We start from the raw sequence: 56,421 nt of genomic DNA, 5'->3' as shown, positions 1-56,421 counted from the left end.
CCGGCCACGCCGGCCGCCGCCCTCACCGTCGTCATCGTCGTTGTCCCGCTCGACCCGCTGACCACGGTCGTTGCGGTCGCCGCGGTCGGCACGCTCCGGCCGGTCGTTGCGCTCGGCACGCTCGCCCCGGTCGGAACGCTCGCCTCGATCGTTGCGGTCGCCCCGCTCGGCACGCTCGCCCCGGTCAGCACGCTCGCCCCGGTCGGAACGCTCGCTCCGCTCGTTGCGGTCGCCCCGCTCGGCACGCTCGCCCCGGTCAGCACGCTCACCTCGGTCGGAACGCTCGCCCCGGTCGTTGCGGTCGCCCCGGTCGTTGCGGTCGCCCCGCTCGGCACGCTCCGGGCGCTCGGTGCGGTCCCGCCGGTTCTCGCCGCGATCGGCCCGCTCGCCGGTCTCCACCTCATCGGTACGCGCCTCAGCGGCACGCCCCTCGGTGCTGCGTACCTCGGTGGCACGAGGTTCTGCGGCCTGCGCCTCGGCGCTGGGCTCAGCGGCGCGCGGCTCGGTGCTGCGCGCCCCCGTGGTGCGGCCCTCAGCCGGGGCGGTACGGCTCCGCCGGGTACGACCCCGGCTCGCGGTCTCGGTGGCCGGCTCGGCCGGCGCCTGGTCGGTGCTGCGACCCTCGGCCGCCGGGCGATCCACGGTCTCGCGCACCTCCTCACGGGCCGGAGCGGCCGCAGCCGCGACCTCAGCCCGCGGTCGAGGGGTCCCGGCAGCATTGCCGCCCTGCCGCTCGGAGATCGCGGCGATCAGCTCACCTTTACGCATGCGAGCCGTGCCGGAAATGCCGAGCGACGCAGCCAAGCTCTGCAGCTCTGGCAGCAGCATCGCCGACAGACCGGTGCCGCTACGCCGACGACGGGCGGGGGCGGCGGCGGTGGCATCGCCAGCGACGTTGGAAACATCCGACGTCACGTCGGTGGTGTCGCTCAATGGATTCCTTCCCTCGATAGGCCGGGACTGCCCGGAGTCGAAACTCAGGTGGCCGGGCGGCCTCGGTGCACCCGCCTCGCAAGGACGCGTCGCGGGAGTCTGTGACACAGCAGCCGGTGGTTTCCCGACTCACCAACATCGGTGAGCAGGTCTCGCCGTCTGCGGCGACCTGTGGAAACTGCGGTGCGGCGTGGGCCTTGAGCAGGGGTGACGGGCTGACCGCCGAAAGCTTCGGGGTGCGCCGACCCGCAGGAGATCGCGTGCTTCGCGGCTGTGCTAGGTCTAGAGCGTAATCAACTCTTCCGACCTGCGGCAACAGGGTCCCGCTCGGCGTGTCCAAGTCTACCCCGGGCGACCCGGGCACCGCTGACGTCTATCGGTAACTTCCAGAACTCCCAGTCTGTTCCCAGCGGGAAATCCGCTGGCGGCTCGCTCAGCGCCAGCACGGTCGGCCCCGCCCCACTGACCACAGCCGCCACACCCGCCGCGCGCAACTCGTTGACCAGCGCAGATGTCGCAGGCATCCCGGCCGCGCGGTAATCCTGGTGCAGTCGGTCGGCGGTGGCCGGCAGCAGCAGCGACGGATCTGCGGTCAGCGCGTGGACCAGAAGCGCCGCCCTCCCCGCGGTGAACGCGGCGTCGGCGTGCGGCACGGTGGCCGGCAGGGCGGCCCGCGCGGCCGCTGTGAGGCCACGCTCGGACGGCACAAAAACGGTTGGCCGCACCTCGTCGGCGACCGCCAGCGACACCGATCGGGCACCGGTCGGCTCGGACCAGGCGAGCGTGAATCCGCCGAGCAGGCACGGCGCGACGTTGTCGGGATGGCCCTCGATCTCGGCGGCCAGCCTGAGCACACCAGGCTCGTCCAGCCGGTCCTCCCCGTCGGTGACCAGAGCACGGGCCAGGAGCACCCCGGCGACGATCGCGGCGGACGACGAGCCCAGCCCGCGCGCCTGCGGGATCCGGTTGACGCACTCCACAGTCAGCCCGTCGGGTTGCCCGCCGAGCACGTCGAAGGTCGCGCGCATGGCCCGCACCACCAGGTGCCGGTCGTCGGTGGGCAACTCGCCAGCGCCCTGACCGGTCACCGTCACCCGCACGCCAGCGGGCGCGACCTCGGCAGCCAGGTCGTCGTAGAGCCCGAGGGCGAGACCCAGCGCGTCGAAGCCGGGGCCCAGGTTGGCACTGGTGGCGGGGACCCGGACCCGGACCGGCCCAGCGGTGAAGTTCGTCGGCACGCGCCCATGCTAGGGGTCGGCACCGACGATCCGACGCGGTGCCCGCAGCATGGGACCGCGGGTCAGCCTGTCGGGTTCGGAACCGGCGCGGCGACCGGGTCGGTCAGCGAGAGCCTGCGGGTGGCTATCCGCCAGCCGATCGCGTAGACGACTGTGACAAGACCACAGCCGGCCAGCACGACCCGTTCGTCCACGACGTCCACCACGAGGGCCACCGCCAGTTGGCTCACCGAGATGGCGAGCGTCGCGAGCATCATGTCGGTGGCGAAGACACGCCCGCGCAACCGGTCCGGCACCTCGCCCTGAAGGGCGAAGTTGGACATCACCCAGTTGCTGCCGCCCGCGAAGTGCGCCAGGAAGACGAGCAGCAGCACCAGGGGAAACCAGCGGACCACCGACGTACCCAGGTAGGACAGGCCGTACAGCGACATGGACACTGCGAGCCCGGGCAGCAGCCAGGACCTGTTGGTAAGCACCCGACGCATCAGGATCGGCCCCACCAGCGCACCGGCACCGCGTACCGCGAAGAGCAGGCCGGCGCCGAGCGGACCGACGCCGTACACGCCGGCGAGCAGCGGAAACACGGTAAGCACCCCGTTGCCCAGGCCGACCGCCGACTTGACCGTGACAAGCGCCAGCACGCGGGGCCGGTGCCCGATGTAGCCGAGCGCCTCGCGGACCGCCGGCCAGGTCCGCTGGACCGGCAGCTCCGGATCGCGCTCCGCCTGCAACGGACGGCGGATCCGGGTGGCCAGGCCCGCGGCGATCGCCAGGCCCACCCCGGCCACCCAGAAGCAGACGTACGGGCCGGCGGCCGAGCTGAGCACGCCACCAAGCGAGGCGCCGACCACAGTCATGGTGCCCCAGGCCGAGCCCGCCACCGCGTTGCCCGCGGCCAGTTCGTGCGGCCGGAGCACGTTGGGCAGCGCGGCCTGGGCGGCCGGCGAGTAGAAGGCCTTGGCGACCGCGACCACGCCGATGGCCACCAGCGCCAGCCACGCCGTGCCTGCGCTTCGCACGCCGAGCAGCAGCAGTACGCCCACCAGCGCGGCCACGTTTGCCGCGATCATGACCTTCCGCCTGTCGAACCGGTCGGCCACCGTGCCGGTGTACGGCAGCAGCAACGCCACGATGCCGGTGTCCACCGCCAGAACCAGGGCGCCCCAGACTCCGCTTCCGGTCAGGTGGGGCAGCAGCACAAGCAGCGGGACCATGACGAACCAGTCGGCGCCGAAGACCACGAGTTCGGCGAGGAAGAGGTTGCGGAAGCTGCGATTGCCGGTGATGACCGAGAAGGTGGACGCCACGGAGCGGGACCCTACCCGGTCGATGCGGGGCTTACTCCGGCTCGCAGGAGCGTCGAGACTGTCACGAAGGTGTAGCCCCGATCCCGCAATCCGCTGATCATGTCCGGTAGACCGTTCAGCGCGACCAGGCGGCTCCGCCGCCCCACGTCGTGCCCGAGCAGGATCGTTCCCGGCCGGACGTCACGCGTGATCCGTCGGGCGTGTCCGACCGGGTCGTTGGGATACTGCCCCTCCACCATCTGCAGTGACCAGAGCACGAGCCGACAGTTCAGTCGGGCCGCCGCGTGCAGCACCGCCCCGCCCAGGTGCCCGTACGGCGGGCGGATCAGTCGGGGCGGCTTTCCGGTCACGTCCGCGATGGCGTCATGGCTACGGCTCAGGTCGTCGTACGCCTCGGCGGCGTCCCGCTGGGCGAGGTCGTGGTGCGCCCAACTGTGGTTACCCACCTCGTGTTCGGCGAGCCGGTCGCGTACGACCCCGGCGTGTTTCCTGACATTCGCGCCGACCAGGAAGAACGTGGCGGGAACCTGGCGCCGGGCCAGGGTGTCCAGCACCATCGGCGTCCACTGTGGGGCGGGCCCGTCGTCGAAGGTGAGCGCCACCAGTTGCCTGTCGGTCGTCACCGACCAGACGGCCGTCAGCGCTCCGCTGCCGACGTCCTGGTTCCTGTTGCCGACCGTGGCGCTGGCCGGGCCACCACCGAGCGGCAGCCGTTGGGTGCGCCGCCACGCCTCGGTCGCTCCCGCTCCGGCGACTGCCCCGCCGGCCAGGAGCGTGCCCCGGCGCAGCAGCTCGCGTCGGGACCATCCCCGCGCGCCCTCGCTCATCCGCCGCCCCGCTCCGTGCACACCTCCGCGCCTTACCAGGAGTATGCATTATGTGACGCAAAGTGCCGGTTTGGTCGCACCATCGGGGTGTCCACGAAAGCGCGCGCCCCCGGCAGGTGGAGACCTGCCGGGGGCGCGCCGAAGCTGCCGGTTCGATTACTCCGTCGGCTCCGACGGGGGCAGCGGCGAGGTGCGACTACGGGGCAGCCGTAGCACCTCGAACTGGTCGGTGCCGTCCACAAGCGCGCCCGAGGGCCGCCCAGCAGGCGGTTGCGAGCCCTCCCCGGGGGCCGTCGACCCGGTGCCCGAGGCAGACCTGGACGCCGCTGCGCCGGCCGGCACCGCCACCTGGTTCGGGCTGTCCTGTTCGGCGGTCTCCGGATCCGAAGGCCGGTCCACCGCCTCGTCAGCGGAACGCCCACGGCGACGCCGGTCCCGCAACGCGCCCTTCGTGTGCTCCACCATCGTGTACAGCGTCGGCACCAGGATCAGCGTCAACAACGTCGAGCTGAGCAGGCCGCCGATCACCACCACCGCGAGCGGCTGGGAGATGAAGCCGCCCTCGCCGGTCAACCCGAGCGCCATCGGCAACAGCGCGAAGATCGTCGCGATGGCGGTCATCAGGATCGGGCGCAGTCGGCGCCGGCCGCCCTCGACCACCGCCTCCTGGACGCCCATGCCCTGCGCCCGGTACTGGTTGATGAGGTCGAGCAGCACGATCGCGTTCGTCACCACGATGCCGACGAGCATCAGCACGCCGATCAACGCCGGCACTCCCATCGGCGTCCCGGTGATGAGCAGCAGGCCGATCGCGCCGGTCGCCGCGAACGGGATCGAGATCAGCAGGATCAGCGCCTGGGTGAGGCTACGGAAAGTGGCCACCATGATCAGGAACACGATCGCGATGGCGGCCAGCACCGCCAGGCCCAGGTCGCCGAAGGCGTCCGCCTGGTCGGCGCTGACCCCGCCGATGGTGAAGGTCGCCCCCGGTACGTCGATGGCGTCCAGCCGCTTCTGCAACTCCTGGCTGGTCGCGCCCAGGTTCGAGCCGGTCGCCGTGCCGGTCACCGAGACGCTGCGCTCACCGTCGATCCGGGTGACCTGCTGCGGGCCCTCGGCCTGCGTGATGTCAGCGATGTCGTCGAGCTTCACCGGCCCGACCGGAAGGGCACGCAGCTCCTCCACCGACACCGGCGCCGTCGCGCTCAACCGCAGCACGACGTCCTGCTGGCGGCCGTCGAGCGCCACTTGACCCAGCGGGGCGCCACGGAACGCCTGCGCCACGAGCTGACCCACAGCGGCCTCGGTGAGCCCGACCCGGCCGGCGGCGACCCGGTCGACGGTCACGTTGACGCGCGGCACCTGCTCGGCGAGGCTTGTGGACACGTCCTCGACGTCCGGCACCCCGGCCATCGCCGTCCGGGCGGCCTCGGCGGCGCGGGCCAGCACCTCCCTGTCGCTGCCCTGGACGACCACCTCCAGTTGGCTGGTCGAGGCGTCCTGCCCGCCGGCGAAGGTGATCTCCTCCTTGTCGATGCCGAGCTTGTCGAACTCCGCGCGCAGCCGCCCGCGCATCTCCTTGGCGTCGATGTCGCCGTCGAGCGTCAGCGACCACGTCGCGACGTTGTTGCCGCCGCCGCCCGCGAACGGGTTGTCGCCGCCACCCGCCGTCACCTGGTACGTCTCGACCCCGTCGAGCCGCCCGAGCACCGCCTCGACCCGCTTGGCCGCCTCGTCGGTGGCCGCCAGCCCACTGCCGGCGGGCAACTCCTGGCGGAAGCTCAGCGTGTCCTGCCCCGAGTCGTCCAGGAAGTTGGTTTCCAGCTTCTGCGCCAGCCCGAACGTGCCGAAGAGCACCAGCAGGCCGAGCCCGACGGTGATCCAACGGGTCGACCGCTTGCGGGTCGCGAACCCGATGACCGGCAGGTACGCCCGCTGCAACGGGTTGCGAAGCTCCTTCTCCTCCGCCTCGCGTCGCACCGCCTCGTCGTCGACGGTGCCGCCGGACGGCTTGAGGAACCAGTACGCAAGCACCGGGATCACTGTCAGCGAGACCAGCAGCGAGGCGAGCAGCGCCACGGTCACGGTGATCGCGAACGGGGCGAAGAGCTGCCCGACGAACCCGCCGACAAGCGCGATCGGCGCGAACACCGCCACCGTCGTGAGGGTGGACGCGGTCACCGCGCCGGCCACCTCACGGACACCGGTGATGATCGCGGCCTGCTTCTCCTCGCCGTACTCCAGGTGCCGTTTGATGTTCTCCAGCACCACGATCGAGTCGTCCACCACCCGGCCGACCGCGATTGTCAACGCGCCGAGGGTGAGCAGGTTGAGCGAGTAGTCGCCGATCCACAGGGCGAGCAGCGCCACAAGCACGGACAGCGGAATGGAGACCGCTGTGACCACTGTGGAACGCACCGACAGCAGGAAGACCAGGATGACGATGACCGCCATCACCAGGCCCAGCAGACCTTCGGTGGTCAACGACTCGATCGACTTCTCGACGAACGGCGCCTGGTCGAAGACAACCGTCAACTCCGCGCCGGAGGCGGCCTTGAGGTCGGCCAGCCGGTCCCGGATCTCGTGCGAGATCTCCACCGCGTTGCCGTCTGGCGCGGCGGTGACCATGATGCCGAGGCTTTCCTTGCCGTTGGTCCGGGTGAGCGCCGTGGCCGGAGCGAGCGTCTGCTCGACGGTCGCCACGTCACCGAGACGGACCGGGGTCGCGCCGGGCGCGACAACGATGCCGCGCAGGTCGTCAAGGGTGGCGACCGGCGTACCGACCTGCACCGGCAGGGTCAGGCCGTCCGCGGCGACCGCACCGGCGGGCACCGACACACCGTTGGTCTTGAGCGCGGACCCGATCGCGGTCGGCGGGAGCTTCGCCGCGGCCAGCTTGGCCTGGTCCGGGGTGATCACCACGACGTCGTCGCGGGCCCCGGTCACCTCGACCGCACGCACCCCCTCGATGCTCTCCAGCTCCGGCACCACGGTCGCGCGCAACTTCTCGGCGAGGGCCCGCTCGTCGCCGGTTCCGGACGCGGCCAGCACCACCGCCGGCAGGTCGTCGGTGCCGCCCGCGATGACCTGCGGGTCGACGTTCTCCGGCAGCTGGGCGTCGATCCGGCTCAGCGCGGCCTGCATCTTGTTTACCGCGTCGTCCAGGTCGGTGCCGAACACGTACTGGACCTGGACGGTCGCCGACCCCTCCCGGGAGGTGGAGCTGATCTTGTCGAGGCCGGGGATGCCCTGGAGCGCCCTCTCGATCGGCTCGGTCACCTGGGACTCGACGATCTCGGGACCGGCGCCGGGGTAGGCGGCCACGATGAACGCGCCGGGAAACTCCAGTGATGGCAGCAGTTGCTGCTTCAACGACGGCACGGCGAACGCTCCGAACGCCGTGATCACCACCGCGATGAGGGCGACGAGCCCACGGTTGGCGAGGCTGAATCTGGCGAGCAGCGACATCGGCCTGGCTCACTCCTGAACGAGATTGCGGGCGGGGATACCCGGAAGTGTGCCGGACCCGATCAGTCCGGCCCCCGCCGCCCCCACGCTCTCAGCGCGGCCGTACGGCAGTAGCCCACCGCCCTCCGCCCGGCCCGGCGGCGACCGCCTCAGGCCAGGTCGAGAGCGCGGGCCGCAGCCAGCGGATCGTTGGCGATGGTGAGCGGCGCCGGAGCGGTGGAGATCGCCCACTCCGGGTCCTTCAGGCCGTGTCCGGTCACCGTGCAGACGACCGTCGAACCCGCCGGCACCGCGCCCGCAGCGGCCTGCTGGAGCAGACCCGCCACGCTTGCCGCGCTGCCCAACTCGACGAAGACCCCGACCTCGCGGGCCAGCAGCCGGTACGCGGAGAGGATCTCCCGGTCGGTCACCGCCGCGATCAGACCACCGGAGGCGTCCCGCGCGTCGAGGGCCTTGGTCCAGCTCGCCGGGTTGCCGATCCGGATCGCGGTGGCGATCGTCGACGGCTCCGGCACGACCTGGCCGGTCACGATCGGCGCCGCCCCGGAGGCCTGGAACCCGTACATCTTGGGTGCGCGGGTCGTGGTGCCTGCGGCGTAATCCTCGGAGTAACCCATCCAGTAGGCGGAGATGTTGCCGGCGTTGCCGACCGGCAGGCAGTGGATGTCGGGCGCGTCGCCGAGCGCCTCGACGATCTCGAAGGCGGCGGTCTTCTGGCCCTGCAACCGGTCGATGTTGACCGAGTTGACGAGCGCGACCGGGTGGTCCTGGGCCAGCTTGGCGGCGAGCGCCAGGCAGTCGTCGAAGTTGCCGCTCACCTGGAGCAGCTTCGCCCCGTGCACGAGCGCCTGGGCCAGCTTGCCCAGCGCGATCTTGCCCTGCGGCACCAGCACCGCGCAGGTCAGACCGGCCCGTGCCGCGTACGCGGCGGCCGACGCGCTGGTGTTGCCGGTGGAGGCGCAGATGATCGCCTTGTTGCCGGCCTCGACCGCCTTGGACACCGCGACGGTCATCCCCCGGTCCTTGAAGGAGCCGGTCGGGTTGGCGCCCTCCACCTTGAGGTAGACGTCACAGCCGAGGCGGGCTGAGAGCACCGGCGCCGGAAGCAGCGGGGTGTTCCCCTCGTGCAACGTGACGACGGGCGTGGCCGCGGTGACCGGCAGCCGATCCCGGTACGCCTCGATCAGACCCCGCCACATGTCGCTCTCCTCGCCTCTACCCTCGCGCCACCGCGCACCAGGTCACCCTGGACCAGCGGCTCTGCGCGCCCGGTGGCACACCCCGGGTAACCCACCTGGCGGGACGAGCCGGTCGGCCCGCCGCCGATTCAACGATTCACGCCCCGCCCTCGACCCGCAACACGCTGGTTACGGATCGGACGATGTCCAGGCCACGCAGCTCACCCACTGTCGCGGCGAGCGCGGCGTCCGGCGCGACGTGCGTGACGATCACCAACTCGGCATCGCCGTCCCGACCGGGCGCCCCGCCAGCGGAACCCTGCCGGACCGTCGCGATCGACACGTCGTGGCGGGCGAACACACCGGCCACCGCGGCCAGCACACCCGGGCGGTCGGACACGTCCAGGCTGACGTGGTAGCGGGTCAACGCCTCGCCCATCGGCCGGACGGGCAGGGCGGCGTACGAGCTCTCGCTTGCCGCGCGGACCCCGGCGAGCCGGTTGCGGGACACCGCCACCACGTCGCCGAGCACGGCGCTGGCGGTCGGCGCGCCACCCGCGCCCCGGCCGTAGAACATCAACTGCCCGGCCGCGTCGGCCTCGACGAAGACCGCGTTGAAGGCGTCACCGACGCTTGCCAGCGGGTGGGTGCGCGGGATCATCGCCGGGTGCACCCGGACGCTCACCGTCTCACGGCCGGCCGTGTCGACGCCCCGGGCCGCGATGCAGAGCAGCTTGATGGTGCAGCCCATCGCCTTGGCGCTGGCCATGTCGGCGGCTGTCACCTCGGTGATGCCCTCGCGGTGCACGTCGGCGGCGCTGACCCGCGTGTGGAACGCCAGCGAGGCCAGGATCGCCGCCTTGGCCGCAGCGTCGAAGCCCTCCACGTCGGCGGTCGGGTCGGCCTCCGCGTATCCCAGCTCGGTGGCCTCGTCGAGCGCCTCGGCGAAGCCGGCGCCGGTGGCGTCCATCGCGGAGAGGATGAAGTTCGTGGTGCCGTTGACGATGCCGGTGACCCGGTTGATCCGGTCGCCGTGCAGCGACTCCCGCAGCGGGCGCAGCAACGGGATGGCCCCGGCCACTGACGCCTCGTAGTAGAGGTCGCCGCCGCCCTCGGCGGCCGCGTCGTGCAGGGCCACGCCGTCCTCGGCGAGCAGTGCCTTGTTGGCGGTGACCACGCTCTTGCCCGCGCGCAGCGCCTCGACCAGCCAGGTCCGGGCCGGCTCGATGCCGCCGACCACCTCGACCACCACGTCCACGTCGTCGCGCTTGACCAGGCCGAGCGCGTCGGTGGTGAAGAGGGAGTCGTCGACCGGAAGGTCACCGCGGTCACGACCGAGTCGGCGCACGGCGATGCCGGCGATCTCCAGTGGAGCGCCGATCCGGGCGGTCAGGTCGGCCGACTGCTCGTGCAGCAGCCGGACCACCTCCTGGCCGACAGTTCCGCAGCCGAGCAGCGCCAAACGCACAGGTGACGTCATCCAACATCCAATGCGAGCAGGTCCTCTTCCGTTTCCCGCCGGACGATCAGGCGTGCCTGGCCGTCCCGCACCGCGACGACCGCTGGCCTGGGGACATGGTTGTAGTTGCTGGCCATGCTCCGGCAGTAGGCGCCGGTGCCGGGCACTGCGACAAGATCTCCGGGCTGCACGTCGGCGGGCAGGAATTCATCCTTCACCACGATGTCCCCGGACTCACAATGCTTTCCCACCACGCGGGCGAGCAGAGGCTGCGCCGTCGATGCCCGGGAGGCCAGCGTCGCCGAGTAGGACGCGTCGTAGAGCGCCGTGCGGATGTTGTCGCTCATCCCGCCGTCGACGCTCACGTACGTCCGGATGCCGTCGAGGTCCTTGACCGTGCCGACCTCGTAGAGGGTGAACATTGCCGGCCCGACGATGGCCCGGCCGGGCTCGATCGACAGCCGGGGCGCAGCCAGGTTCTCCGCGGCGCACTCCGAGTCGACGATCTTGCGCAGCCGCTTGGCCAGGTCCTGTGGAGTGGCCGGGTCGTCCTGGGTGGTGTACGCGATGCCGAAACCACCGCCCAGGTCCAGCTCGGGCAGCTCCACCCCACGCGCGTCCCGGATCTGCGCCTGAAGGGCGAGGACCCGGCGGGCGGACACCTCGAAGCCGCTCGCGTCGAAGATCTGCGACCCGATGTGCGAGTGCAGACCGCGCAGCTCCAGCACGCCCTCGTCGAGGACCTTGAACGCGGCAGCGGCGGCGGTGCCACCGGCGAGGGAGAAGCCGAACTTCTGGTCCTCGTGTGCGGTGGCGATGAACTCGTGGGTGTGCGCCTCGACACCCACCGTGACCCGGATCAACACCCCGGGCCGGACGCCCCGCTCGCGGGCCAGCGCGGTGAGCCTGTCGATCTCGGTGAACGAGTCGAGGATGATCCGTCCCACCCCGGCGTCCAGCGCCCGGCTCAGCTCGGCCACCGACTTGTTGTTGCCGTGGAAGCCGATCCGCTCCGGCGGCATCCCCGCCGACAGGGCAGTGGCCAGCTCACCGCCGGTGCAGACGTCGAGGAACAGCCCTTCCTCGGCGATCATCCGCACCACCGCGCGGCAGAGGAACGCCTTGCCTGCGTAGTAGATGTCCTCGTCCGGAAAGGCGGCCCGGAAGTCCCGGCAGCGCGAGCGCAGGTCGGCCTCGTCCAGGACGTACACCGGGGTGCCGAACTCGGCCGCGATGTCGCGGACGCTCAGGCCGCCGACGGCGACCGCGCCGTCGGCGGCGCGCGTCACGCTGCGCGGCCACAGCGCCGGGACCAGGGCGTTGACGTCCTCCGGGGTACGCAGCCAAGCCGGTCCCCGGCTGCCGATGTCGCCGTGCAGCGCACCGGCCTCGTGAGCCCTCATGTCACATCCTCTCGGGTGCGGAGACGCCGAGCAGGCGCAGCCCGTTGGCGATCACGGTGCGGGTGGCGTCGTTGAGCCAGAGCCGGGCCCGCTGGGCGTCGGTGACGAGTTCGTCGCCGCGCGGCAGGATCCGGCAGGCCGGCTCGTCGTAGAACCTGTGGTACGCCTGCGCGACGCGCTCCTCCAGGTAGCGGGCGACCCGGTGCGGCTCGCGCAGCTCGGCGGCGGAGGCGATCACTGCGGGAAACTCGGCGAGCGCCTTGAGCAGCTCGTTTTCCTTCTCGTGGCCGAGCAGGTCGGGGCGGAACTCCGCGCCGTCGCCACGGGTGAGGCCGACCTCGGCGGCGTGCCGGGCCACGCTCGCCGTCCGGGCCGCCACGTACTGCACGTAGTAGACCGGGTTGTCGCGGCTCGCCCGCGTCCACAGCTCGATGTCGATGTCGATCGGCGAGTCGCTGGAGTAGCGGGCCAGGGCGTACCGGGAGGCGTCCACGCCGATGGCGTCGACCAGGTCCTCCAGGGTGATCACGGTGCCGGCCCGCTTGCTCATCCGCAGCGGGGCGCCGTCGCGCAGCAGGTTGACAAGCTGCCCGATGAGGATTTCCAGGTTGCGCTCGGGGTCGTCGCCGAAGCAGGCGGCCATCGCCTTCATCCGCCCCACGTAGCCGTGGTGGTCGGCGCCCAACATGATCACGACCCGCTCGAAGCCGCGCTCCCGCTTGTCCAGGTAGTAGGCGCAGTCCGCGGCGAAGTACGTCCACTCGCCGTTGGACTTGCGCAGCACCCGGTCCTTGTCGTCACCGAAGTCGGTGGTCCGCAGCCAGGTGGCGCCCTCGGACTCGTAGACCCGGCCCTGCTCGCGCAGCCGCACCAGGGCGAGATCCAGCTCACCCCGGTCGTGCAGGTCCTTCTCGTTGAAGTAGGTGTCGAACTCCACCCCGAAGTCGCGCAGCGAGGAGCGGATCTCGTCGAACATCAGCGCGACGCCCTCGACCCGGAACACCTCCTGGGCGGCGGGTTCGTCGAGTGTCAGCAGGTCGGGCCGCCGGGCCTGCACCTCGGTCGCGATCTCGGCGATGTACGCCCCGCCGTAGCCGTCCTCCGGCGCCGGCTCGCCCTTGGCGGCGGCGAGCAGCGAACGGGCGAACCTGTCGATCTGGGAGCCGGCGTCGTTGAAGTAGTACTCAGTGCCCACCTCGGCGCCCGTGGCGCGCAGCAGCCGGCTCAGCGCGTCACCGACGGCCGCCCAGCGGACGCCGCCGATGTGCACCGGGCCGGTCGGGTTGGCCGACACGAACTCCAGATTGATCTTCTCGCCGGCGAGCCGGTCGCTGCGGCCGTACTCCTCGCCGGCCTCGACGATCAGCCGGGCGAGCTGGCCGGCGGCGGCGGCGTCCAGCCGGATGTTCAGAAAGCCCGGCCCGGCGATCTCCACCGATTTGATGCCGGATGCCCGACCCAGCTGGTCGGCCAGGGCGGCGGCCAGCTCGCGCGGCGGAACGCCCACCTTCTTGCTCAGCTGCAGAGCGAGCGTCGAGGCGTAGTCGCCGTGCTCGGGGTTGCGCGGTCGCTCCACCACCGTGCGCTCCGGCAGCGCGGCGTGGTCGAGGCCACGCTCGGCGAAGACGGTGTGGGCGGCGGCGAGGACGACCGAGGCGAGTTCTGCAGGAGTCACCCGCCCATGTTATCGGGGGTAGACTCGGGCACTCGGCGGCAACCCTGCGCGTCATCTGGCCCGCCATCTCCCCTGACCGACCGACCTGACGAGGCACGATGAGCATCAGCACCCCGGGTGGCCCTGAGCGCCGCCCGACCGTGGTCAGCACCGGCAAGAAGCCGGCCGCAGGCCGGCCGACGTCCGGTTCCAAGGCCGGCTCCGGCAAGCCGGCGGGTAAGCCGGTCGGCAGCCCACGGGCAGGCGGCAAGGGCCCCCGCAAGCCGATCACGCCGGTCAAGGTGAGCCAGGGCCGGGCCTGGGGCCCGATCGCGCTCTTCGTCGCCGTGGGCGTGCTCGCGGTCGCCATCATCGGCGTCGCCTCCTGGGCCACCTTCCAGGGCGCCAAGCCGTGGGACAAGCGGGCGAACGCCATCGACGGCATCGTCAACTACCGCAAGTCGGACCCGGAAAGCCTGAAGTACGAGGCCCACAAGTCCGGCCCGCTGACCTACAAGTACCTGCCGCCCACCGGTGGCGTGCACAACGCCGCCTGGCAAAACTGCATGGGTGACGTCTACGACGCCCCGATCGCCAGCGAGCACGCGGTGCACAGCCTGGAGCACGGCGCTGTCTGGATCACCTACCAGCCGGGCCTGTCGCAGGACCAGGTCGACAAGCTCGCCGGCAAGGTTCGCGGCGTCGAGAAGATGATGATGAGCCCGTTCGAGGGTCTGGACAAGCCGATCTCCCTTCAGGCGTGGGGCTACCAGCTCAAGGTCGACAACGCCGACGACGGGCGGATCGACGAGTTCATCAAGACCCTGCGGGTGAACGCCTCCATCGAGGGTCCGACCGCACTGTGCAACCAGGGTGTGACGGCCACCGGCACCACGCCGCGTGACCTCCAGGCCCAGATGCCCACCCAGTAAGGACGGCGAATGACTGCGCCCACCACCACCGACAGCGGGCACGACGAGGCACCGGCGTCTCCGGATGACGCCGGCCGGGCGTCGGCCCGCCGCTACGGCGTCGGAGTGCTCGCTATCATGCTGGTGGCGGGCCTGCTGCTCGGGTACGCCGGTGGCCTGCTGACCCCGCAGCTCACCCGGCCCGGCGACGCCTCGGTCGAGGCGGGCTTCGCACGGGACATGACGACGCACCACACCCAGGCGGTGGAGATGAGCCTCACCGCGTACCGGTCGGCGACGATGCCCGCCGTCCGCCAGATGGCAGTGGACATCGCCACCGGGCAACAGGGCGAGATCGGCGCCATGCAGACCTGGCTGCGGGAGTGGGGCCTGAGCCCGACCGGGACGGAGCGGCCGATGGCCTGGATGTCCGACGGGGCGACCGTCAAGGACGGGCTGATGCCAGGAATGGCCACACCGCAGCAGATGGCTGCGCTGCGCGACGCCCAGGGCATCGAGGTCGACAGGCAGTTCCTGACCCTGATGATCAACCATCACCTGGGCGGGATCCACATGATCGACGCGGTGCTCGGCGAGACCGGCAACGACGAGGTGCTGCGGGTTGCACGGACCATGAAGTCCACCCAGCAGACCGAGCTGAACAACCTCCGGCAACTCCAGGCGCAGGCCAACGGCTGATCCGCCACACGGGCACATCGGGCCCGCGTCACCGCCGCACACCGGCGAGGACGCGGGCCCCTTCGTAGCGCCTTGTCCGCTTACGTCCGGTATGGGAGCTTTGAGCGGCACAGGCGATTACGTTGCTTAGAGAGTTTTCTCCCCACATATCGTGACCAGTTGCGATTCGGGCTCGTTGCCCAAGACGTGGGGGTTGCACTCAGAGACGCGCGGCGTTCGGTCACCAGTTGGTGCCGACGCCACACCATCGGTGGTGACGGGGCGGTGGCAGCCGTCCGTCGCGGACAGCGGCAGGGCGAGCCGGGAATGCTCAGCCGCGAACAGGAACTCGAACTGATCGACGTGCTGCGGGGCGTCCACCCGGACGAGTTCGGCCTGGACGAAGAGCTGTGGACGAGGCAGAGCCTCACCACGCTCATCCAGCGCCGTTTCGACCTGCCGCTGGACGCGGGCGCCGTCGGGGCGTACCTGCGGGCCTGGGGGTTGGGTCCGCGGGAACCGCGCGAGCGGGCCTGCGGGCTCTGCGTCAGCGCGGTCGAGCGCTGGGTACGCACCCAGTACCCGGCGATCACCCGCGCCGCCCAGGAACACCTGGCGGAGGTCTACTGGATCGGCCGCGTACGACTGCGCGGCACCATGCCGGCGGCCGACGTGATCTCCGCGGTCTCGTCTCGGGGCCGCGTACGCTTCATGATCACTACGCCGACTGTCGACCCGCCGCTCCCCCGCGACTTCGTGCTGCGGCTCAGCGGCGAGGAGCAGCGCACAGTGCACCTGATCGTCGACGGGTCCTGGCCGCGCAACGAGTGGCCGCGCCGACTGCCCCGGCGGATCGTCCTGCACCCGCTGCCCAGTTGTGGGCGGGCCATCGCGGCCTGAGCCACGAGGTATCGGGCGACACGACCCTGTCGCCCGATACCGGTTCGGCGTACGCGGAGGAGGTTTGCTAGTCTTCTCCAGTCGCTGAGCCCCCGTAGCTCAGGGGATAGAGCACCGCCCTCCGGAGGCGGGGGCGCAGGTTCGAATCCTGCCGGGGGCACCATTCACGAACAGCAGATAAGGCCTCTGACCAGGGAATCCGGTCAGAGGCCTCGCGCATCCACGGGTCGATCCCGACGGCGTACCTCAGGGTCCTGGAGTGCCCGCGCGATCGCAGCGAGCAACCCGCTCCCGCACAGACCGGGTGCTCCGATCCAGAACTCTTCCCGGTCGTACCACTCGACCAGGTCGACACCGGGCTGAGCGGCGATCGACCGGTCGAGGGGCAGCGCGGCGTCATCGTCATAGCAGCCGTAGATCTCATCGCCGGCCCACATCAGCCAGTGGAGCGGGCCGAGCCGAGACTCGTTCTGCCCCTCGTCGAAGTGGACCATGAACCGCTCTGTCGGGTCCATCGGCCGCACACCGAGCGATCCGGTCGCGAGCAGTTGCTCGACGGTCGGGGCCTCTTCCCAGTCACGGCTTGGGACGACCAGCGTGAGCACGTCCTCCAGATGCTCAGGGCAGGCGCAATCGGGTTGTCTCGGCGGCCGCCAGTCGTCCTTTCCGGAGAAGATAGCCATCCGACAATGCTAGGCGGCCCGCCGTCTCCCGTGGCCTGGCCAGATCGAAATGTCCACCGCCGGCCCGGAGGGTCGGCGGTGGACAGCCGTCGCTCAGTGCGCCTCGGCCGGCACCAGCTTCGAGGTTGCCTCCGGCGCCGAACCAACACCCGGGTCGTCGACATCCGAGCGGCGGTTGAGCCACTTGTCGATCAGCAGGTTCAGGACCAGCCCGACCGCACCCCAGATGGCGATGACGAGCAGGTTCTGCCCGACGCCGACACCGTCGAAGTACCGCAGTGATCGGGCGATGTCGACAGCCGCCGGCAGCGGCAGTACGTCCTGGAGAGGGCGGAACACCTCGGGGACGAGGTACACCGACATGCCCCCGCCGGATGCGGGCAGGCCGGCCATCATCAGCACCACCATCATCGGGATGATCCCGGCCAGGCCGACGGTGCGCGTGAGGACTCCGGTGGCCAGGGAGACCGAGAAGATGGTCAGCGCCCCGTAGCCGATGAGCTCGAGGGCGTTGCCACTGATCGCGCCGATGAGGACGTCGAAGAGGAACCACAGCCAGACGGACATGCCGACCGCCCAGCCGGCCAGCAACGGCAGGAACTGGGGCAGGCGGCGCACGTGCGGTGCGCCGCCGCGCAGGACAGCCAGGAACAGGAAGCCGGCCATGATCCACGACATGCCGACGTACATGCTGTTGCTGCCGCCGGTGTCGGTGTCGCTCAGGGGCTGCACGTCGGTGAGCGTGAGCGGAAGCTCCTGGGCTGCGGCGATCGGCTGGAAGATCGCGCGGATCGTGGACTGCTGGCTGGGGTTGGCGGCGGACGCCGAGTAGAGCGTCGCCGGAGCGTCCGGTGCCGACGGCAGGACGAAGGCGGCAACCACGTCACGGGCCTTGATCTGCTCGGTGGCCTGCTCGGCGCTGTCGGCAACTGTGACGTCGAGGATGCCGGTGAGCTGCGTGTTCAGGCCGTCGGCGGTCTGCTGGGCCAGCTCGGGGGTGGCGGCGACCACGACGACCGGGATGTCGTGCGGCTGCGGTTTGTGCATGGAGAAGCCCATGGCACCCACGACGACCACGAGGATGGCCAGTGGGAAGCCGGCCGCGGCGACGTACCGGAATCGCTTGGAGCGCGGCGGCCCGCCGGCGAGGGCGGGGGCCTTCGCGTCGGGGTCGGGGATCGGCGGGACGCCGGGGATGACGTTCCCGCTCGCGCTGCGCTCCTTGAGCAGGCAGAGCGCGAGGGCAGCCACGATCCACACGGTCAGGACGACCAGGTGGGTGCCGAGGCCGTTGCCGTCGAAGTACAGGACCGAGCGCAGCGCCTCGCCGGCCGCCGGGAGCGGGAGCACTCCGTGCAGGAACTGGAAGAACCCGGGCATGTTGTGCACCGACAACGCCAGGTTCGACGCGGGCATGCCGAACACGACCCAGAGCAGCATGCCGGGCAGCACCGCGAGAGGGCCGACCACCTTGGAGAGCAGTAGCTGGGCCATGCCGACGGCTGCTGTGGCGAGCATGCCGACGCCGAGGAAGGTGAGGTAGTGGCCCTCGACGGCGCCCACGACGGGGCCGAGGATGAGCCAGATTATCGAGCTGGTGAGCGCGGACCAGCCGGCCAGCACGGGCAGGAACCGTCGCAGCCGCAGCAGGTGGGGAACGCCCATCACCATGATGCTCAGCGGCACGTAGCCGGCAAGCATCATGCCCATGGCGGCGAACAGGACCGCGATGCCGGCCCGGTCACCGTCGGGCAGCGGCGCGACGTCCTCGGTGGTGGCCTGCCAGTTGTTCGCCACGGCGACCGGCGCGAGCAACTGCTGGACGGTGGCGCCCTGCGATGCCCCGGCCGCCGATGCGGTGAGGATTGTCGCGCTGTCACCGCCCGGAGCGGGCAGGACCAGCGCGGCGGCGGCTTCCTGGTCGCGCAGCAGGTCGACAGCGTCGTCCCGGGTGGGCACCAGCGTGGCGTCGGTGGTGTTTCCGGGCGCGGCGTTGAGGCCGTCGACGATCGCCTGCGCGGCGGCGCCGCTGCCGACGACCGCCACCGGCATGTCCCGGGGGTGCGGCGAGTGCATTGTCGCCATGTAGGTCGCGAACATCATCGTGACCATGAGGAACGGCATCACGAACAGGGCGACCATTCGGATGATCTGTTCCTTGCGGTCCGGGCCGGGCGGGCGGCCGTCGATCACGTCGGCAGCCTCGATCACGGCTTCGGTGTCCATGCACTCTCCAGATCAGTTTATAAGCCAGGTGACTTACGAACTGTAGGCGGCGCAGGTCGGATGCGGGAATCCGGCTAGGTTGACCTGAGTCACATCCGGGGTGAGAACAGCGAGGGAGCCGGTCATGAGGCGGTCAGTGGCGGCACGCACCGCCCTGCTCGACGCGGCCGAACGGCTCTTCGCCGAGTCGGGCGTCGCGGAGATCTCCGACCGGAGAGTGGCAGAGGCGGCCGGCAACACCAACCACTCGGCGGTGCGCTACTACTTCGGCGGACGCGACGGCCTACTCAAGGCACTCATGGCCCGCCACGTGCACGACGTGGCGCAACAACGCGAGAAGATGCCCCCACCCGAGGACTCCGTCCTCGGCGACATACGCGGCCTCGTGGAGCCGAGCATGCGGGTGCTCGACCACCTGCCGCGACCGAGCTGGCGAGCCCGGTTCCTCGACCACGTCCTCCACAACCCCGCTACTGCGCCGATCATGCGGGAAGCCCAGGACATCACGCCACAGGCTATGCAACTGCGCGCGTCACTGGCCGCGCGGCTGCGACACCTCGACCCGGACATCGTCGCCGGCCGCGCGCGCCTGATCGCCCGCATCGTCAGCACCGCGGCCGCAGAGGTCGAGGCACGCGCCGAACGCGACGGCGAAGACCCCCGGTGGCCGCAGGTCGGTGACTTCCTCGTCGACGCCATCACCGGCATGCTCTCCGCCCCCATCAGCCGACCGGGCAGAGCCGGGAGCTGACCTCAGCGCCGGCTCAACCGCCGACGTACACCGCGAGGTGCTCGCCGGTGAGCGTAGAGCGGGCGGCGACGAGATCCGCCGGGGTGCCCTCGAAGACGACCTGCCCGCCGTCGTGACCGGCACCCGGACCCAGGTCGATGATCCAGTCGGCGTGCGCCATGACCGCCTGGTGGTGCTCGACGACGATCACCGACTTGCCGGAGTCGACGAGCCGGTCCAACAGGCCGAGCAACTGCTCGACGTCGGCGAGATGCAGGCCGGTGGTCGGCTCGTCGAGGACGTAGACGCCGCCCTTCTCGGCCATCCGTGTGGCCAGCTTGAGCCGCTGCCGCTCGCCGCCGGACAGGGTGGTGAGCGGCTGGCCGAGGCTGAGGTAACCGAGGCCGACGTCGGCGAGCCGGTCGAGGATGGCGTGCGCGGCTGGCGTACGCGCCTCGCCGTCGGCGAAGAACCGCTCCGCCTCGGTCACCGACATGGCCAGCACCTCGCTGATGTTGCGGCCACCGAAGCGGTATTCCAGGACCGAAGCCTGGAACCGCCGGCCCTCGCACTCCTCGCAGGTGGCCGCCACACCGGCCATCATTCCCAGGTCGGTGTAGATGACCCCGGCGCCGTTGCAGCCGGGGCACGCGCCCTCGGAGTTGGCACTGAACAGCGCCGGCTTCACACCGTTCGCCTTCGCGAACGCCTTCCGGATCGGCTCCAGCAACCCGGTGTACGTCGCCGGATTGCTCCGCCGCGACCCACGGATCGCGCTCTGGTCGACAGACACCACGCCCTCCCGGCTGGACACCGAGCCGTGGATCAGCGAACTCTTGCCCGACCCGGCCACCCCGGTCACCACCACCAGCACACCCAACGGGATGTCGACGTCGACGTCGCGCAGGTTGTGGGTGCTCGCGCCCCGGATCTCCAGCAGACCCGACGGCGTCCGTACGGACGGCTTCACGCCGGCCCGGTAGTCGAGGTGCCGGCCCGTGAGGGTGTCGCTGGCCCGCAGCCCGGCCACGGTGCCCTCGAACACCACCTCGCCACCTGCCGTGCCGGCGCCGGGGCCCAGGTCGACCACGTGGTCGGCGATGGCGATGGCCTCCGGCTTGTGCTCGACGACAAGCACTGTGTTGCCCTTGTCGCGCAGCCGCAGCAGCAGGTTGTTCATCCGCGCGATGTCGTGCGGGTGCAGCCCGATGGTCGGCTCGTCGAAGACGTAGGTGACGTCGGTGAGCGACGACCCGAGGTGGCGGATCATCTTGGTGCGCTGCGCCTCGCCGCCGGAGAGGGTGCCCGACGGCCGGTCCAGGGACAGGTAGCCCAGCCCGATCTCCTCGAACGAGTCCACCAGGTGTTGCAGCCCGGCGAGCAGCGGGGCAACCGAGGAGTCGCTGATGCCCCGGACCCAGCCGGCCAGGTCGCTGATCTGCATGGCGCAGACGTCGGCGATGTTCTTGCCGTTGATCTTCGAGGACCGTGCCTCCGCACTGAGCCGGGTGCCCTCGCACTCGGGGCAGGTAGTGAACGTCACCGCCCGCTCGACGAAGGCACGGATGTGCGGTTGCAGCGTGTCGATGTCCTTGGAAAGGAACGACTTCTGGATCTGCGGGATCAGACCGACGTACGTCAGGTTGATGCCCTCGATCTTGATCTTGGTCGGCTCCTTGTGGAGCAGGTCCTGCAACTCCTTCTTGTTGTACTTGCCGATCGGCTTGTCCGGGTCGAAGTAGCCACAACCACGGTAGATGCGGCCGTACCAGCCCTCCATGCTGTAGCCGGGGATGGTGATCGCGCCCTCGTTAAGCGACTTGCTGGCGTCGTAGAGCGCGGACAGGTCGAAGTCCGTGACGGAGCCCATGCCCTCGCAACGCGGGCACATGCCGCCCAGCCGGTTGAATGTCGCCTTCTCGGTCTTGGACTTGCCGGCGCCGCGCTCGACGGTGATCGCGCCGCTCGCCCGGACCGACGGAACGTTGAAGGAGAACGCGTTCGGCGAACCGATGTGCGGCTGCCCGAGCCTGCTGAAGAGGATGCGCAGCATCGCGTTGGCGTCCGTGGCGGTGCCGACGGTCGATCGGGCGTTGGCGCCCATCCGCTCCTGGTCGACGATGATCGCCGTCGTCAGCCCGTCCAGCACGTCGACCTCGGGTCGGGCCAGCGTCGGCATGAACCCCTGCACGAAGGCGCTGTACGTCTCGTTGATCATGCGCTGCGACTCGGCGGCGATGGTGCCGAACACGAGCGAACTCTTGCCCGAACCGGAGACGCCGGTGAACACCGTCAGACGCCGCTTCGGCAGCTCGACGGTGACGTCCTTGAGGTTGTTGACGCGCGCGCCCTGCACCCGGATCAGGTCGTGGCTGTCGGCGGCGTGCTTGCTCATCGTCTCTCCATCTGTCCGGCGGGCGTGCCCCGGCTGGCCGGCGCCTGTCGGGTCGCGCCCGGAGTGACGCCAGGGCCACCCACGCCGCTTCGACCCGTGGCGGTCACGGTAGGCCCGGTCGCGTGACCTGCGCTTCTCGATTTCTGACCGGTCTGGTCACCTGTTTGGCGGTGCAGGACGGCATGCCCTCCGTCGCTCCTGCCGCCTGCCGGCGGTAGGTGCTCGGTGGCACACCGACAAGCTCGGTGAAGCGGGTGCTGAAGGTGCCGAGCGACGAGCAGCCGACCGCGAAGCAGACGTCGGTGACGCTGAGGTCACCGCGCCGCAGCAGGGCCATCGCGCGCTCGATGCGGCGGGTCATGAGATAGCTGTACGGAGATTCGCCGTAGGCGAGCCGGAACTCCCGACTGAGATGCCCGGCTGACATGTGCACACCCCGGGCGAGCGCCTCGACATCCAGCGGCTGCGCGTATTCCCGGTCGATCCGGTCACGCACACGGCGCAGCCGCGCCAGATCGTCGAGGCGCGCGGCGGCAGGTCTGCTGCTCACCTGGAAAATCGTGCCACACGCCACCGACAAATCTGGATCACCGAACGGGCGGGTTCCCGCCGGTCGGGGCGGCAGCGGGCCGGTGCGAGCCGCTCCGGGGCGTACCGTCAGGTGGTTTCGCGGCGGGCTCGGGCCCGGCGCTTGCCCTCGTGCATGGCCTGCACCCGGGCCACCGGGATGGTCCGTCCCTCGGCCACCAGGTCGGCGGGCAGCGACTGCGGCGCCGGCATCAGGGTGGCCCAGGGGTCGGTCTCGGCGACAAGCGGCGGCACGGTCCGGATGGTGAAGTCCGCCGGGGTCACATCGGTCAGGTCGGCCCAGTCGACAGGGAACGACACGGGCATCCCGGGACGCAGTCGAGGGCTGTACGCGGCGACGACAGTCGCACCGCCGGACCGGGTGGCGTCCACGAAGACCTTGCCGCCCCGGTCCTCCTTGATGTACGCCGTGGTGGCAAGCGCCGGGTCCAGCCGTTCGGCGCGGACGGCGAGCGCACGCGTGGCGGCGGCCAACTCCTCCGCCGTGGGCTCACCGGCCACCGGAACGAAGACGTGCACACCCTTGGCGCCGCTGGTCTTTACCGCTCCGGCCATCCCGGCGTCGGCGAGCGCCTGACGGACCAGCAGTGCCGCACCTACCGCCGCCGCGAACCCGTCGCCCTCGGGTGGGTCGAGGTCGAGCACCAGGTGCGTGGGGCGGTGCAGGTCGGCCGCGGTGGCGAGCGTCGGGTGGTATTCGACGGCCCGTTGGTTGGCGAACCAGAGCAGTGTCCGCCGGTCGTCGCAGAGGGCGTACGAGATCTCCCGGTGCGAGGCCTCGGCCCAGACCGGCACGCGGCGGACCCAGTCCGGGGTGTACTTCGGCAGGTTCTTCTGCATGAAGGGGGGCTGCCCCGGTCGGACCCTGATCACCGACAGCGGCCGGTCCCGTAGCTGTGCCAGGATCCGCTCCCGGACCGCGTCGAGATAGTCGACAAGGTCCCGCTTGGTCGCGTCGGCGCGGTCGGACAGCGGCTGGTCCAGGTTGGTCAGGGCCACGCCGTCGCGGGTCTCGTCAGCCTCGGTCACCCGATCACCCTCCCGGCCGGGGAGCTGTCGGTCAACCGGACGCGGCGCTTCGACGGAGGAAGATTGCGGCGACCCGCGCGGGGCAGAGTGGCAAGCGCGAGCAGCAGCACGGTCACCACCAGGGCGGCGGCCACTGCGAACGCGGCCCGATAGCCGCCGGCCAGCGCGTCCACCTCGTCCCAGCCTGCGGCCCGCAGACCGTCGGCGCGCACGGCGGCCAGCGTGCTCAACGCGGCCAGGCCGACCGCGCCGCCGACCTGCTGGGTGGTGTTTGCCAGCCCCGACGCGAGCCCGGCGTCCGCGTCGGTCGCCCCGGCCATGGCAAGGGTGGTGACGGCCGGCAGGGTCAGACCGCCGGCAACCCCGAAGATCACCATCGCGGGGAGTACGTCGGTGAGGTAGCCGCCGTCGGCGGGAAGCCTGGCGAGCAGCAGGAAGCCGACGGCCGCCAGGCCGAGCCCGGTCACCAGCACGCTCCGGGCGCCCCAGCGGGCGATCAGCCGGCCGGCCAGGCCGAGCGAGATCACGGCGATCACCACAGGGGTGGGCAGGAAGGCCCAGCCGGTGGCCGCCGCGTCCAGCCCGAGGACCAGTTGCAGCTCCACTGCGAGCAGGAACTGGAAACCGAAGTACGCGGCGACCATGAGGAACTGCACGCTGTTCGCGGCGACCAGACCTGGTACGCGCAGCACCCGGCCCGGCAGCAGCGGGGTCGACGCCGTGCGCTGGCGGACGGCGAACCCACCGAGCAGCAGCGCCGCGAGCGCCGCCGCGCCGAGGGTCCGGCTGCTGGTCCAGCCGTGCTCGGCGGTGCCCACGATGCCCAGCACGGCGGCCATCAGGCCGGAGGTGGCGAGCAGCGCCCCGGGTACGTCGAGGCCGGCCCGCAGGCCGATCCCCCGTTCGGCGGGGAGGGTGCGGACGGCGGCGACCAGGATGAGCACTCCGATCGGCAGGTTGACCAGGAAGATCGACCGCCAGCCGGCCAGCTCGGTGAGCAACCCGCCGGCCACCGTCCCGATCGACGCGCCGGCTGCGCCGGTGAAGCTGAAGACCGCGATGGCGCGAGCCCGCTCGGCAGGCTCGGGATAGAGCCGGACGATCATGCCGAGGCTTACCGCCATCGCCAGAGCGCCGCCGACGCCCTGACCGAAACGCGCGGCGACGAGCTGGCCCGGCCCGGTGGCCGCGGCACAGCCCAGCGAGGCCAGTGTGAACAGCGCTACGCCGGCCAGGAAGACGCGCCGCCGGCCCAGCAGGTCGCCTAGGCGGCCGGCGAGCAGCAGCAATCCGCCGAAGGCGACCAGGTAGGCGTTCACCACCCAGGCCAGGCCGGGGGCGGTGAAGCCCAGGTCGCGCTGGATGGCGGGCAGCGCGACCGCCACCACGCTTCCGTCCAGAATGATCATCAGGCTGCCGGCGCAGAGCACGAGCAGCGCCGGCCAGCGGGGCGGAACGACCCGGTCCATGAAACTCCTCCTTGGTGCATGCTTTGTTACCGACGTCATCGTCTGTGACCATGAGTCGGAGCGGAAGGAGGCACTGTGATGTCCCAGAGGAACAGCGATGTGTCCGCACTGGTCGACGCGGAGCTGACCTGCGCGGCCGGGGACGTGCCGTTCACCGCCGGGCAGGCCAAGGCGTGCACCGTCCGCGAGGTGCTGGACCGGGTCGGCGGCAAATGGAGCATCAGCATCCTGGTTGTCGCCTCCAACGGGCCGGTGCGCTTCACCGAGCTGGAGCGGCACATCGAGGGCATCAGCCGCCGGATGCTCACGCTGACGCTGCGTAACCTGGAACGCGACGGCCTGCTGCACCGCCGGGTCTATCCGACAGTGCCGCCCAAGGTCGAATACACGGCCACCCCGATGGCGCTGGAGCTGTACGAGTCCCTGGTCGCCCTGACCAACTGGGCCGAGCGGCACCGTCGGGCCATCGCCGAGGCGCGGACCAGGTACGACAGGGAGCACGCCGGTTAAACCAGGGCCGGGTGTGGGGAACACCACGAGGGATTTCTGACCGATCGGTCAGGGTCTGACCGATCGGTCAGGCATGCTGGTTCGCGGAGGTGGACCAGCGATGGCCAGAGCAGTTTCCGCGACGCACGGTGAGATCCTCGCCGCGGCGGCACGGCAGTTCGCCGTAACCGGATACCGCGGCACCTCCCTGCAGGACATCGCCCGCGAGGTCGGCTGCTCCAAGGCCACGGTGCTCTACCACTTCGCGAACAAGGAAGCTCTCCTCGCCGAGCTGATGGCACCGGCCATCGCGATGCTGCGAGACCTTGACGACCAGCTCACCGACGGCACCGGAACGGACAGCCAGGAGGCCGCCGCCGTCGGCTTCGTCGACCTCGCCGTCCGGTTCCGGCGGGAGATCGCGCTCCTGCGCGGCGAATTCGCCGAACTGCTCTGCCAGCCGGCCTTCGCCCACATCCAGCAGATCTCCGAGCGCCTGCGCGACGCCATGGCCGGGCACTCCGACCGGCCAGCCGCCCAGATCACCGCATTCGTGCTGCTGGCCGGCATCCCCGAGGCGTGCGCCGAGTTCGCCGACGTACCCGACGACGAACTTCGCGTCGCCCTGCTCACCCTCGTACGGCGGGCCATCACACCCGTCGAGGCAACCCTGCAACACCTATCAACGACCGAGGACAAGGACTCCTGATGGCCACCCTGCTCTACCGGCTCGGCCGGGGCGCGCTTCGCCGGCGACGGCTCGTCGTCGCGCTCTGGCTCGTCGTACTCGTCGTCGCCGGTCTGGCCGCGGCGACCCTGCGCGGCCCGACGGCGAGCAACTTCACAATGCCCAGCACCGAGAGCCAGCGTGCCCTCGACCTGCTCGCCGAGCAGTTCCCGGTGGCCAGCGGCGTCACCGGCACCATCGCCGTCAAGGCGCCGGCAGACGGCCAACTGGCCCGCCCGGAGGGCCAGGCCGTACTGCAGCAGCTGGTTCAGGAGGCCTCCGCGCTGCCCGGCGTGGTCGGCGCGGTCGACCCGCTCCAGGTCGGCGCGGTCTCGCCCGACGGCCGGTACGCGTTGGTCCAGGTCCAGTTCGCGGACGGCTTCGACGGGGTGACCGACGAGCAGCGCACCGCGTACGAGGAGGTCGGTGCCGCCGCCGAGGCGCAGGGTTGGCAGGTCGCACCGGGCGGCGAGGTGCTTGGTGGTGAGCCGGAGGTCGGCTCCACCGAGGCGCTCGGCGTACTGGTGGCCGCGATCGTTCTGATCGTCACGTTCGGCTCGCTCGTCGCCGCCGGGATGACCCTGCTCAACGCCCTGATCGGCGTGGGCGTCGGCATGGCCGGCCTGTTCGCGCTGAGCGGTGTCATCGAGCTGACCAGCACCGCGCCGATCCTGGCGCTGATGCTCGGCCTCGCGGTCGGCATCGACTACTCGCTGTTCATCACCTCCCGGTACCGGCAGAACCTGATCGACGGCCTCTCCCCGGAGGAGGCGGTCGGCCGGGCCGTGGGCACCGCCGGCTCCGCCGTGGTTTTCGCGGGCGCCACAGTTGTCATCGCCCTGGCCGGGCTGGCCGTGGTGAACATCCCATTCCTCACCGTGATGGGTCTCGCCGCAGCCGGCACCGTCACCGTCGCGGTGCTCGTCGCGATCACCCTCCAACCCGCGCTGCTCGGCTTCGCCGGCCGCCGGGTACTCCCCCGCCGGCTGCGCGCCGGTGCCGCCGGGGCGGCTGCGCCGGCCGATGGCGCGGACCTCGACGACCGGCCGGAGGCGACGACCGAGGACCGGTCCACGTTCGGCTTCCGCTGGGCGCGGCTCGTCACCCGGTTCCGCGTACCCGTCATCCTGCTCAGCCTGCTCGGCCTGGGGCTGCTCGCGCTGCCCACGCCGGACATGCGGCTGGCCCTGCCGGACGCGTCGACGGCGGCAGTCGGTTCGCCCGAACGGGTGGCCAGCGACCTGACCACCGAGGGCTTCGGGCCGGGCTTCACCGGCCGGCTCGCGGTGGTGGTCGCGGGTGACACGCCGCAGGCCACCTCTGCCGCCGTGCCACAGGTCACCGCTCTCATCCAGGGCACCGAGAACGTCCTCGCGGTGGCGCCGCCGCAAATCAGCCCGGACGGCCGGACCGCGCTGCTCGGTGTGGTGCCCAAGACCGGCCCGACCGACGAGGCCACCGAAACCGTGGTGAACGACATCCGCGACTCGGTACGCGAAATCCCCAACGCGGAGGTGCTGCTCACCGGCGTCACGGCTGTCGGCATCGACGTCTCCGAGAAGCTCTCCGACGCGCTGCCGGTCTACCTGCTGCTTGTCGTCGGGCTCTCGATCCTGCTGCTGATGCTGGTGTTCCGCTCGGTGCTGGTGCCGATCAAGGCCGCGCTGGGCTTCCTGCTCACCGTCGCCGCCACGTTCGGCATCACTGTGGCTGTCTTCCAGCAGGGGCACCTCGCCGACCTGGTCGGCCTGGACACTCCGGCCCCGCTGATCAGCTTCCTGCCGATCCTGCTCATCGGCATCCTGTTCGGCCTCGCCATGGACTACGAGGTCTTCCTGGTGTCGCGTATGCGGGAGGACTACGTGCACGGTGAGACCGCCCGGCAGGCCACGATCAGCGGCATGGGCCACGGCGCCCGGGTGGTCACCGCCGCCGCCCTGATCATGATCTCCGTGTTCGGGGGCTTCGTCTTCCTCGAGGACCCGGTGATCAAGTCGATGGGCTTCGCGCTCGCCGTCGGTGTGGCCATCGACGCCTTCGTGGTCCGCATGACGATCGTCCCCGCCGTGATGTCCCTGCTCGGCGACCGGGCGTGGTGGCTGCCGCGTTGGCTGTCCCGCGTCCTGCCCAACGTCGACATCGAGGGCGAAAAGCTCCGCACGGAGCTGGCAGACCAAACCCCGTCCCGCGTCTAACGCCCTAACCGGTCGATCATGGAGTTGTGGTGCCGGACGAATCGCCTGATTCAGGGCACAACAGGCACCACAACTCCATGATCGACGCCAGCCGGGCCGGTTACACCCCGGCCGGGTACGTCTCCATCTCTCCTGGGGCGGCGGGGACGGGCAGCGGGTGTAGGGCTGTTGTCTCGTCGCACCAGATCAACGCGTCGTAGCGCTCACCGAGCCGCGTCGGCACGTAGTTGCCCCAGGACTCGAACGACGGGTCGTAGACCACACCGATCGCCCGATGGTCCGAGGTGTCGGTGACCCAGCCCGGCTGGTCGCCGTCGAAGACGAGCACCGCCCGTTCCGGCATCAGCTCGTGCAACCGCCGCTCGACCGAGCCCTCCCGCGCCGGCGGCACCACCATCGGCTCCGGCGGCGAGCCCCACCGGGGAGCGGCGATAACCGTTCCCCGGTAGGTGCCGAACCCGATGAGCGTCACCGCGTCGTCGCCGTGCCGCTCCCGGGCCAACTGCCCGATGTTGACCATCCCGTCCGCGGCCATGTCGGTGGCCCGCGCGTCCCCGACGTGCGTGTTGTGCGCCCAGACGATCCCGCGGGCGTCCGGGCCGTACCGTTCCAGCAGCCGATCCAGGGTGTCCTGCATGTGGGTATCGCGGATGTTCCAGGAATCCGGGCCGCCGGCGACCATCGCCCGGTAGTAGCGCTCCGCGCCGGCCACCACCTCCGCGTTCTGCCAGGCCGAGAAGCGGTCCGGGCCGCCGGAGAGGGCCTGTTCCCGGGTACGCGCCAGCAGCCGGATCACCTCCTCCTCGCACCGCGCGGACACGAACCGGCTGGCCGCGCCGTAATCCTCGACCCGTTTGCCGTACGGCTCGAAGCACCGGTACGCGTCCTGCGCCGCCTCCAGCGACTTCGGGTCCTCCTCCCCCAGGTAGTCGAAGATCGCCTGCATCGACTCCCAGAGGCTGTACACGTCGAGCCCGTGGAAGCCGGCCCGTTGCCCTTCCGGCCGCTCCAGATTCCAGGCCCGCAACCACCTGCAGAACCGGGCCACCTCGGCGTTCGCCCACATCCAGGTCGGCCACCGTTCGAAGCGTTCGAGTGCGTTCTGCGGTTCCAGCGCTCCGCCCGGGGCGGCGGTCACCGAGCGGTGCACCCGGTCGCAGTCCGGCCAGTCACCCTCCACCGCCACGAACGAGAAGCCGCACTCCGCGATCAGCCGGCGGGTGAGCTGCTCACGCAGCCGGTAGTAGTCGTAGCTGCCGTGGGTGGACTCGCCGATCATCACCACCCGGGAGTCCCGGACGCGCTCCAGCAACGGGTCGAAGTCGCTCGGCGCGCCGAGCCGCTGAACCAGCATGGCAGCGGCTACCCGGCGACCGCTTCGACAAACCGTCGGCGCGCCGTGGGCCGACACGCCGCGCGACCGGCGGTTCGACAGCGCTGGCGAGCCGTCCGCGGGGCGCGTCGTTCGTGGTCCGGCGACGGGTCGCCACCACCCGGCCCGCCCCGGTGTACGCCCGAAATGAGCGGGTAGCCGGCCGGCATGACCGTCACCGGGGTGCAGTTGCAGGAGTACCTGGCAGGGCTCGACTACCCGGTCTCCCGCGAGGACCTGTTCCGCTGGGCGCAGGAGAACGGGGCCAGCACGGCGTTGTTGCAGATGGTGCAGGCGTTGCCGGCCGAGCAGTTCGAGTCGCCGGACGAGCTTGCCGCCGCGCTGACCACCCTCTCCTGAAACGGCCCCGGACCAGGGCCCGGCCCCCACCCACCCACCCACCCCGTTGATCATGAGGTTAGCGGGGCCCGGAGCGCCGTTCCGGCCCGCCAACCTCATGATCAACGGGAGGAGCGGGGAGGCCAGCGGGGAGGCCGGGGGGCGGAGCCGGGGTTACGGGAGGGGGACTGTGCGGGAGGTTGTGCGGGCGGTTTCGGCGGCGGCGAGGATGGTGACGACCTCGCGACCGAAGCGGACGTCGCAGCGGTGGTCGCGGGTGCCGGCGCGTACCTGCTCGATGAGCTGGTCGATTGCCACCCCGAACGCGGTGGCCGCGTCGTACTCGCCGTGCGGAACGGTTTCGATGCCGTTCTCGCCGTAGAACACGAACTCCCGGGCCATCGCCTCGCGCGGAGCGTCCAGGGACAGCGCGGCACTGCTGGTGGCGCCGCCCTCGTGGGTGAACAGCAGGTGCACCATGCCACTCGGACCGTCGATGGCTGCGACCTGGGTCACCCGGCCGAGCACCGGCAGAAGGATCGAGAGCGCGTGCGGGGCGATGTCCCAGAGCGCGCCGTGCTCCCGCCGCCACAGCGAGCCGCCGTACGGGCTGCCGTCCTGGAAGATCGACGCGAACGCCGTGGTCCGCCCGTGCTGCCAGCCACCGGCGGCGGCGGTCGCGGCGAGGAACGCTGTGACGTTCGGCTGGAACCGCTGGGTGAAGAAGACGACCGAGGCCACCCCGGACGCCTCGGCTGCGGCGACGACACTGTCGGCGTCGGCGACGGTGAGCGCCAGCGGCTTGTCCAGCAGCAGGTGCCGGCCGGCAGTGGCCGCCCGTACCGCGATGTCGGCCTGGATGTCCGGCGGCAGCGCGACGGCGACGGCCTCGCACTGCTCGATGAGGGCGTCGATGTCGTTGTACGTCGGCACTCCGTACATCTCGCCCAGTGAGGCGGCCCGCTCCGGGTTGCGCCCCCACACCCCGACGAGTTCCGCGTCCGGGTGTGCGTGCAGCGCCTTTCCGTGCGTCTCGATCGCCCAGTGACCGGTGCCGAACAAGCCGAACCGCAGCACGTGTACCTCCGCCGTCGTCCCCACCGTGGTGACGCCACGGCCCTGATCCACGCTAGTCGCCGCACCGGGCGTGCCGGCGGCGGGTTGACCAACCGGAGCGCCAGGGTGGTAGTGGTGACCGGCGCGGAGAACGCTCCGGCCAGAACGAGCGGCCGACGACAGCGAGGCAGGGTCGTGGGGTACTACGACGGTTAGTAGGCTGTGCCGGTGACCGAGGCAACGACCGGGTGGGGCCGATGACCAGCGCGGCGGCGGCCAGCTCGCCGGTGGACGGGATCGCCGCGACGGTATCGATCGTGCTGTCGCTGCTCGTCGCGGTGTGGGCGCTGGTCGTGGCGATACGTCAGCGGCCACCGGACCGGGTGCAGTTCGCCGGTCTGGCCCTGCTGGAGCTGGCGCTGCTCGTCCTGGGCGTGCTCGCGCTTGTCGCGATCGGTGGTGGCGACCGGCCCGGTGAGCCCGGCGCGTTCTTCGGCTATCTGGTCACGCTGGTCTGCCTGCCACCGCTGGCCTGGGTGCTGGCCCGGATGGAACCGACCCGGTGGGGTTCGGCGATCGTCTGCGCGGTCTGCCTGGTGACCCCTGTGGTGGTGGTCCGGTTGCAGCAGACCTGGGAGGTGCTCGGTGGTTGAGACACAGCCGGCCCGCCGCACCACCAACAGCGGTCCGGGCCGCCTACTGATCGCCGTCTACCTGATCTTCGCTATCGCGGCGACCAGCCGGGCCGGCCTCCAGATCGCCACGAAGTTCGACGAGGCGCCGGTGGCGTACCTGCTCTCCGCGGTGGCCGCGCTCATCTACATCGTGGCCGCGGTGGGGCTCGCCCGTGCCGGCCACGCCGGTCGGCGCGTGGCCCTTGCCTGCTGCGCGGTGGAGTTGGTCGGGGTCGTCACGGTCGGCGTACTGAGCCTTGTCGACAAGGAGCTCTTCCCCGACGAGACGGTGTGGTCGCAGTTCGGCAGCGGATACGGCTACATCCCGCTGGTGCTGCCGGTGCTCGGCCTGGTCTGGCTCTGGCGGACCCGCCGCGACCCGGCCTGACCGCACAACTGACCGCGCAAACACGGTCGACCGCAAACGCACGACGAGGACGCTCCCTGGCGTGCAGGGTGCGTCCTCGTCGGGAGAACGATCAGGCCCGGGGGCCGCCGGCGACGTAGATGACCTGGCCGGAGACGAACCCCGCGCCCTCACTGGTCAGGAACGAGATGGTGTGCGCGACGTCCTCCGGGCGACCCGGACGACGGACCGGGATCTCGGCGGCGGCGTGCTTCTGGAAGTCCTCGAAGTCGACCTTCATCCGGGCGGCGGTGGCCGCCGTCATGTCGGTGACGATGAAGCCGGGGGCGACCGCGTTGGCTGTCACCCCGAACGGCCCCAGCTCGATGGCGAGCGTCTTGGTGAAGCCCTGGAGGCCCGCCTTGGCGGCGGCGTAGTTCGCCTGACCCCGGTTGCCCAGGGCGGAGGTGCTGGAGAGGTTGACGATCCGCCCCCACTTGCGCTCCACCATGTGCTTCTGAGCGGCCTGGCTGAACAGGAACGCGCCGCGCAGGTGCACCCCCATGACCGTGTCCCAGTCGGAGCTGGTCATCTTGAACAGCAGGTTGTCGCGGAGCACGCCGGCGTTGTTGACAAGCACGGTCGGCGCGCCCAACTCGGCGGCGACCCGCTCGACGGCCGCCTCGACCTGCGCCCGGTCGGACACGTCGGCACCGACGCCGAGGGCGCGACCGCCCGCTCCGATGATGGCGTCCACCGTCTCCTTGGTGGTCGACTCGTCGATGTCGACGACGGCGACGGCCATCCCGTCGGCGGCCAGCCGCTGGGCGGTGGCCGCACCGATACCGCGTGCGGCTCCGGTGACGATGGCGACGCGGGGCTCCGACATGACTACCTCCGGGTAACTTGGGGTCGATCGAAGGAGCTTAACCCCGGAGCCTTCCGGCCGAGGTCACCAGGCTGAGCCACGGCAGAGCCGGATCCACCGGTAGCCGTAACCGGCCACCTTGACCGCCCCGAGCTTGCCCAACTCGCCGTAGCCACGGTCGCTGAGCACGTCCATCGGCATGTCGGCCTCCGGTTCGAGGCTGCTCAGGTCCACTTCGACGTCGTCGGTGCCGAGGTTGTGCACGAACACCATGGTCCCGGTCGGGCCGTCCGCCCGGTGCGCAAGCACGCCGGGCGGCATCGACACGTCGATGTGGGTGGTCGAGCCGGAGCCGATCTCGGGCGCCTCGCGCAGCGTGCGGATCATGCGTTCGAACCAGGCGAACAGCGACTTCGCGTCGCTGGTCTGGGCCGTGACGTTCACCTGCTGATAGCTGAACTCACCCTTGTCGATGACCGGGCGGACCAGCTTCTCCGGGTCCGCAGTGGAGAAGCCGGCGTTCGCCGCGTAGGACCACTGCATCGGGGTACGGATCGCCTCCCGGCCGGGCAGCGACAGGTCCTCCCCCATGCCGATCTCCTCGCCGTAGCGCAGCACCGGCGTGCCCCGCATGGAGAACTGGAGGGCGTACGCCAACTCGATGCGCCGCCGGTCGTTGTCGAGCATCGGAGCCAGCCGTCGACGGATCCCCCGGTCGTAGATGCGCATGTTTTCGTCCGGGCCGAACTCCGCGTACACCTGGTTGCGTTGTTCGGTTGTCAGCCGGGACAGGTCGATCTCGTCGTGGTTGCGCAGGAAGGTGGCCCACTGCCCGCCGACGGGCAGCTTCGGGGTGTCGCGCAACGCCTCGATCAGCGGCTCCGGGTCGTGCCGGGCAAGGGCGAGCACGAGCCGACCGTTGAGCATGAAGTCGAAGAGCATGTGGACCCGGTTGCCGGAGCCACCGCCGTCGCCGAAGAACGTGGGCAGTTCGTCGGGTTCGACGTTCGCCTCGGCCAGCAGGACGGCGTCGCCCCGGCGCCACTGCACGTGCTGGCGCAGCTCGCTGAGGAACTCGAAGTCCTTCGGCGACTTCGGGTTGCCCGGCTCGGTCAGCTCGATGATGAACGGCACCGCGTCCATCCGGAAACCGGAGACGCCGAGCTGGAGCCAGAACGACATGATCTTCTTGATCTCGGCGCGGACCTGCGGGTTCGCCACGTTGAGGTCGGGCTGGAACTTGTAGAAGCGGTGGTAGAACCAGGCCTTGGCGGTGCGGTCGTACGTCCAGGTCTCGTTCTGCTCCCCGGGAAAGACCATGCCCTGGTGGCGGTCCGCGGGCTCGTGGTCGGCCCAGAGATACCAGTCGCGGTACGGGGAGTCCGGCGAGGATCGGGCGGACTGGAACCACGGGTGCTCGTCGGAGGTGTGGTTGACCACCAGGTCGATGATCACGCGGATGCCCCGGTTCTGCGCCTGGTGCAGCAGTTCGGCGAAGTCGCCGAGTGTGCCGAAGCGAGGGTCCACGTTGTAGAAGTCGGTGACGTCGTACCCGTCGTCACGGTTGGGCGAGGGGTGGATGGGGTGCAGCCACAGACACGTCACGCCCAGCCGGGCAAGGTAGTCCAGTCGGCCCATCAGGCCGCGGATGTCGCCGACCCCGTCGCCGTCGGAGTCGGCGAACGTGTCGATGTCGAGGCAGTAGACAACGGCTTCGGAATACCAACGGTCACCCATGCCGTCCAAACATGTCCGATTGATCATCGCGGCAAACCCGCCGGGTACCGTTTCCGTCATGGCGTTCGAGCTCGTACCACCGAGTGAGCCGTTGGACTGGGCCCGGGGCACCTGGCTGCACCCGCCGGTGCGCACCGAGCACGGTCCGGACGGCGAACTGCTTGTCGAGCCCGCGGCCGAGAGCGACCTGTGGCGGCGGACAAGCTACGGCTTCGTCCACGAGGACGCCCCGGCCCTGCTCGCGCCGCTGCCTGTCGGCACCGCGATGGAGGTGAGCTTCGCCCTCGAACTCACTGAGCAGTTCGACCAGGCCGGCGTCCTGGTGTGGGTGGACGAGCGGACCTGGACCAAGGCCGGTGTCGAGGTGAGCGACGGCGACCTGCAACTCGGCGCGGTGGTGACGCGGGAGGTCTCCGACTGGTCGGTGGCACCGGTGCCGGAGTGGGCCGACCGGGTGGTCACGGTCCGGGTCAGCCGGGCCGGCGACGCGCTTACCGTCCGGGCCCGGGTTGACGACGAGCCGTGGCGACTGGTCCGGCTGACACCGTTGGACCCGGAGGCACAGGTCACGGCGGGCCCGTTCTGTTGCGCGCCCTCGCGGACCGGGCTCGTCGTGCGGTTCACCGGCTGGCGGCAGGGTCCGGCCGACACGGCGGTGCACCCCGAGAACTGACGGCCGGGGCGGCGCAGGGCCGCCCGAGCGGGTGGCCGCTGTCACCGGGCAGGTGTGCGTCGCCCGGTCTGCGGGTAGAGGGTCCTGATCCCCGTTGCCTGCGCGGAAGGACTTCCAATGGCGTACGCCCAGGCGGGTGACCCGTCCGAGTTCACCGGGTTGACCGGTTGGGTGGCCTCCGTGATCGAGGGGATGGGTCCGGTCGGCGTCGCCCTGTTGGTGGCGCTGGAGAGCATCATTCCGCCGATCCCCAGCGAGATCGTGCTGGCGATGGCCGGCTACCTGGCCCACGAGGGTCAGTTCAACGTCTTCCTCGTGACGCTTGCCGCCACGGCCGGTTCGCTCGTCGGCGCGCTGGTGCTCTACTGGCTGGGCGCGGCGCTGGGCGAGGAGCGTCTCAAGCGCTGGTTGGACCACATCCCCCTGGTGGATCGCGACGACCTGGAGAAGGCCGACCGCTGGTTCGAACGGCACGGCCGGTGGGCGGTGCTGATCGGCCGGGTCGTGCCGGTGGTGCGCAGCCTGGTCTCCGTCCCGGCCGGGGCCAACCGGATGCCGCTCGGCGAGTTCATCCTGCTCACCACGATCGGCAGCGGCGTGTGGAACGCCCTCGTCGTCGGCGCCGGCTACCTGCTCGGCAGCCGCTGGCAGGACGTCGAGCGGTACAGCGACTGGTTCAACTACGCCATCATCGCGGTCTTCGTCGTCATGACTGCCAGCTGGGCGATCCGTAAGATCCGCCGGCGCCGGGGACGCGACGACCGGCGGTCGGTGACCGCCGGTCGCTGATCCGCGTCCGACTCAGCCGAACTGGGCGCTGATCGACGTGAACTCCCACGTGTTCTGCGCGATGCCGGAGCAGTTGGAGACGACTCCCCCGCCCGGACACGGCCGGTCCCGGTTGACCGACCAGAACGTGAACCGGCTCAGCCCGCGCGCCTTCGCCCAGTCACGGACCTGGGCCCAGGTGGCCGGCGTGGTCAGCTCCTGCTGGTCGGAGAGCCCGTTCATGCCGGAGATGCCCATGTGAGCGTACGCCGTCGCGTCGGACCAGCCGAAGGCCGTCTTCAGCGTGTTCTTCAGGCCTTCGGCCGCGTTGACAGTGCTCTGGTACATGTTGGCTCCGCCGCCGAAGTCGAACGGCATGATCGTGAAGGTGTCGATGTTGGCGCCGAGCGCGGCGGCCTGGTTGATCAGCCGGGTGCCGTAGTACGACGGGCCGGTGGTCGAGGTGCCGAACGTGATGATCGTCTTCAGGCCCGGGTTGTTCTGCTTGACGATCTTCAGCGCGCCGAGGATCCGGTCCTGCACCACCTCGTTCTCGAACTCGTCGCTGTTCTCGATGTCGATGTCGATCGCCTTGAGTCCGAACGCGTTGATCACCTGCTGGTACGCGCCGGCGAGGGCGCTGGCCGAGGAGCAGTTCGGGCCGAGCTTGTTGCCGCTCCAGCCGCCGATGGACGGGATCACGTCGCCGCCGGCCGCCCGGATGGCCGCGATGGTGTTGGCGTGCGCGCCGCCGGTGAGCGGGCCGCCGCCGTCCCAGGCGGGCGTGCAGCCGCCGCCGGAGAGCACGAACGCGATGGTGAACCACTTGACGCCGGTCGCCGACATGACGGTCGCCGGTGCGGGCGGGTCACCCCAACCCGGGTAGAGGTACGGCGCGACGGCCATCGAACCGCCGCCGCCGGTGCAGCCGGTGGTGCTCGCGGCGACCGCCGCCGACCGTGGCGACTCCCCTGCCGAGTTGTACGCGGCGACCGTGTAGCTGTGCACCGAGCAGGCGGCCAGGCCGGACACTGTCGCCGACGTACCGGTGACAGTGGCACGGACCGTCGAACCCTCGTACACGCGGTAGCCGGTCACTGTGCCGCTCACCGCGTTCCATGCCAGCGACACCGCCGACGCGGTGGTGCCGGTGACGCGCAGTCCACCGGGCGTGGCGGGGGCGCCCGGGGTGGTCGGACCGCCGGCGCAAGGTGAGCCGTTGACGGTGCAGTTGGTGGGGTCCCCGGTGCCGGCGACGACGAAGCCGAACGAGGTGCTAGCGCCTGCGCCCAGCGCGCCGTTCCAGGACTGGCTGCGGGCGGTCACGTGCTGGCCCGAGCTGCTCACCACGGCGTCCCAGGCCGACCCGATCGTGCTGCCCGAGGGCAGATCGAACTGGACGTCCCAGGAGGTGATCGGCGTGGACGTGTTGTTTGTGACGGTGAACTTGGCCTCGTACCCGCTGCTCCACGTGCTGGTGCGGACGAAGGCGGCGGTGGCGGCGGACGCGGCCTGCGGCGCGACGAGGGTGGCCGCCACCAGCGCGGCGGCCAGCGCGACGGCGAACGTCGCCGCGCGGGGGGATCGGAGTTTCACGTGGCCTCCAGGGACCGGTGTGGTGGGGGTGTCGCCCGACGGCGAAGCGGCGGGCGGTGGTGCCCCGCGCGGCCGGGTGAGGTCGGCCGCGCGGGTGGTGCCGACGCCGGCGCGGGCGTCGGACGGCTCAGGGCAGGGTGTCCAGGTGCGGCGCGACGGTGCGGGCGAAGCCGTTGCCGTTGCTGACGTCCCAGTTGACCGACCAGGTCATCGCCCCCCGGATGCCCGGGTAGGTGCGCGGCGGCCGGAAGCTGCCGCAGTTGGTGCCCCGGGCCAGGCAGTCCAGCGCGGCGTTCACCACGCTGGGCGCGACGATGCCGCCACCGGCGGCGCCGGGGCCGGCGGGCAGGCCGAGGCCGACCTGGTCGGGGCGCAGCCCGGCCTCCAGTTGGATGCAGGCCAGCGCGACGATGAAGTTCACGGTGCCCTGGGAGTACGCGGCGTTCTGGTCGCAGCCGAGCATCGCCCCGGAGTTGTAGAACTGGGTGTTGACGACGGTGAGGATGTCCTTGATGTCCAGGGCGAGCTTGAAGTAGCCGCTGGCCGGGGACTGCATGTCGATCGTCTGCGGCGCCATCGCGATGATCAGACCGGAGCCGATCTTGGCGCGGAGCGCTCGCAGCGCCTGCGCCATGTACGTCGGGTTGAGCCCGTTCTCCAGGTCGATGTCGATGCCGTCGAAGCCGTAGCGGGTGATCAGCGCGGCGGCGGTGTCGGCGAACACGGTTGCCGATGCCGCGTCGTTGACGGTGACCCGGCCGGTTTCGCCGCCGACGGAGAGGATGACCCGCTGGCCGCGGGCGTGCAGGGTACGCACGTCGGCGCTGAAGTCCGCGTCGGTGTACCCGCCGAGCGAGGCGGCGAGCCCGGGGTCTACGCCGAAGGTGAGCGCGCCCGGCGTCGAGGTGGCCTCGGCGAAGGCGACAGCTACCAGGTCGTACTGGGTGGGGACGTCGCGCAGCCGCAGCTCGACCGCCGGGTTGTCGAAGTTGTGCCAGTAGCCGGTGAGCAGGTGCTTCGGCAGCTCGCCGGTGGGCGGTGGCGTGGTCGGCGGTGGCGTTGTGGGAGGCGGCGTCGTGGGGGCCGGGGTCGTGGGAGGCGGGGTGGTCGGTGGGGTGCCGCCGCCGCACGGTGCGCCGTTGAGCTGGCAGCCGGTCGGCGAGCCGGAGCCGCTGGCCAGGAAGCCGAAGGACACCGACGCCCCGGGGGCGATGCTGCCGTTCCAGGACCGGTTGGTGAAGGTGTGCCGCTGGCCGGCGGAGGTGAGCAACGCGTCCCAGTAGCTGCCGAGCGTGGTGCCTGCCGGCAGGTCGAAGACGAGGTTCCAACCGTTGATTGTCGAGCTGCCGCCGTTGGTGATCGTGTACTTCCCCTCCCACCCGGCGCCCCAGTCGGCGGTCTTGACGAAGCTGGCGGTCGGGCCTGCGGCGAACGCCGGCAGCGCCACCCAGGCCGCGCCGAGCGTCGCCGCCAGCACGGTCACCAGGGACAGGACAAGGGATCTGGCAGGCTTCATGCGGCCCTCCACGCCCGGACTGGGCATTCATGTACGTCTACGTTGGCGCTAATTATTAAGACAGTTAACTGTTCCTGTCCAGAGGCCCGCGTGAATGACCGCGCCCAGACACGGACGACCGGGTCTCCCACCGCACCTCGGCGCGGTGGGAGACCCGGCGAACGCCGCCGCCTCAGCGGCGGAAGGTGAACCAGTTGACGTTGACGAAGTCGTTCGGCTGACCGCTTGTGAAGGTGAGGTAGACGGAGTGCCGACCGGTCACCGCGGCGACGTTCCCGGGCACCGAGGTCCAGCTCTGCCAGCCGCCGGTGTTGCCGATCGCGAAGCTGCCGATGGGCGTCGCCGTCGGGCTGTCCAGCCGCACCTCGACCAGACCGCTCACGCCGGAGCCGGCGCCGGAGGCCACCCGGGCCACGAAGTCCCGAGGTGACGTGGAGCCGAACTCCACGTTGTCGTAACGCACCCAGTCACCGTTGCGCAGCGCGCCGATGTTCTGCCCACCCTCGGCACACGCCTCCACGATCACACCGTTCTGCGCGCTGAACGCCTCGGCCTGAATCTGCCCGTACGCGTCCCGCGTGCCGCTCGGCGGCGGCGTGGTCGGCGCCGGCGTGGTGGGCGGGGTGGTTCCGCCGCCCCGCCGGTACACGGCCACGTAGTCGACGAGCATCGGCCGCCCCGGGACGGTAGCCGCCGTGGGCGTGGCGCTGCCTGCCACCCCGTTCGGGAACGCCCCACCCATCGCCACGTTGAGCAGCAGGAAGTAGCCCGCGTGCGAGGTCATCTGCGACCAGGCCGACTCACCGACCCGGCTCTGGGTGACGGTGTGGTAGAGCTGCCCGTCGACGTACCAGCGCAGTTGCTGTGGGCTTGTCGAGGCGTCCCACTCGAACCGGTAGGTGTGGAACGCGGACTGGCAACTGCTGCCCGGACACGCCCGGGACGCCCCGATGCCGTTGAACTCGTCGCACGGCCCTCCGGGCGCGACACCGCAGTGCAGTACGCCCCAGACCGAGTTGAGGCCGTTGACGTTCTCCATCACGTCGAACTCGCCGATGCCCGGCCAGTTCTGGTAGTTGCCCCGGTAGGGAGCGCCGAGCGCCCAGAACGCGGGCCAGTAGCCGGACGCCGCCGCACCGGTGACGTTCGGCATCTGGATCCGGCCCTCGATGGCGAGCACGCCGCCCGCCGGCGCCTTGAAGTCGCTGCGGACGGTCTCGATGCGGGCGGAGGTCCAGCCGCCCGAACTGTCGCGCAACGGCGTGATCCGCAGGTTGCCGCTGCCGTCGTGGCTGACGTTCGCGGTGCTGGCGGTGTAGCGCTGGATCTCGCCGGTGCCCCAGTTGGCCGGGCCGCCGGGATAGTTGTAGCCGGTGTCGATGATCCAGTTGGCGGCCGACGGCAGGGTGCCGGCCGCGCCGGTGAAGTCGTCGCTCCAGACCGTGCTCCAGCCGGACGCGGGGGGCGGCACGGCGGCCTGCGCGGTCATTGTGACGCCGGCCAGGGCGGTGGTGGTGGCGACGAGCAGGACGGACGCCAGCAGGCGGCGTCGGACGGGTGGGGCGGTGGTGGCCGCCGAAGGAGGTTCCATGGACGTGCCTCTCTGCGGGGGACGGTCGAGAGAGCGCTCTCTCAGGAGTTGTACGTCCCGCCATGACAGTTGTCAACGTCGATCTTCTTCGTCGCTCTGCGCGACCGTCTGCGGACGCCGGAGCACCACCTGCTCCAACGCCGACCACGCCGTCGTGGTCACCAGATAGATCACCGCGGCCAGCGGCAGCACCAGCGCCACCAGCACTGTCGCGAACGGCAGCAACGGCAGCAACCGACCGAGCGTGGCTGCCCCAGGCCCCTCGGTGGGCGTACCGGCCACGGTGCCCACCGCCGCCGACGCCCGGCGTGCGCGCCGCGACGACCACCACGCCAGCACCACCAGCACTGCCAACAGGACTGCGAAGAGCGGCAGGGCCGCACCCGTCAACCCGTCGCTGAGGTGATGACCCAGCGGCACACCGGCCAGCCGCTCGTCAAGCAGGCCGGTGCCACCCTCGCTTGTGGTGAAGAGGCGGTACAGCACCAGCAGGAACGGCGCCTGGAGCAGCAACGGCAGGCAGCCGGCAATGGGGTTGGCGCCGGCCGACCGGTACAACGCGAACACCTCACCCTGAAGCTTCGCCGGGTCGTCGGCGTACCGGCGTTGCAGGTCGCGCACCTGCGGGGCGAGCGCCGCGCGGCGCCGCTCCCCGCGGACCTGCGCAACGGTCAGCGGTGAGATCAGCAGGCGGACGGCGATGGTGAACAGGACGATGGCGGCGGCGGTCGCCATGCCGCCGGCGAACGGTTCGAGCAGATCGGTGAGCCAGGACAGCGCGCTGCCGGCGGCGCCGACAACGGTGTGCAACGGTGCGAAGGCGAGCATGGGAAACCCCTCGGTCCGATTCCGGTGAGGTCCTCCCCCGGCGCCGTACGCGCGGGGAGAACCGGTGACTGTGGGATCGGCCGCGCGGCGGTGTGGCGCTACGCGGCGAGGGGGTGCCCTGGTGCGCGGGGTCGGGGTCGCCCGGCGGCGTCCGGATCGATCTGTCGGGGCGTCCGGCGGCCCCGGGACCGGGCGCGCAGCCCGGCCCATACGCGTGCGAAACCCGGTGCCCCCGACCCGCCGGGCACCCGCGCCGCGAGCAGCGCGGTGAGCAGCACGAGGGCGGTCAGCGCGACGCCCGCCAGCAGGTCGGACGGGTCGGCCGCGAGCAGGGTGAGCTGGGCGGACGCGGACATCCACGCGACCCAGAGGAACCCCAGCGGCACCGGCACGCGCTCAGCATAGGACCCGGTGTCACACAGTCCGGCCGATTCGCGACGCGCGGCCCATGCGCCGAAGCGCGACACGCGATGCGACGCGCCGTACGCCACGTTTCCGGGCGTCACCACCGCGGGTAACCACAGACAGACCGACGCGGACGGCCCGCGATCGGCTGGAGCGGACGGTGGTGTGGCGATGACGGGCCAGGTGACGGAGGCGCCCAGCGGTTCGGCCGCGGGGACCGGGTTGCTCACCGTCGGTGTCGAGGAGGAGTTCCTGCTCGTCGATCCGCACACCGGAGCCGCGGTTCCCGCCGTCGACCTGGTGCTGGAGCAGGTGCCGGCGGAGTTGCGCGGGCAGGTGGAGCGGGAGTTCCAGACCAGCCAGATCGAGATCGGCAGCCCGCCCGGGCTTGAGCTGTCCTCGATCCGGCACTCCCTCGGCGTGCTGCGCAAGGCGCTCGCCGACGCCGCCGAGCGGGCCGGCGTCCGGCTGTTGGCGATCGGCACGGGCCCGGTGGACGGGCCGGTGCCGCCGGTGGTGGACAAGCCACGCTTCGACCGGATGATCGAACGGTTCCGGCTGCTCGTGCCCGGCCCCGGCAACAACGGGATGCACGTGCACGTGGGTGTTCCCGACCCGGACACCGGTGTGCAGGTGCTCAACCACGTCCGGCCGTGGCTGCCGCTGCTGCACGCTGTCACCACAAACTCCCCGTTCTCCCGGGGTGAGGACTCCGGCTATGCCAGTTGGCGTTCGGTGGAGTGGGAGCGCTGGCCGTCGGTGGCGCCGACGCCCTGGTTGGAGTCGCATGAGCACTACCAGCGGCTGATCCGCCAGTTGATCGCCAGCGGCGTGATGCTCGACGAGGGGATGCTCTACTGGTACGCCCGGCTGTCGGCGAAGTACCCGACCGTCGAGCTGCGGATCGGCGACGTGTGCCCGTCGGTGGACGACGCCGTGCTGGTCGCCGCGCTGGTCCGCGCCCTGGTGGCCACCGCCATGGACGACGTCGAGGCCGGCCGCCCCGCCCTGCAGACCGATCACCACCTGCTCGTCGGCGCGCACTGGCGGGCCGCGCACGACGGCCTGGAGGGCGAGGCCGTCGACGTGACCACCGGGGAGCTGCGCCCGGCCTGGGAGCTGCTGGACCGGTTCGTGGAGCGGATGCGACCGGCCCTGGAGCAGCACGGCGACTGGGCCGAGGTGACCGATCTGCTGGGCGGGCTGCGCCGGCACGGCACGGGCGCGGCACGACAGCGTGCGGTGTTCGCCCGCACCGGGCGGCTCGTCGACGTGGTGCAGGACGTCGCACGGCAGACCCATGGCTGATCAGCGTGACAGGATGAACCTGTGGTGCAACGGTTGATCGTCATTGGCGGGGACGCGGCCGGCATGTCGGCGGCCTCCCAGGCCCGACGCCGTCGGGGCTCCGACGACCTGGAGATCGTGGTCTTCGAGCGCGGGCACTTCACGTCCTACTCGGCGTGCGGCATCCCGTACTGGATCAGTGGTCAGGTCGACGGCCCGGAGCAGTTGATCGCCCGGGAGCCGGTGACGTTCCGCACGGAGTTCGCCATGGACGTGCGGATGCGCCACGAGGTGACAGCCATCGACATGGAACGCCGCGAGGTGGTCGCCCGGGACCTGGAGGGCGGCGGGGAGGTCCGCGAGCACTTCGACGAGCTGATGTACGCCGCCGGCGCGACGCCGGCACAGCCGCCGTGGGCGCGGACCGACGCCGGCGGCGTGTTCGGGGTGCAGACCCTCGACGACGGGGCGGCACTGCGCGACTGGCTGGACGCGGAGCCGCAGCCGCGCCGGGCAGTGGTCATCGGTGGCGGTTACATCGGCGTCGAGATGGCCGAGGCGCTCATCCAGCGCGGCCTGTCCGTCACCCTGGTCGAGGCGTCCGACCAGCCCATGTCGACTGTGGACAGCGACATGGCCGAACTAGTCGTCGACGCGATGCGCGGGCTGGGTGTGACGATCCGCGCCGGCCTGCCGGTCACCGGCCTTGAACAGCAGGACGGCCGGGTGTCCGCCGTGGTCACCGCCGAAGGGCCGATTCCGGCCGACGTCGTGGTCCTGGGCCTCGGCGTACGCCCGAACGTCGCGCTGGCCGAGGCTGCCGGCCTGCCGATCGGGCCGACCGGCGGGATCCGGGTGGACCGCCGGATGCGGGTGCCGGGCTTTCCCGGGGTCTGGGCGGCCGGTGACTGCGTGGAGACGCTGCACCGGGTCAGCGGGATGCCTGTGCACATACCGCTGGGCACGCACGCCAACAAGCAGGGCCGGGTGGCCGGCATCAACATCGGCGGCGGGTACGCCACCTTCGCGGGTGTGATCGGCACGGCGGTGACGAAGGTCTGCGAGCTGGAGGTGGGCCGCACCGGTCTGCGCGAGCGGGATGCGAGCGAGGCGGGCTTCGACTTCATCTCGGTGATCGCCGAGTCGACAAGCCGGGCGGGCTACTACCCCGGTGCCCGGCCGATGACCGTCAAGCTGATCGCGGAGCGTCCCAGCGGCCGCTTGCTGGGCGCGCAGATCGTCGGCTGGTCCGAGGCTGCCAAGCGGATCGACACGCTGGCCGTGGCGTTGTGGAACGGCATGACGGTGGACGACATGACGGCGCTCGACCTGGGCTACGCTCCGCCGTACGCGCCGGTGTGGGATCCGGTGCTGATAGCCGCCCGAAAGGCGGTCGACGCGCTCGCCGCTGTCGCCCGCTGACCAGCGTCCGCCGTGGAGGACCACCCTGTGACCCAGACCCCGACCCGCCCGGCCGTACGCCGGCGCCCGACGATGGTCGACGTCGCCCGGCACGCCGGGGTCAGCTTGAAGACCGTCTCCCGGGTGGTAAATGACGAGCCGGTGGGTCAGGAGTTGCTGGGTCGGGTGCTCGCCGCCATCGCCGAGCTGGGTTTCCGGCGCAACGACATCGCCCGCAACCTGCGCTCGCGGCAGCTCAACGCCACAGTCGGGTTGCTCATCGAGGAGATCGCCAACCCGTTCTACGCCACCATCGCCAGCGTCGCCGCCGAGATCGCCGCCGCCCACGGCACCATGTTGATCACGGCTTCGTCCGAGGAGGACCCGGAGCGGGAACGCGCCGTACTCCAGGATTTCACGCAGCGTCGGGTCGACGGGCTGCTTGTGGTGCCGGCGGGCCACGACCACTCGTTCCTGCGCCGTGAGGTCGAGCTGGGCATGCCTGCGGTCTTCCTGGACCGGCCGCCGCAGGGGCTGCTCGCCGACGCTGTCCTGCTGGACAACCGCGGTGGCGGTGAGGCGGGGGTCGGCGCGCTGCTGGCCGAGGGGCACCGGCGGGTGGGTCTTCTGCTCGGCGCGCCAAGCGTGCCCACCATGCGTGATCGGCTGGCCGGTGCCCGGACGGCGCTGGCCGCCGCCGGGGTCGCGCCGGACGGATCGCTGCTCTGCGACCGGCTGATCGCGCCTGAGGACGCCGGGCGGGCGGTCGCCGCGCTGCTCGACCTGGCGGACCCGCCCACCGCGTTCTTCTGCGGCAACAACCGGCTTACCGTCGGCGCCCTCCAGGAGCTGCACCGGCGCGGCAGCGACGCGGCGCTTGTCGGCTTCGACGACTTCGAGCTGGCCCACCTGATGCCCCGGCCGTTGACAGTCGTCGCCTACGACACGAGGGAGCTGGCGAGGGTCGCCACCGAACGACTCTTCCAACGCATCGCCGGCGACGACTCCCCGCCCGCAACAACGGTGCTACCCACAAGACTGCTACGCCGCGGCCTCCGCTAATCCCCACACGCCCGCCCGCGTTACCTGCCTTCCCCGCTTCCCCGCTTCCCCGCTTCCCCGCTTCCCCGCTTCCCCGCCCTCGGCGCTCCCCGCTGCCCTGCGCGCTTCCCGCCCCGCGCTCACCCCGCCCCCGCGCTCACCCCATCCCCCGGCGTCGATCATGAAGTTGTGGTGGGCAATTAATCCATCCGTGCCCCTTTTGTGAGGCACCACAACTCCATGATCGACTCACGCGGGCGCGGGCGCGGGCGCGGGCGGGGGCGGGGCGGGGGCGGGGCGGGGGCGGGGGCGGGGGCGGGGGCGGGGCGGGGCGGGGTGCGGGCAGAGAGGGCGGGGCGGTGGGCCGGGGGTGTTAGTTAGGGGTGGTTAGGAGGGCTTCTACCTCGGCGCTGCGGGGCGGGTCGGCGCCACGCCGGGCGCAGGTCAGCGCGGCCACCGTCGCGGCCTGCCGGAGCACCGCCTCCCAGTGCGGCTCGGTCACCGCTGCTAGCCGGTCGGCCGGCCGGTCGCCGAGCGCGTCGAGGTCGGCCAGCGCGGCCAGCAGCCCACCGGTGAACGAGTCACCGGCGCCGACGGTGTCGACAACTGTGGTGCGTACCGCTGGTTCCTCGTGCAGCGTCCCGTCGGGGGCGAGCAGCCACGCGCCGTCGCCGCCCCGGGTCACCACAGCGCAGGAGACCCCGGCTTCGCGCCATTCGGCCATCACGTCGGCCGCCGACCGGTCCGGGTGGAGCCAGGCGAGATCCTCGTCGCTGGCCTTGACCAGGTGCGCGTGGCGCACCTGCCGGCGTACCCGTTCCTGCTCCGCAGCCCGGTCCGACACGATGCTCGGCCGGAGGTTGAGGTCGATCGAGACGGTGAGCGCGTCCCGCTGGCGTTCGCGGGCGAGCAGATCCTCCAACACCTGCGCGCCGGGTGCCAGCGCGAGCGCCAGCGATCCGGTGTGCAGGGCTGTCGCCGGTGTCCCGGTGAGGTCGGGCAGTTCCTGCGGCGTCCACTGCCAGTCGGCCGCACCTTCCAGCCGGAACTCGTAGCTTGCCTGCCCGGCGGCATTCAGGGTGGCGACCGCTACCGAGGTGGGCTGGTCGGCGCGGACCGCCCAGGTCAGGTCCACCCGGTTGGCGTCCAGGTGCCCGGTCAGCTGCCGGCCGTACTCGTCGGGGCCGATCCGGGCCAGCAGGCGTACCTGCTGGTCCAGTCGGGCGAGCGTGACCGCGACGTTCGCGGGCGACCCGCCCGGCACGGCCCGCTCCCCCTCGGCGGTGACCACCAGGTCGATGAGGGCTTCACCCGCCACCACGATCATTCGGTCACCTCGCCCGGCTTGCGTGGGCCGGGGCCGCCCAGCCCGTCCGCCGAGCGGGACAGCAGCACCGCCTGGTACGCGTGGTAGACGTCCGGCCGGCCGTGCCAGACCGTGTCCGAGGGCAGGTTCTGCGCGTCAAGCTCGTGCCGCCACCCGGTGTCGTCGATGAGGTTGCGGCGGGCGTACGCCCAGAAGACCTGGAACCAGTCGGCGTAGACGGCGTGCCCGGTGCGGCGGTGCAGGGTGACCGCCGCGCCGATGGCCTCGGCCACCACCCAGTGCATCCGCGAGCGGACCACGGGCCGGTCCTCCCAGTCGATCGTGTAGACGAAACCGTCGGCGCCGTCGACCGCCCAGCCGCGCCGGACGCTTGCGGCGAAGAGGGCACGGGCGTCGGCGAGCAGCCAGCGGGGCGGCTGTGGCAGGACGGCCTCCAACTCCAGCAGCAGCCGGGCCCACTCGAGCCAGTGCCCGATCGTCGAGCCGTACGGCCGGAACTGGTCGGCGGGCTGGTCCCGGTTGTAGTCGGGCAGCGGCGTCCAGTCGGCGGTGAAGTGCTCGGGCAGCCGCCAGTCGTGTCGGGCGGCCTCGCCGTGCACCAGGTGGGTGGCGATGCGCAGGGCGCGGTCGGCCCAGCTCGCGTCGCCGGTGGCGGCGTTGGCGGCGAGGAACGCCTCGACCATGTGCATGCTGCTGTTGGCGCCCCGGTAGTCCTCGGGGACGGTCCAGTCGCGGTTCCACGACTCGCGGACCGCGCCGGCGTCGTCGTCCCAGAAGTGGTCCAGCACCACGGCGAGCGCGTCGTCGAGCAGCTCGCGCGCGCCGGGTCGCCCGGCCCTGGTCGCGCTGGACGCGGCGAGCAGCACGAAGGCGTGGTCGTACCCGGCCTTGCGGTCGTTTGTCGGCTCGCCCTGCTGGTCCACGGCGGCGAACCAGCCGCCGTACTCCTCGTCGCGCAGCAGCGTGCGCAGCGCCGCGACGCCGTGGTCGACGAGGGCGGCGGCGTCCGGATCGCCGTTGCGGTGGGCGAGCGCCGCCACGTGGGTCATCCGGCAGGTGATCCAGGTGTACAGCGGTTCGTCGCGAGCAGGTGTGCGCTCGTCGGTCAGCCACCAGAAGCCGCCCTCGGGCCGGAGGGCGCGGCGGGCGGTGTCGAGCAGCGTGCGGGCCTGGTCGGCGAGGAACTCGTCGAGGTCGGGCAGGTCGGGTGACCCTGCCGGGACGGGGGCAGGTTCGGCTGCGGATCGGGGCACGTCGGTCATCTCAGCTGGTCACCGCCGGGTAGGGAATGGACATACGGCCAGGATCGGCGGACGAACCGGGTCCGCGCCGGAAAACCGCAAACGGTACGCCGCGTGCCGACCTGTCGAGTCGGGTACGCGAGGAGGAAAGCACCATCACTCTTCCTCCCATTTGTCCGTTGACATCGTTGTCACCGCTCAACCCTGCTCCGGCAGCCGCCGACTGTCAATTCCGCCTACGGTCCGGCCCGTCACACCGGCCCGGACGAACCCGTGACGGGCTGCCGGAGGATCGTGCGCTGCCGGTCGGGGGCGACTCTACGGAAGTCGCTCAGGTAGATCTCGTGGTGATCGCCGGCCATCCGCAACCCCTCACCGGGGATGAACTCGTTGTGCATCCGGGCGAGCACGTCCGCCTCGTCGTCGAAGGAACCCACGTGCAGCGTCTGCGCGCACCGCCCTTCGGAGAGCGTCTCCAGGCGCACGTCGGCGAGGCGCGCCGGCCGGTTCTTGACAGTGACCTGCTCGACGGCGGCGGTGAACATGGCCCGGTCGATCCAGTCCGGAACCATGAGCAGCAGCGTCCAACTCCACAGCGACTTGTCCCGCGCGGCAGTGAAGGACGCCATGTCCTCGGCCCACCACAGACCTTCCAGCGGAGGGACGACGTAGTCGCGCCCCAGGTCCGTCCTGCTTGCGAACTTCAGCTTGTACGCCACCGGATAGAGCGCTTCGACAGCCGCCGCGAAGGCGGGCGACGTGTTGGGGTCGCCCTGCCCGTCGATCATGAGGTACCGCATGTCGGGCACGTCGACGATCCGGAACCGGCCCCGGGTCGCCTGGTAGGTGTCGAGGGTCTTCTTGAAGTCGACCTTGCTCGTCATCGGGCACCCGTCACGACGGCAATGATACGAGCGGCCGACCGTCGGCGAGGGCCGCTCGCCTCATCGCGGAGTTCGACGCTGACCGATAATCCGGCCATGCGGGTGACGATGGCGACCGATGCCGGCCACGCCGGGCGTACCAATGAGGATTTCGCCGGCGCCGTTGCGTCCGGCATGGTCCTGGTCGACGGCGCTGGTGGCATCGCCGGTGTCGAGGAGGTCTGCCGCCACGGCGTGACCTGGTACGCCACCCGCCTGGGCGGCGCCCTCCTGGGCGCGTTGTCCGGAGACCGGAGCCTGCGCGACGTGCTGGCCGAGAGCATCGAGCGGGTCACCGACCAGCACCGCGACACGTGCGACGTCACCCACCCGATCAGTCCGTTCGCCGCCGTGGCCATGCTCCGGTTCTCCGACGGGCTCGCCGAACACCTGGTCCTCGGTGACGCCGTGGTGCTCGTCGGCCGGGCCGAGGCCGCGCCTCTCGTCGCCCACGATCCGCGCGAGGTGGTGATCGCCCGATCCTTCGAGGCGCGTCTGAAGGGCATTCCCGAGGGCAGCGACGAGTACCGGCGGCTGCTGCTGGAATTGCGGGGCCGGCGAAACAGCCCGGACGGCTTCTGGGTGGCAAAGGACGACCCGCAGGTGGTCGACGAGGCGGTCTGCGGCAGTTGCCCGGCGGACGAGGTGAGCACGGCAGCGCTGCTCAGCAACGGTGCGAGCCGGCTCGTGGACACCTTCGGGCGTACGGACTGGGCCGGGCTGCTGCACCTGCTGGAGACCGACGGCCCCGACGAGGTCATCCGCCGGGTCCGGGAGATCGAGGCCCACGACGGCGTCGCCACCGACGACGCGACGGTCATCTTCCGGACCTGAACACGGCCGGGCCGGCCCGCGGGCCGAGGTTGCTGTCGTAGGGCAGCGATAGCCTGCCGACCATGACGAGTGCCGAGTTGGACGAGCTGATCGTCGCGGACGTCGACGGGCTGCGCGCCTGGTTGTCGGTAAACCACGCCACGTCGCCCGGCATCTGGCTCGCACTCACCAGGAAGGGCGGCACCGTCACCGCGCTGACCTGGCAGGATGCTGTCGACGAGGGCCTGTGTTTCGGCTGGATCGACGGGCAGGCCCGCAAACGGGACGCCGAATCCTCCTGGATCCGGTTCACTCCGCGCCGCCCCCGCAGTTCCTGGTCCCAGATCAACGTCGCCCACGTGGCCCGGCTGGAGACGCAGGGCCGGATGCAGCCCTCGGGCCGCGCCGCTGTGGAGGCCGCCAAGGCCGACGGCCGGTGGGCCGCCGCCTACGCCCCACCGTCGAGGGCCGAGGTCCCGCCCGACCTGCTCGCCGCCATCGCTGCCAACCCCGCCGCCCAGGCCATGTTCGACGTGCTCACCAAGGCCAACAGGTTCGCTCTCATCCACCGGCTCAATGCCGTCAAACGGGCCGAGACCCGCGAACGCAAGATCGTCGAGTTCGTCGCCATGCTTGCCCGCCACGAGACGTTCTACCCGCAGAAGGCGAAGCCTCCGACCGCACAGTGACAGCCGTCTCCGCGTACCCGTCAGGTGGCGAGCTGGTCGCGGCGGCGGGTGAGGTACGCGTGTTCCGCGGGGTTGCTGGCAAGCCCGATGGCCCGGTCGTACGCCGCCCGTGACTCGCCGCAGCGGCCGAGTCGCCGCAGCAGGTCGGCGCGTGCGGCGTGGAAGGCGTGGTAGCCGTCCAGCACCTCGGCGAGCCGGTCGACCTCGGCGAGCCCGACGTCGGGTCCGTCCACTTCGGCAACCGCGACGGCCCGGTTGAGCCGCACGATCGGTGAGGGGTCGAGCAGCACCAGGCGACCGTAGAGGGCGACGATTGCCGACCAGTTGGTGTCCCGGGCCGACGGCGCTTCCGTGTGGACAGCGCTGATCGCGGCTTGCAACTGGTAGCGCCCGGGTGGCTCGCCGCCGGCCGCCACCGCCCTGATCCGCTCGCGTACCAGGGCGGTGCCCTCGGCGATGAGGCTGCGGTCCCATGCGGCGCGGTCCTGGGCGTCGAGGGTCACCAACTCCCCGGTACGGGACACCCGCGCGTGCCGCCGCGCGTCGGTGAGCAGCATCAGGGCCAGCAGGCCGGCCACCTCACCGTCGTCCGGAAGCAGCGCCCGGAGCAGGCGACCGAGTCGGATCGCCTCGTCGGTGAGGTCGACGCGCACCGCGTCGTCCCCGTCGCTGGCGAGGTAGCCCTCGTTGAAGACGAGATAGACGACAGCGAGTACGCCGGGAAGCCGCTGACGGATGTCGTCGGCCGAGGGCACCCGGAAGGGGATGTTCGCCGCGCTGATCTTCGCCTTGGCGCGGGTGATGCGGCGCGCCATCGTCGTCTCCTGCACCAGGAAGGCGCGGGCGATCTCGGCGACGGTCAGACCGCCGAGCAGGCGCAGGGTGAGCGCCACCCGGGCCTCCACCGCGAGCGCGGGATGGCAGCAGGTGAAGACCAGCCGGAGCCGGTCGTCCTCGACAGGGCCTGTCGGCTCGGGAGGGCTGTCGTCGTACATGATCTGGGCCGCCTGATGCTTGGCGTCGCGCTGCGCATCACGACGGAGCCGGTCGATCGCCTTGCGGGCCGCGGTGGTGGCGAGCCACCCGCCGGGATTCGGGGGTACGCCCTCGCGCGGCCACCGCTCCGCAGCCCTCAGGAACGCCTCGGCGGTCGCTTCCTCGGCGACGTCAAGGTCGCCGAAGCGGCGCGCGAGGCCGGCAACCACCCGCGCCCACTCCTCGTGGTGGGCGCGGGTGATCGCCTGCTCGAACGCGGAACCGCTCACTAGCTCATTTCATCGCGGAGCCGCTCCGCCTGCCGTCCCGGGACCCCGGAACCGGTGCACTTCCTGCGGCCAGTCGAGCACGACAGCGAGTCGGCCCGCCCAGTACCGCGCCGCCTCGTCGTCGGGCACGTCCACGACGGCGAAGCCGCCGAGGTGCTCCTTGGTCTCGACGTACGGGCCGTCGGTGAAGACCGGCTTGCCGTCGACACTTTCGACGCTGCACACCGCAGTGGACCTGTCGAGGGCACCGTTGGAGAAGATCAGGACACCTTCGGCCAGCATCTCCGCCATCACGGCGTGGCTGGCAACTGACTTTGCGCGTATCTCCTCCGGCGTGTGCTCGGGCACCCACTCGTCGTTGAAGGTGATCAGGTACTCCGGCATGATCGTTTCCTCTCACTCCCGGACGAGGGGCCTCTCCCCGACCTCTCGCCTGCGGCGGCCCGGTCGGCCGCCGCACACTGGTTCCACGAGCGGCTACGCCCTGATACGACACCATCCCGGAATCTCTTCGTCGATGCAGCCCACCGCAACGACCGGGCAATGCGCCAGGATGGCCGGATGGATCTGCCCAAGGGACTTGACTGGGTACGTCGCTCACCCACCGGTCGGGCCTGGCTCGCCACACTCCCGACCTGGCTGGCCGAGTGCGCCGAGCGGTGGTCACTACGGCTCGGAAACCCCTTCGAGTACGCCTACGCCTCCCTCGCCGTCCCCGCCGAGCTGCCGGACGGCACGGCTGCCGTGCTGAAGCTCCAGTACCCCGACGACGACAGCCGGCACGAGGCCGACGCACTGACTCACTGGGACGGCGACGGGGCGGTCCGGCTGCTCACCCACGACCCGCAACGGCGTGCCCTGCTGGTGGAGCGCTGCCGGCCCGGCACCGCCCTGCACCAGCTACCGATGGACCAGGCACTGGACGTGATGGTCGGCCTGCTCCCTCGACTCTGGCGACCGGCCGGCGAACCGTTCACCCCGCTGGCCGACGAGGCCGCCGGCTGGATCCACCGGATGCCGGGCACCTGGGAACGAGCCGGCCGGCCGTACCAGCGGCGACTCCTCGACGCCGCCCTCGACCTGCTCGCCGGACTGGCGTCGAGCCAGGGCGAGCAGGTGCTCGTCAATCAGGACCTGCACGCCGGCAACGTCCTCGCCGCCGACCGCGAACCGTGGCTGGTCATCGACCCGAAACCGCTCACCGGCGAACGGGAGTTCTCGGTGGTGCCCATGGTGCGCGGTCAGGAACTGGGCCACTCGCCGACGGCCGTACGACACCGGCTCCACCGGCTCAGCGACGAGTTGGGGCTCGATCGGGAACGGGTCCGCGGCTGGACGATCGGCCACACGCTGGCGTGGAGCATCGCCGACGACATCGTCTTCCCGCATCAGATCGAGGTGGTCCGCTGGCTGCTCGACGAGGACTGACCGGTTTTCAGCTGGGCTGGCAGGTGCGGCACCAGTAGAGGTTGCGGCCGGCCAACTCGCCCCGGCTCACCTCGGTGCCGCAGATGTGGCAGGGCGCGCCGGGGCGGCGGTAGACGTACACCTCGCCGCCGTGCCGGTCCACCCGCGCCGGTCGTCCCATCGCCTCCGGCAGGTGCGCGTCGCGCACGGTGTCGATCCGGCCGTGCTCGACCGCGAGCCGCATCAGCCCGACCAGGTCGGCCCACAGCGCGTCCCAGCCGGCGCGGGTCAACTGCCGGCCCGGCATCGTCGGCGGCAACCCGGCCCGGAACAGCGCCTCGGTCACGAAGATCAACCCCGTGCCGGCCACCACCGACTGGTCCAGCAGCAACGCGGCCAGCGGCGTCGAACTTCGGGCAATCCGGGCGTACGCCCGCTCGGGGTCGGCCTCGGCCCGCAGCGGGTCTGGCCCGAGGCGGGCTCGCAGCGCGGCGACCTCGGGCGGGGTGAACAGTTCGCAGGCGGTGGGCCCGCGCAGATCCAGCCAGTGCCTGTCGCTTACCAGTCGCAGCCGTAGTTGACCGACGGGCTCCGGCGGCTCCCCCGACCCGTCGGTGAACTTCCCGTACAGCCCGAGGTGCACGTGCAGGGTCAACTCGCCGGCGTAGTGGTGCAGCAGATGCTTGCCGTACGCCTCGGTGCCCTCCAGCACGGTGCCGGAGAGCCGCGCGGCGCCCTCGGCGAAGCGGCCCTGCGGGCTGGCGGCGTGCAGCTTGTCCCCTGCGAACAGCTCGGCATGCCGGGCCGCCAGGCGATGAATTGTGTGTCCCTCTGGCACGGGTGCCAAGGATAGCCAGGCCGCCAGGAACGGAAGCTGCCCCGCGGTCAGGGGCCGCTCTGGCCGCGCCCTCGCACCAGGCGGCGGGGCGTCAGCCCTGACGCTGCCCGCGCAGGCCGATCACGGGCGCAGGGGCGTCAGCCCTGGTTGCTGGTCCTGCACGCCGGCCAGGAAGGCAGCCCAGGCGGCCGGGGCGAAGGTGAGCGCCGGGCCGGTCGGGGCCTTGCTGTCCCGTACGCCGACGACGCCGGGAAGGTTGTCGGCCACCTCGACGCAGTCGCCACCGCTCCCGCCGCTGCGGGTGCTCTTGCGCCAGACGGCACCGGCAAGGTCAGTCATGATGCTCCTCGGTGATCGAAGTGATCATTTTCTCTGATTCTGCCTCACTCGACGCGAGCGCTTCCAGGTCAGACCAGACGGTTTCGAAGGCAGCTACCTCCGCGGGCTTGTCGAGATAGAGCGCTCCGGTGATGTTCTCCAGGTAGACGGTGGTCGGCTCGCTCGACGCCCGCCCGAGCGCCTGCGCGAAGCCCAGCAGGACGAACGTCCCCGTCTCGCTGGCCAGCGGCGGACCGGCGGCGAGCGGCAGCACCCGCAGGCTCACGTTCGGCAGGGCTGCCACGTCGAGCAGGTGACGCAACTGCCCCACCATGGCCCGGCGATCGGGGATCGCGCGCCGGAGCACGGCTTCGCTCAGGACGACCCGCAAGGTAGGCGCGGCAGGAAGCCTGCGAACCAGGATGCCCTGTCGTTGCAGCCGGACCTCCACGAGCTTTTCCCGGTCCTCCCCACTCATGGTGGGGTTCTTCCGGCGGAACAGTTCGGTGGCGTACTCGCGGGTTTGCAAGAGCCCCGGGATCAACTCGGAGTCGTATCGGCGAATCAGGGTCGCGGATGATTCCAGACCGACGTACAGCGAGAACCACGACGGAACGACATCGCCGTACGAATGCCACCACCCCTTGGCGCGAGTTTCCTTCGCGAGCGCTGCGACGATCTCCTTCATATCTTCGGGTACGCGATAGAGAGCGCACATGGCACGCGCATCCACCACGCGCACCGGTACCAGCCCTTTCTCGATACGCCACACCTTCTGCCGCGAGCAGTCCAGCGCTGCCGCAGCGGCTTCCAGCGTCACGGAGGCGTCCTCACGGAGCTGCGTGAGCAGCCGCCCGAGCTGCCGCCGAGGCACAGTGGACCCGCTTGTTTCATCCGTCATGCAACATCGCCGCGCCCTTCCTGCAACATCAGATGTTGCGCCCCGCACACAATTGCTTGCATTCATCGTGCGTCAATACGGGATCAGGCTAGAACGGCCCGGAGTGTTGCACAAGGTGGCCAGCGTGGAACACGCTGTCACGTGCCGGAGCCTCCCGTGGAACGGGTCGAGAAATAGCGTCGGCAATGGCCAACTGTCGCGACTCGCCGCGTTAGCGGATTTGCCGGCGACACCATTCCTTTGCGAAAGGACGACGCAGTGCGTGTGTCGTACAACGAATATCTGTTGGTCACCGCGCTGACCCTCGCCCGACGACATCAACCCGTCTGGAGTTGGGAACGCTGGCGCGAGGTGTGCCGCTGCGGTGCGGAACTGCCCTGCCGAGCCCGCCATCGGATCCCGATCAGCCGTGGTCACTGGCCGACGTGACGCGCGCACCGGACGCACCGACGTGACCGGAGAGACGAGCGGTAAGCGGCCAGCCGACGTGACCAGGCGTGACGAGACAACCGACGTGACGGACGCGACGGGCGCGACGGGCGGCGTCGAGGAGTTGAAGCCCGGCAGCCTGCTGCTGATCGGTGAGGAGTGTTCGGTCCAGTTCGCGGGCGAGCGGGCGCTGCGTCTGCGGTTGGTGAGCCTCGGCCTTTCACGGCAGCCGTGATCTTGGATGTCCAGCGGGTCGGTAGATATGGCGAAGTGCCTGCCACGTAA

Annotated in this window: 51 protein-coding genes and 1 tRNA gene (1 of these 52 only partly in view); 20 read left to right on the top strand and 32 right to left on the bottom strand. The window is 71.0% G+C overall.

Going from position 1 to position 56,421, the window contains the following annotated elements:
• The 9 genes from rho to argS form a co-directional block, all read right to left on the bottom strand.
• Window positions 1-933: the 5' portion of a transcription termination factor Rho gene (rho, locus tag ACLQ23_RS28610; RefSeq protein ID WP_425881368.1), read on the bottom strand. 1,236 nt of this gene lie to the left of the window's left edge; only the first 933 of its 2,169 coding nucleotides appear in the window; the start codon lies at window positions 931-933; its stop codon lies off the left edge, out of view.
• A 293-nt stretch (window positions 934-1,226) separates the two neighbouring features.
• Window positions 1,227-2,171 (bottom strand): homoserine kinase, encoded by a 945-nt coding sequence (gene thrB / locus ACLQ23_RS28605; RefSeq protein WP_425734889.1) that lies wholly within the window; start codon window positions 2,169-2,171, stop codon window positions 1,227-1,229.
• Between the two features lie 62 nt (window positions 2,172-2,233).
• A complete protein-coding gene (locus ACLQ23_RS28600) occupies window positions 2,234-3,478 on the bottom strand; it encodes an MFS transporter (protein ID WP_355591269.1) in 1,245 nt (414 codons plus the stop codon).
• Between the two features lie 11 nt (window positions 3,479-3,489).
• Complete coding sequence (locus ACLQ23_RS28595) at window positions 3,490-4,305, bottom strand: polysaccharide deacetylase family protein (protein ID WP_355591266.1); 816 nt, start codon at window positions 4,303-4,305, stop codon at window positions 3,490-3,492.
• A 156-nt stretch (window positions 4,306-4,461) separates the two neighbouring features.
• Entirely contained in the window at window positions 4,462-7,773 is a 3,312-nt protein-coding gene (locus ACLQ23_RS28590) for an efflux RND transporter permease subunit (RefSeq protein ID WP_425734888.1), read from the bottom strand.
• Between the two features lie 149 nt (window positions 7,774-7,922).
• Window positions 7,923-8,972 carry a threonine synthase gene (gene thrC / locus ACLQ23_RS28585; protein WP_053655632.1) on the bottom strand — a complete coding sequence of 350 codons (1,050 nt, stop codon included), beginning with the start codon at window positions 8,970-8,972 and terminating at the stop codon, window positions 7,923-7,925.
• A gap of 136 nt (window positions 8,973-9,108) precedes the next feature.
• Entirely contained in the window at window positions 9,109-10,419 is a 1,311-nt protein-coding gene (locus ACLQ23_RS28580; RefSeq protein WP_425734901.1) for a homoserine dehydrogenase, read from the bottom strand.
• 8 nt (window positions 10,420-10,427) lie between these two features.
• On the bottom strand, window positions 10,428-11,813 hold the full coding sequence (gene lysA, locus ACLQ23_RS28575) for a diaminopimelate decarboxylase (RefSeq protein WP_425734887.1): 1,386 nt from the start codon (window positions 11,811-11,813) through the stop codon (window positions 10,428-10,430).
• Window position 11,814: 1 nt separating this feature from the next.
• Complete coding sequence (gene argS, locus ACLQ23_RS28570) at window positions 11,815-13,488, bottom strand: arginine--tRNA ligase (protein ID WP_355591257.1); 1,674 nt, start codon at window positions 13,486-13,488, stop codon at window positions 11,815-11,817.
• A gap of 98 nt (window positions 13,489-13,586) precedes the next feature.
• Here argS and ACLQ23_RS28565 point away from each other — a divergent pair, with 98 nt between their 5' ends.
• The 4 genes from ACLQ23_RS28565 to ACLQ23_RS28550 all read left to right on the top strand — a co-directional run bounded on the left by ACLQ23_RS28565 (window position 13,587) and on the right by ACLQ23_RS28550 (window position 16,119).
• Window positions 13,587-14,399: a DUF3105 domain-containing protein gene (locus ACLQ23_RS28565; protein WP_355591254.1), complete on the top strand. Its 813-nt coding sequence runs from the start codon at window positions 13,587-13,589 to the stop codon at window positions 14,397-14,399.
• A gap of 9 nt (window positions 14,400-14,408) precedes the next feature.
• Window positions 14,409-15,077, top strand: coding sequence for a DUF305 domain-containing protein (locus ACLQ23_RS28560; RefSeq protein ID WP_355591251.1), 669 nt, complete (start codon window positions 14,409-14,411; stop codon window positions 15,075-15,077).
• Window positions 15,078-15,263: 186 nt separating this feature from the next.
• Window positions 15,264-15,956 carry a winged helix-turn-helix domain-containing protein gene (locus ACLQ23_RS28555; RefSeq protein ID WP_355591438.1) on the top strand — a complete coding sequence of 231 codons (693 nt, stop codon included), beginning with the start codon at window positions 15,264-15,266 and terminating at the stop codon, window positions 15,954-15,956.
• Between the two features lie 88 nt (window positions 15,957-16,044).
• Window positions 16,045-16,119, top strand: a tRNA-Arg gene (locus ACLQ23_RS28550).
• A gap of 40 nt (window positions 16,120-16,159) precedes the next feature.
• Here ACLQ23_RS28550 and ACLQ23_RS28545 read toward each other — a convergent pair.
• Window positions 16,160-16,639 (bottom strand): hypothetical protein, encoded by a 480-nt coding sequence (locus tag ACLQ23_RS28545; RefSeq protein WP_355591248.1) that lies wholly within the window; start codon window positions 16,637-16,639, stop codon window positions 16,160-16,162.
• A gap of 93 nt (window positions 16,640-16,732) precedes the next feature.
• Window positions 16,733-18,865, bottom strand: a complete 2,133-nt coding sequence (locus ACLQ23_RS28540; protein WP_425734886.1) for an ABC transporter permease — start codon at window positions 18,863-18,865, stop codon at window positions 16,733-16,735.
• Window positions 18,866-18,989: 124 nt separating this feature from the next.
• Here ACLQ23_RS28540 and ACLQ23_RS28535 point away from each other — a divergent pair, with 124 nt between their 5' ends.
• Window positions 18,990-19,616, top strand: a complete 627-nt coding sequence (locus ACLQ23_RS28535) for a TetR/AcrR family transcriptional regulator (RefSeq protein ID WP_355591242.1) — start codon at window positions 18,990-18,992, stop codon at window positions 19,614-19,616.
• Between the two features lie 13 nt (window positions 19,617-19,629).
• Here ACLQ23_RS28535 and ACLQ23_RS28530 read toward each other — a convergent pair whose 3' ends face one another.
• From ACLQ23_RS28530 to ACLQ23_RS28515, 4 genes are all read right to left on the bottom strand, one after another.
• Window positions 19,630-21,990, bottom strand: coding sequence for an ATP-binding cassette domain-containing protein (locus tag ACLQ23_RS28530; RefSeq protein WP_425734885.1), 2,361 nt, complete (start codon window positions 21,988-21,990; stop codon window positions 19,630-19,632).
• 103 nt (window positions 21,991-22,093) lie between these two features.
• Window positions 22,094-22,540, bottom strand: a complete 447-nt coding sequence (locus tag ACLQ23_RS28525; RefSeq protein ID WP_425734884.1) for a helix-turn-helix transcriptional regulator — start codon at window positions 22,538-22,540, stop codon at window positions 22,094-22,096.
• Between the two features lie 107 nt (window positions 22,541-22,647).
• The gene (locus tag ACLQ23_RS28520; RefSeq protein WP_355591233.1) at window positions 22,648-23,607 is read right to left on the bottom strand and encodes a DNA polymerase domain-containing protein; all 960 of its coding nucleotides are present in this window, start codon (window positions 23,605-23,607) and stop codon (window positions 22,648-22,650) included.
• Window positions 23,604-25,076 carry an MFS transporter gene (locus ACLQ23_RS28515; RefSeq protein ID WP_425734883.1) on the bottom strand — a complete coding sequence of 491 codons (1,473 nt, stop codon included), beginning with the start codon at window positions 25,074-25,076 and terminating at the stop codon, window positions 23,604-23,606. The genes ACLQ23_RS28520 and ACLQ23_RS28515 overlap by 4 nt, the downstream gene beginning before the upstream one ends.
• A gap of 75 nt (window positions 25,077-25,151) precedes the next feature.
• On the opposite strand from ACLQ23_RS28515, the gene ACLQ23_RS28510 reads away from it, so the two are divergent.
• From ACLQ23_RS28510 to ACLQ23_RS28500, 3 genes are all read left to right on the top strand, one after another.
• Entirely contained in the window at window positions 25,152-25,586 is a 435-nt protein-coding gene (locus tag ACLQ23_RS28510; protein WP_355591227.1) for a winged helix-turn-helix transcriptional regulator, read from the top strand.
• 100 nt (window positions 25,587-25,686) lie between these two features.
• Complete coding sequence (locus ACLQ23_RS28505; protein ID WP_355591224.1) at window positions 25,687-26,274, top strand: TetR/AcrR family transcriptional regulator; 588 nt, start codon at window positions 25,687-25,689, stop codon at window positions 26,272-26,274.
• Entirely contained in the window at window positions 26,274-28,487 is a 2,214-nt protein-coding gene (locus ACLQ23_RS28500; protein WP_355632123.1) for an MMPL family transporter, read from the top strand. Before ACLQ23_RS28505 ends, ACLQ23_RS28500 begins: the two co-directional genes overlap by 1 nt.
• 100 nt (window positions 28,488-28,587) lie before the next feature.
• Here ACLQ23_RS28500 and ACLQ23_RS28495 read toward each other — a convergent pair whose 3' ends face one another.
• Window positions 28,588-29,841 (bottom strand): erythromycin esterase family protein, encoded by a 1,254-nt coding sequence (locus ACLQ23_RS28495; protein ID WP_355630975.1) that lies wholly within the window; start codon window positions 29,839-29,841, stop codon window positions 28,588-28,590.
• 186 nt (window positions 29,842-30,027) lie between these two features.
• Here ACLQ23_RS28495 and ACLQ23_RS28490 point away from each other — a divergent pair, with 186 nt between their 5' ends.
• The gene (locus ACLQ23_RS28490) at window positions 30,028-30,219 is read left to right on the top strand and encodes a DUF2795 domain-containing protein (protein ID WP_355591215.1); all 192 of its coding nucleotides are present in this window, start codon (window positions 30,028-30,030) and stop codon (window positions 30,217-30,219) included.
• Window positions 30,220-30,372: 153 nt separating this feature from the next.
• Here ACLQ23_RS28490 and ACLQ23_RS28485 read toward each other — a convergent pair whose 3' ends face one another.
• Window positions 30,373-31,272: a Gfo/Idh/MocA family protein gene (locus ACLQ23_RS28485; protein WP_355631036.1), complete on the bottom strand. Its 900-nt coding sequence runs from the start codon at window positions 31,270-31,272 to the stop codon at window positions 30,373-30,375.
• Window positions 31,273-31,511: 239 nt separating this feature from the next.
• On the opposite strand from ACLQ23_RS28485, the gene ACLQ23_RS28480 reads away from it, so the two are divergent.
• A complete protein-coding gene (locus tag ACLQ23_RS28480) occupies window positions 31,512-31,907 on the top strand; it encodes a hypothetical protein (protein ID WP_355591213.1) in 396 nt (131 codons plus the stop codon).
• On the top strand, window positions 31,900-32,316 hold the full coding sequence (locus tag ACLQ23_RS28475; RefSeq protein ID WP_355591210.1) for a hypothetical protein: 417 nt from the start codon (window positions 31,900-31,902) through the stop codon (window positions 32,314-32,316). Before ACLQ23_RS28480 ends, ACLQ23_RS28475 begins: the two co-directional genes overlap by 8 nt.
• A gap of 91 nt (window positions 32,317-32,407) precedes the next feature.
• On the opposite strand, the gene fabG is transcribed toward ACLQ23_RS28475, so the two are convergent.
• Both fabG and ACLQ23_RS28465 read right to left on the bottom strand, forming a co-directional pair.
• Window positions 32,408-33,163 carry a 3-oxoacyl-ACP reductase FabG gene (fabG, locus tag ACLQ23_RS28470; RefSeq protein WP_355630978.1) on the bottom strand — a complete coding sequence of 252 codons (756 nt, stop codon included), beginning with the start codon at window positions 33,161-33,163 and terminating at the stop codon, window positions 32,408-32,410.
• A 63-nt stretch (window positions 33,164-33,226) separates the two neighbouring features.
• Window positions 33,227-34,879, bottom strand: coding sequence for an alpha-amylase family protein (locus ACLQ23_RS28465; protein ID WP_355630981.1), 1,653 nt, complete (start codon window positions 34,877-34,879; stop codon window positions 33,227-33,229).
• A gap of 58 nt (window positions 34,880-34,937) precedes the next feature.
• Here ACLQ23_RS28465 and ACLQ23_RS28460 point away from each other — a divergent pair, with 58 nt between their 5' ends.
• Window positions 34,938-35,552 (top strand): DUF1349 domain-containing protein, encoded by a 615-nt coding sequence (locus tag ACLQ23_RS28460; protein ID WP_355591201.1) that lies wholly within the window; start codon window positions 34,938-34,940, stop codon window positions 35,550-35,552.
• Window positions 35,553-35,669: 117 nt separating this feature from the next.
• On the top strand, window positions 35,670-36,341 hold the full coding sequence (locus ACLQ23_RS28455) for a DedA family protein (RefSeq protein WP_355591198.1): 672 nt from the start codon (window positions 35,670-35,672) through the stop codon (window positions 36,339-36,341).
• A 12-nt stretch (window positions 36,342-36,353) separates the two neighbouring features.
• Here ACLQ23_RS28455 and ACLQ23_RS28450 read toward each other — a convergent pair whose 3' ends face one another.
• From ACLQ23_RS28450 to ACLQ23_RS28430, 5 genes are all read right to left on the bottom strand, one after another.
• Window positions 36,354-37,916 carry a cellulose binding domain-containing protein gene (locus ACLQ23_RS28450; protein ID WP_425881367.1) on the bottom strand — a complete coding sequence of 521 codons (1,563 nt, stop codon included), beginning with the start codon at window positions 37,914-37,916 and terminating at the stop codon, window positions 36,354-36,356.
• A gap of 127 nt (window positions 37,917-38,043) precedes the next feature.
• Entirely contained in the window at window positions 38,044-39,432 is a 1,389-nt protein-coding gene (locus tag ACLQ23_RS28445; RefSeq protein ID WP_425734881.1) for a chitinase, read from the bottom strand.
• A 172-nt stretch (window positions 39,433-39,604) separates the two neighbouring features.
• Window positions 39,605-41,023, bottom strand: coding sequence for a carbohydrate-binding protein (locus tag ACLQ23_RS28440; protein ID WP_355591189.1), 1,419 nt, complete (start codon window positions 41,021-41,023; stop codon window positions 39,605-39,607).
• A 72-nt stretch (window positions 41,024-41,095) separates the two neighbouring features.
• Complete coding sequence (locus ACLQ23_RS28435; protein WP_425881366.1) at window positions 41,096-41,851, bottom strand: YidC/Oxa1 family membrane protein insertase; 756 nt, start codon at window positions 41,849-41,851, stop codon at window positions 41,096-41,098.
• Window positions 41,852-41,949: 98 nt separating this feature from the next.
• Window positions 41,950-42,243 carry a DUF6412 domain-containing protein gene (locus tag ACLQ23_RS28430; RefSeq protein ID WP_231640037.1) on the bottom strand — a complete coding sequence of 98 codons (294 nt, stop codon included), beginning with the start codon at window positions 42,241-42,243 and terminating at the stop codon, window positions 41,950-41,952.
• Between the two features lie 184 nt (window positions 42,244-42,427).
• Here ACLQ23_RS28430 and ACLQ23_RS28425 point away from each other — a divergent pair, with 184 nt between their 5' ends.
• From ACLQ23_RS28425 to ACLQ23_RS28415, 3 genes are all read left to right on the top strand, one after another.
• On the top strand, window positions 42,428-43,564 hold the full coding sequence (locus tag ACLQ23_RS28425; RefSeq protein WP_053655605.1) for a carboxylate-amine ligase: 1,137 nt from the start codon (window positions 42,428-42,430) through the stop codon (window positions 43,562-43,564).
• A gap of 21 nt (window positions 43,565-43,585) precedes the next feature.
• A complete protein-coding gene (locus ACLQ23_RS28420; protein ID WP_053655604.1) occupies window positions 43,586-44,965 on the top strand; it encodes an FAD-dependent oxidoreductase in 1,380 nt (459 codons plus the stop codon).
• Between the two features lie 72 nt (window positions 44,966-45,037).
• Window positions 45,038-46,006 (top strand): LacI family DNA-binding transcriptional regulator, encoded by a 969-nt coding sequence (locus ACLQ23_RS28415; protein ID WP_355591432.1) that lies wholly within the window; start codon window positions 45,038-45,040, stop codon window positions 46,004-46,006.
• 352 nt (window positions 46,007-46,358) lie between these two features.
• Here ACLQ23_RS28415 and ACLQ23_RS28410 read toward each other — a convergent pair whose 3' ends face one another.
• The 3 genes from ACLQ23_RS28410 to ACLQ23_RS28400 all read right to left on the bottom strand — a co-directional run bounded on the left by ACLQ23_RS28410 (window position 46,359) and on the right by ACLQ23_RS28400 (window position 49,437).
• Window positions 46,359-47,312 carry a carbohydrate kinase family protein gene (locus ACLQ23_RS28410; protein WP_355631002.1) on the bottom strand — a complete coding sequence of 318 codons (954 nt, stop codon included), beginning with the start codon at window positions 47,310-47,312 and terminating at the stop codon, window positions 46,359-46,361.
• The gene (locus ACLQ23_RS28405; RefSeq protein ID WP_425734879.1) at window positions 47,309-48,574 is read right to left on the bottom strand and encodes an AGE family epimerase/isomerase; all 1,266 of its coding nucleotides are present in this window, start codon (window positions 48,572-48,574) and stop codon (window positions 47,309-47,311) included. The genes ACLQ23_RS28410 and ACLQ23_RS28405 overlap by 4 nt, the downstream gene beginning before the upstream one ends.
• A gap of 230 nt (window positions 48,575-48,804) precedes the next feature.
• Window positions 48,805-49,437: a GyrI-like domain-containing protein gene (locus ACLQ23_RS28400; RefSeq protein ID WP_355631009.1), complete on the bottom strand. Its 633-nt coding sequence runs from the start codon at window positions 49,435-49,437 to the stop codon at window positions 48,805-48,807.
• A gap of 96 nt (window positions 49,438-49,533) precedes the next feature.
• Between ACLQ23_RS28400 and ACLQ23_RS28395 the strand changes: the two genes are divergently transcribed.
• Together ACLQ23_RS28395 and ACLQ23_RS28390 are read left to right on the top strand one after the other, a co-directional pair.
• Window positions 49,534-50,310, top strand: a complete 777-nt coding sequence (locus ACLQ23_RS28395; protein WP_425734878.1) for a hypothetical protein — start codon at window positions 49,534-49,536, stop codon at window positions 50,308-50,310.
• 62 nt (window positions 50,311-50,372) lie between these two features.
• The gene (locus tag ACLQ23_RS28390) at window positions 50,373-50,978 is read left to right on the top strand and encodes a YdeI/OmpD-associated family protein (RefSeq protein WP_425734877.1); all 606 of its coding nucleotides are present in this window, start codon (window positions 50,373-50,375) and stop codon (window positions 50,976-50,978) included.
• A gap of 20 nt (window positions 50,979-50,998) precedes the next feature.
• Here ACLQ23_RS28390 and ACLQ23_RS28385 read toward each other — a convergent pair whose 3' ends face one another.
• A complete protein-coding gene (locus ACLQ23_RS28385; protein WP_425734876.1) occupies window positions 50,999-52,243 on the bottom strand; it encodes an RNA polymerase sigma factor in 1,245 nt (414 codons plus the stop codon).
• Between the two features lie 9 nt (window positions 52,244-52,252).
• Window positions 52,253-52,627, bottom strand: coding sequence for a YciI family protein (locus ACLQ23_RS28380; protein WP_425734875.1), 375 nt, complete (start codon window positions 52,625-52,627; stop codon window positions 52,253-52,255).
• A 177-nt stretch (window positions 52,628-52,804) separates the two neighbouring features.
• Here ACLQ23_RS28380 and ACLQ23_RS28375 point away from each other — a divergent pair, with 177 nt between their 5' ends.
• Complete coding sequence (locus ACLQ23_RS28375; protein ID WP_425734874.1) at window positions 52,805-53,671, top strand: aminoglycoside phosphotransferase family protein; 867 nt, start codon at window positions 52,805-52,807, stop codon at window positions 53,669-53,671.
• Between the two features lie 7 nt (window positions 53,672-53,678).
• Here ACLQ23_RS28375 and ACLQ23_RS28370 read toward each other — a convergent pair whose 3' ends face one another.
• The 3 genes from ACLQ23_RS28370 to ACLQ23_RS28360 all read right to left on the bottom strand — a co-directional run bounded on the left by ACLQ23_RS28370 (window position 53,679) and on the right by ACLQ23_RS28360 (window position 55,707).
• Window positions 53,679-54,488: an Fpg/Nei family DNA glycosylase gene (locus ACLQ23_RS28370; RefSeq protein ID WP_425734873.1), complete on the bottom strand. Its 810-nt coding sequence runs from the start codon at window positions 54,486-54,488 to the stop codon at window positions 53,679-53,681.
• Between the two features lie 120 nt (window positions 54,489-54,608).
• Entirely contained in the window at window positions 54,609-54,827 is a 219-nt protein-coding gene (locus tag ACLQ23_RS28365; RefSeq protein WP_355591148.1) for a DUF397 domain-containing protein, read from the bottom strand.
• Window positions 54,820-55,707, bottom strand: a complete 888-nt coding sequence (locus tag ACLQ23_RS28360; protein ID WP_355631015.1) for a helix-turn-helix domain-containing protein — start codon at window positions 55,705-55,707, stop codon at window positions 54,820-54,822. Before ACLQ23_RS28360 ends, ACLQ23_RS28365 begins: the two co-directional genes overlap by 8 nt.
• 514 nt (window positions 55,708-56,221) lie before the next feature.
• Between ACLQ23_RS28360 and ACLQ23_RS28355 the strand changes: the two genes are divergently transcribed.
• Window positions 56,222-56,371, top strand: a complete 150-nt coding sequence (locus ACLQ23_RS28355) for a hypothetical protein (RefSeq protein ID WP_425881365.1) — start codon at window positions 56,222-56,224, stop codon at window positions 56,369-56,371.
• The last annotated feature ends 50 nt before the right edge of the window (window positions 56,372-56,421 follow it).

It is taken from the genome of Micromonospora sp. DT41, from assembly GCF_049841715.1.
Classification (GTDB): Bacteria; Actinomycetota; Actinomycetes; order Mycobacteriales; family Micromonosporaceae; genus Micromonospora; species Micromonospora profundi.
The sequence above is the reverse complement of the archived record's forward strand: the minus strand, read 5'-3'. Positions and strand labels throughout refer to the sequence as shown.

Bases quoted from the DNA above. Each gene is read 5' to 3' on its own strand.
- ACLQ23_RS28460 (WP_355591201.1), top strand. From the start codon at position 34,938: ATGGCGTTCGAGCTCGTACCACCGAGTGAGCCGTTGGACTGGGCCCGG.
- ACLQ23_RS28515 (WP_425734883.1), bottom strand. From the start codon at position 25,076: ATGGACCGGGTCGTTCCGCCCCGCTGGCCGGCGCTGCTCGTGCTCTGC.
- ACLQ23_RS28415 (WP_355591432.1), top strand. From the start codon at position 45,038: ATGGTCGACGTCGCCCGGCACGCCGGGGTCAGCTTGAAGACCGTCTCC.
- ACLQ23_RS28445 (WP_425734881.1), bottom strand. From the start codon at position 39,432: ATGAAGCCTGCCAGATCCCTTGTCCTGTCCCTGGTGACCGTGCTGGCG.
- ACLQ23_RS28590 (WP_425734888.1), bottom strand. From the start codon at position 7,773: ATGTCGCTGCTCGCCAGATTCAGCCTCGCCAACCGTGGGCTCGTCGCC.
- ACLQ23_RS28595 (WP_355591266.1), bottom strand. From the start codon at position 4,305: ATGAGCGAGGGCGCGCGGGGATGGTCCCGACGCGAGCTGCTGCGCCGG.
- ACLQ23_RS28505 (WP_355591224.1), top strand. From the start codon at position 25,687: ATGGCCAGAGCAGTTTCCGCGACGCACGGTGAGATCCTCGCCGCGGCG.
- ACLQ23_RS28535 (WP_355591242.1), top strand. From the start codon at position 18,990: ATGAGGCGGTCAGTGGCGGCACGCACCGCCCTGCTCGACGCGGCCGAA.
- ACLQ23_RS28560 (WP_355591251.1), top strand. From the start codon at position 14,409: ATGACTGCGCCCACCACCACCGACAGCGGGCACGACGAGGCACCGGCG.
- ACLQ23_RS28405 (WP_425734879.1), bottom strand. From the start codon at position 48,574: ATGACCGACGTGCCCCGATCCGCAGCCGAACCTGCCCCCGTCCCGGCA.
- ACLQ23_RS28565 (WP_355591254.1), top strand. From the start codon at position 13,587: ATGAGCATCAGCACCCCGGGTGGCCCTGAGCGCCGCCCGACCGTGGTC.
- lysA (WP_425734887.1), bottom strand. From the start codon at position 11,813: ATGAGGGCTCACGAGGCCGGTGCGCTGCACGGCGACATCGGCAGCCGG.
- ACLQ23_RS28390 (WP_425734877.1), top strand. From the start codon at position 50,373: ATGACGAGTGCCGAGTTGGACGAGCTGATCGTCGCGGACGTCGACGGG.
- fabG (WP_355630978.1), bottom strand. From the start codon at position 33,163: ATGTCGGAGCCCCGCGTCGCCATCGTCACCGGAGCCGCACGCGGTATC.
- ACLQ23_RS28540 (WP_425734886.1), bottom strand. From the start codon at position 18,865: ATGGACACCGAAGCCGTGATCGAGGCTGCCGACGTGATCGACGGCCGC.
- ACLQ23_RS28490 (WP_355591215.1), top strand. From the start codon at position 30,028: ATGACCGTCACCGGGGTGCAGTTGCAGGAGTACCTGGCAGGGCTCGAC.
- ACLQ23_RS28375 (WP_425734874.1), top strand. From the start codon at position 52,805: ATGGATCTGCCCAAGGGACTTGACTGGGTACGTCGCTCACCCACCGGT.
- ACLQ23_RS28400 (WP_355631009.1), bottom strand. From the start codon at position 49,437: ATGACGAGCAAGGTCGACTTCAAGAAGACCCTCGACACCTACCAGGCG.
- ACLQ23_RS28380 (WP_425734875.1), bottom strand. From the start codon at position 52,627: ATGCCGGAGTACCTGATCACCTTCAACGACGAGTGGGTGCCCGAGCAC.
- ACLQ23_RS28440 (WP_355591189.1), bottom strand. From the start codon at position 41,023: ATGGAACCTCCTTCGGCGGCCACCACCGCCCCACCCGTCCGACGCCGC.
- ACLQ23_RS28480 (WP_355591213.1), top strand. From the start codon at position 31,512: ATGACCAGCGCGGCGGCGGCCAGCTCGCCGGTGGACGGGATCGCCGCG.
- ACLQ23_RS28425 (WP_053655605.1), top strand. From the start codon at position 42,428: ATGACGGGCCAGGTGACGGAGGCGCCCAGCGGTTCGGCCGCGGGGACC.
- ACLQ23_RS28530 (WP_425734885.1), bottom strand. From the start codon at position 21,990: ATGAGCAAGCACGCCGCCGACAGCCACGACCTGATCCGGGTGCAGGGC.
- ACLQ23_RS28410 (WP_355631002.1), bottom strand. From the start codon at position 47,312: ATGATCGTGGTGGCGGGTGAAGCCCTCATCGACCTGGTGGTCACCGCC.
- thrC (WP_053655632.1), bottom strand. From the start codon at position 8,972: ATGTGGCGGGGTCTGATCGAGGCGTACCGGGATCGGCTGCCGGTCACC.
- ACLQ23_RS28435 (WP_425881366.1), bottom strand. From the start codon at position 41,851: ATGCTCGCCTTCGCACCGTTGCACACCGTTGTCGGCGCCGCCGGCAGC.
- ACLQ23_RS28455 (WP_355591198.1), top strand. From the start codon at position 35,670: ATGGCGTACGCCCAGGCGGGTGACCCGTCCGAGTTCACCGGGTTGACC.
- ACLQ23_RS28500 (WP_355632123.1), top strand. From the start codon at position 26,274: ATGGCCACCCTGCTCTACCGGCTCGGCCGGGGCGCGCTTCGCCGGCGA.
- ACLQ23_RS28465 (WP_355630981.1), bottom strand. From the start codon at position 34,879: ATGGGTGACCGTTGGTATTCCGAAGCCGTTGTCTACTGCCTCGACATC.
- ACLQ23_RS28395 (WP_425734878.1), top strand. From the start codon at position 49,534: ATGCGGGTGACGATGGCGACCGATGCCGGCCACGCCGGGCGTACCAAT.
- ACLQ23_RS28365 (WP_355591148.1), bottom strand. From the start codon at position 54,827: ATGACTGACCTTGCCGGTGCCGTCTGGCGCAAGAGCACCCGCAGCGGC.
- ACLQ23_RS28360 (WP_355631015.1), bottom strand. From the start codon at position 55,707: ATGACGGATGAAACAAGCGGGTCCACTGTGCCTCGGCGGCAGCTCGGG.
- ACLQ23_RS28495 (WP_355630975.1), bottom strand. From the start codon at position 29,841: ATGCTGGTTCAGCGGCTCGGCGCGCCGAGCGACTTCGACCCGTTGCTG.
- ACLQ23_RS28545 (WP_355591248.1), bottom strand. From the start codon at position 16,639: ATGGCTATCTTCTCCGGAAAGGACGACTGGCGGCCGCCGAGACAACCC.